The organism is Lysinibacillus sp. NPDC056959 (assembly GCF_042674095.1).
Lineage (GTDB): Bacteria > Bacillota > Bacilli > Bacillales_A > Planococcaceae > Lysinibacillus > Lysinibacillus zambalensis.
On sequence record NZ_JBHURE010000009.1, the window covers coordinates 63956 to 121626 of the forward strand.

General features: G+C 34.9%; 68 protein-coding genes and 2 pseudogenes (2 of these 70 running past the window's edge). 59 read left to right on the forward strand and 11 right to left on the reverse strand.

Translation table 11 applies throughout. The annotated features are described in order from the left end of the window. From ACFTQ7_RS12775 to ACFTQ7_RS12810, 8 genes and pseudogenes are all read left to right on the forward strand, one after another. On the forward strand, positions 1–93 hold the 3' portion of the coding sequence (locus ACFTQ7_RS12775; protein WP_386829110.1) for a super-infection exclusion protein B. Its footprint begins 288 nt before the window's first position; 93 of the gene's 381 nt are visible here — the last part of the coding sequence; its start codon lies off the left edge, out of view; the stop codon is at positions 91–93. 463 nt (positions 94–556) lie between these two features. Beyond that, positions 557–796, forward strand: a complete 240-nt coding sequence (locus tag ACFTQ7_RS12780) for a hypothetical protein (RefSeq protein WP_386829111.1) — start codon at positions 557–559, stop codon at positions 794–796. Between the two features lie 184 nt (positions 797–980). Next, a complete protein-coding gene (locus ACFTQ7_RS12785; protein ID WP_386829112.1) occupies positions 981–1742 on the forward strand; it encodes a hypothetical protein in 762 nt (253 codons plus the stop codon). Positions 1743–1803: 61 nt separating this feature from the next. Continuing rightward, positions 1804–2780 (forward strand): annotated as a pseudogene (locus ACFTQ7_RS12790) (IS3 family transposase); the annotation flags it as partial. A gap of 96 nt (positions 2781–2876) precedes the next feature. Beyond that, positions 2877–3182: a hypothetical protein gene (locus ACFTQ7_RS12795; protein ID WP_386829113.1), complete on the forward strand. Its 306-nt coding sequence runs from the start codon at positions 2877–2879 to the stop codon at positions 3180–3182. Positions 3183–3254: 72 nt separating this feature from the next. Continuing rightward, positions 3255–3707: a phage holin family protein gene (locus tag ACFTQ7_RS12800; RefSeq protein ID WP_386829254.1), complete on the forward strand. Its 453-nt coding sequence runs from the start codon at positions 3255–3257 to the stop codon at positions 3705–3707. Next, positions 3707–4375, forward strand: coding sequence for a M15 family metallopeptidase (locus ACFTQ7_RS12805; RefSeq protein ID WP_386829115.1), 669 nt, complete (start codon positions 3707–3709; stop codon positions 4373–4375). The genes ACFTQ7_RS12800 and ACFTQ7_RS12805 overlap by 1 nt, the downstream gene beginning before the upstream one ends. Positions 4376–4662: 287 nt before the next feature. Beyond that, on the forward strand, positions 4663–5544 hold the full coding sequence (locus tag ACFTQ7_RS12810; RefSeq protein ID WP_386829117.1) for a hypothetical protein: 882 nt from the start codon (positions 4663–4665) through the stop codon (positions 5542–5544). Between the two features lie 62 nt (positions 5545–5606). Here the strand turns inward: ACFTQ7_RS12810 and ACFTQ7_RS12815 are convergent, their stop codons facing one another. Next, positions 5607–6638: an Ig-like domain-containing protein gene (locus ACFTQ7_RS12815; RefSeq protein WP_386829119.1), complete on the reverse strand. Its 1032-nt coding sequence runs from the start codon at positions 6636–6638 to the stop codon at positions 5607–5609. A 145-nt stretch (positions 6639–6783) separates the two neighbouring features. Beyond that, positions 6784–7341: a hypothetical protein gene (locus ACFTQ7_RS12820; RefSeq protein WP_386829120.1), complete on the reverse strand. Its 558-nt coding sequence runs from the start codon at positions 7339–7341 to the stop codon at positions 6784–6786. A 599-nt stretch (positions 7342–7940) separates the two neighbouring features. Here ACFTQ7_RS12820 and ACFTQ7_RS12825 point away from each other — a divergent pair. Together ACFTQ7_RS12825 and ACFTQ7_RS12830 are read left to right on the forward strand one after the other, a co-directional pair. Then, positions 7941–8258: a hypothetical protein gene (locus ACFTQ7_RS12825; protein ID WP_386829121.1), complete on the forward strand. Its 318-nt coding sequence runs from the start codon at positions 7941–7943 to the stop codon at positions 8256–8258. A gap of 18 nt (positions 8259–8276) precedes the next feature. Beyond that, positions 8277–9035, forward strand: coding sequence for a hypothetical protein (locus tag ACFTQ7_RS12830; RefSeq protein WP_386829123.1), 759 nt, complete (start codon positions 8277–8279; stop codon positions 9033–9035). A gap of 98 nt (positions 9036–9133) precedes the next feature. Here the strand turns inward: ACFTQ7_RS12830 and ACFTQ7_RS12835 are convergent, their stop codons facing one another. The 3 genes from ACFTQ7_RS12835 to ACFTQ7_RS12845 all read right to left on the reverse strand — a co-directional run bounded on the left by ACFTQ7_RS12835 (position 9134) and on the right by ACFTQ7_RS12845 (position 11219). Next, positions 9134–10279: a tyrosine-type recombinase/integrase gene (locus tag ACFTQ7_RS12835; protein WP_386829125.1), complete on the reverse strand. Its 1146-nt coding sequence runs from the start codon at positions 10277–10279 to the stop codon at positions 9134–9136. Next, complete coding sequence (locus ACFTQ7_RS12840; RefSeq protein ID WP_386829126.1) at positions 10279–10650, reverse strand: helix-turn-helix domain-containing protein; 372 nt, start codon at positions 10648–10650, stop codon at positions 10279–10281. Before ACFTQ7_RS12840 ends, ACFTQ7_RS12835 begins: the two co-directional genes overlap by 1 nt. A 98-nt stretch (positions 10651–10748) precedes the next feature. Then, positions 10749–11219 carry an ImmA/IrrE family metallo-endopeptidase gene (locus tag ACFTQ7_RS12845; RefSeq protein WP_386829127.1) on the reverse strand — a complete coding sequence of 157 codons (471 nt, stop codon included), beginning with the start codon at positions 11217–11219 and terminating at the stop codon, positions 10749–10751. Positions 11220–11392: 173 nt separating this feature from the next. Here ACFTQ7_RS12845 and ACFTQ7_RS12850 point away from each other — a divergent pair, with 173 nt between their 5' ends. Beyond that, positions 11393–12616 carry a DNA cytosine methyltransferase gene (locus ACFTQ7_RS12850; protein ID WP_386829129.1) on the forward strand — a complete coding sequence of 408 codons (1224 nt, stop codon included), beginning with the start codon at positions 11393–11395 and terminating at the stop codon, positions 12614–12616. Between the two features lie 25 nt (positions 12617–12641). Here the strand turns inward: ACFTQ7_RS12850 and ACFTQ7_RS12855 are convergent, their stop codons facing one another. Then, positions 12642–14654: an ATP-binding protein gene (locus ACFTQ7_RS12855; protein WP_386829130.1), complete on the reverse strand. Its 2013-nt coding sequence runs from the start codon at positions 14652–14654 to the stop codon at positions 12642–12644. 734 nt (positions 14655–15388) lie between these two features. Beyond that, the gene (locus ACFTQ7_RS12860) at positions 15389–15754 is read right to left on the reverse strand and encodes a helix-turn-helix domain-containing protein (RefSeq protein ID WP_386829131.1); all 366 of its coding nucleotides are present in this window, start codon (positions 15752–15754) and stop codon (positions 15389–15391) included. A 166-nt stretch (positions 15755–15920) separates the two neighbouring features. Here ACFTQ7_RS12860 and ACFTQ7_RS12865 point away from each other — a divergent pair, with 166 nt between their 5' ends. Next, the gene (locus ACFTQ7_RS12865; RefSeq protein WP_386829132.1) at positions 15921–16112 is read left to right on the forward strand and encodes a helix-turn-helix transcriptional regulator; all 192 of its coding nucleotides are present in this window, start codon (positions 15921–15923) and stop codon (positions 16110–16112) included. Positions 16113–16336: 224 nt separating this feature from the next. Here the strand turns inward: ACFTQ7_RS12865 and ACFTQ7_RS12870 are convergent, their stop codons facing one another. Further along, complete coding sequence (locus tag ACFTQ7_RS12870; RefSeq protein WP_386829133.1) at positions 16337–16600, reverse strand: hypothetical protein; 264 nt, start codon at positions 16598–16600, stop codon at positions 16337–16339. Positions 16601–16657: 57 nt separating this feature from the next. Here ACFTQ7_RS12870 and ACFTQ7_RS12875 point away from each other — a divergent pair, with 57 nt between their 5' ends. From ACFTQ7_RS12875 to ACFTQ7_RS13090, 44 genes are all read left to right on the forward strand, one after another. After that, positions 16658–16966 carry a DNA-binding protein gene (locus ACFTQ7_RS12875; protein ID WP_386829134.1) on the forward strand — a complete coding sequence of 103 codons (309 nt, stop codon included), beginning with the start codon at positions 16658–16660 and terminating at the stop codon, positions 16964–16966. A 75-nt stretch (positions 16967–17041) separates the two neighbouring features. Next, positions 17042–17308, forward strand: coding sequence for a helix-turn-helix domain-containing protein (locus ACFTQ7_RS12880; protein WP_386829135.1), 267 nt, complete (start codon positions 17042–17044; stop codon positions 17306–17308). A gap of 25 nt (positions 17309–17333) precedes the next feature. Next, on the forward strand, positions 17334–18065 hold the full coding sequence (locus ACFTQ7_RS12885) for a DUF2786 domain-containing protein (protein ID WP_386829136.1): 732 nt from the start codon (positions 17334–17336) through the stop codon (positions 18063–18065). Between the two features lie 16 nt (positions 18066–18081). After that, a complete protein-coding gene (locus ACFTQ7_RS12890; protein ID WP_386829138.1) occupies positions 18082–18447 on the forward strand; it encodes a hypothetical protein in 366 nt (121 codons plus the stop codon). Between the two features lie 117 nt (positions 18448–18564). Then, a complete protein-coding gene (locus ACFTQ7_RS12895) occupies positions 18565–18762 on the forward strand; it encodes a hypothetical protein (RefSeq protein WP_386829140.1) in 198 nt (65 codons plus the stop codon). Between the two features lie 298 nt (positions 18763–19060). Beyond that, positions 19061–19711 carry an ORF6N domain-containing protein gene (locus ACFTQ7_RS12900; protein WP_386829141.1) on the forward strand — a complete coding sequence of 217 codons (651 nt, stop codon included), beginning with the start codon at positions 19061–19063 and terminating at the stop codon, positions 19709–19711. Positions 19712–19766: 55 nt separating this feature from the next. Beyond that, positions 19767–20738, forward strand: a complete 972-nt coding sequence (locus tag ACFTQ7_RS12905) for a DnaD domain-containing protein (RefSeq protein WP_386829143.1) — start codon at positions 19767–19769, stop codon at positions 20736–20738. A 93-nt stretch (positions 20739–20831) separates the two neighbouring features. Beyond that, positions 20832–21083 (forward strand): hypothetical protein, encoded by a 252-nt coding sequence (locus tag ACFTQ7_RS12910; RefSeq protein ID WP_386829144.1) that lies wholly within the window; start codon positions 20832–20834, stop codon positions 21081–21083. Between the two features lie 81 nt (positions 21084–21164). Beyond that, complete coding sequence (locus ACFTQ7_RS12915; protein WP_386829145.1) at positions 21165–21362, forward strand: XtrA/YqaO family protein; 198 nt, start codon at positions 21165–21167, stop codon at positions 21360–21362. A gap of 152 nt (positions 21363–21514) precedes the next feature. Then, a complete protein-coding gene (locus tag ACFTQ7_RS12920) occupies positions 21515–22114 on the forward strand; it encodes a hypothetical protein (protein WP_386829147.1) in 600 nt (199 codons plus the stop codon). Between the two features lie 159 nt (positions 22115–22273). Then, positions 22274–23077: a hypothetical protein gene (locus ACFTQ7_RS12925; RefSeq protein ID WP_386829148.1), complete on the forward strand. Its 804-nt coding sequence runs from the start codon at positions 22274–22276 to the stop codon at positions 23075–23077. Between the two features lie 114 nt (positions 23078–23191). Next, the gene (locus ACFTQ7_RS12930) at positions 23192–23737 is read left to right on the forward strand and encodes a site-specific integrase (protein WP_386829149.1); all 546 of its coding nucleotides are present in this window, start codon (positions 23192–23194) and stop codon (positions 23735–23737) included. Positions 23738–23882: 145 nt separating this feature from the next. Next, the gene (locus ACFTQ7_RS12935) at positions 23883–24299 is read left to right on the forward strand and encodes a sigma factor-like helix-turn-helix DNA-binding protein (RefSeq protein ID WP_386829151.1); all 417 of its coding nucleotides are present in this window, start codon (positions 23883–23885) and stop codon (positions 24297–24299) included. 188 nt (positions 24300–24487) lie between these two features. After that, positions 24488–25123, forward strand: a complete 636-nt coding sequence (locus tag ACFTQ7_RS12940) for a hypothetical protein (RefSeq protein ID WP_386829152.1) — start codon at positions 24488–24490, stop codon at positions 25121–25123. Positions 25124–25202: 79 nt separating this feature from the next. Then, the gene (locus ACFTQ7_RS12945; RefSeq protein WP_386829154.1) at positions 25203–25523 is read left to right on the forward strand and encodes an HNH endonuclease; all 321 of its coding nucleotides are present in this window, start codon (positions 25203–25205) and stop codon (positions 25521–25523) included. Position 25524: 1 nt separating this feature from the next. Then, positions 25525–25833: a hypothetical protein gene (locus ACFTQ7_RS12950; protein WP_386829155.1), complete on the forward strand. Its 309-nt coding sequence runs from the start codon at positions 25525–25527 to the stop codon at positions 25831–25833. A gap of 150 nt (positions 25834–25983) precedes the next feature. Then, positions 25984–26487 (forward strand): P27 family phage terminase small subunit, encoded by a 504-nt coding sequence (locus ACFTQ7_RS12955; RefSeq protein WP_386829156.1) that lies wholly within the window; start codon positions 25984–25986, stop codon positions 26485–26487. Then, on the forward strand, positions 26477–28123 hold the full coding sequence (locus tag ACFTQ7_RS12960) for a terminase large subunit domain-containing protein (protein WP_386829157.1): 1647 nt from the start codon (positions 26477–26479) through the stop codon (positions 28121–28123). Before ACFTQ7_RS12955 ends, ACFTQ7_RS12960 begins: the two co-directional genes overlap by 11 nt. 12 nt (positions 28124–28135) lie before the next feature. Then, on the forward strand, positions 28136–29287 hold the full coding sequence (locus tag ACFTQ7_RS12965) for a phage portal protein (protein ID WP_386829158.1): 1152 nt from the start codon (positions 28136–28138) through the stop codon (positions 29285–29287). 1 nt (position 29288) lies between these two features. Then, positions 29289–30014, forward strand: coding sequence for a head maturation protease, ClpP-related (locus ACFTQ7_RS12970; protein WP_386829160.1), 726 nt, complete (start codon positions 29289–29291; stop codon positions 30012–30014). Between the two features lie 37 nt (positions 30015–30051). Next, positions 30052–31239 (forward strand): phage major capsid protein, encoded by a 1188-nt coding sequence (locus ACFTQ7_RS12975; RefSeq protein WP_386829162.1) that lies wholly within the window; start codon positions 30052–30054, stop codon positions 31237–31239. 22 nt (positions 31240–31261) lie between these two features. After that, positions 31262–31579 carry a hypothetical protein gene (locus ACFTQ7_RS12980; protein ID WP_386829163.1) on the forward strand — a complete coding sequence of 106 codons (318 nt, stop codon included), beginning with the start codon at positions 31262–31264 and terminating at the stop codon, positions 31577–31579. Positions 31580–31581: 2 nt separating this feature from the next. Next, a complete protein-coding gene (locus tag ACFTQ7_RS12985; protein ID WP_386829256.1) occupies positions 31582–31878 on the forward strand; it encodes a phage head-tail connector protein in 297 nt (98 codons plus the stop codon). Further along, positions 31856–32239, forward strand: a complete 384-nt coding sequence (locus ACFTQ7_RS12990; RefSeq protein WP_386829165.1) for a phage head-tail adapter protein — start codon at positions 31856–31858, stop codon at positions 32237–32239. Before ACFTQ7_RS12985 ends, ACFTQ7_RS12990 begins: the two co-directional genes overlap by 23 nt. Further along, positions 32202–32603 carry a hypothetical protein gene (locus ACFTQ7_RS12995; protein WP_386829166.1) on the forward strand — a complete coding sequence of 134 codons (402 nt, stop codon included), beginning with the start codon at positions 32202–32204 and terminating at the stop codon, positions 32601–32603. The genes ACFTQ7_RS12990 and ACFTQ7_RS12995 overlap by 38 nt, the downstream gene beginning before the upstream one ends. After that, positions 32600–33013 (forward strand): hypothetical protein, encoded by a 414-nt coding sequence (locus ACFTQ7_RS13000; RefSeq protein WP_386829168.1) that lies wholly within the window; start codon positions 32600–32602, stop codon positions 33011–33013. The genes ACFTQ7_RS12995 and ACFTQ7_RS13000 overlap by 4 nt, the downstream gene beginning before the upstream one ends. Then, a complete protein-coding gene (locus tag ACFTQ7_RS13005) occupies positions 33013–33606 on the forward strand; it encodes a phage tail protein (RefSeq protein ID WP_386829170.1) in 594 nt (197 codons plus the stop codon). The genes ACFTQ7_RS13000 and ACFTQ7_RS13005 overlap by 1 nt, the downstream gene beginning before the upstream one ends. Before the next feature lie 798 nt (positions 33607–34404). After that, positions 34405–34875: a hypothetical protein gene (locus ACFTQ7_RS13010; RefSeq protein ID WP_386829172.1), complete on the forward strand. Its 471-nt coding sequence runs from the start codon at positions 34405–34407 to the stop codon at positions 34873–34875. Between the two features lie 159 nt (positions 34876–35034). Next, the gene (locus tag ACFTQ7_RS13015; protein WP_386829174.1) at positions 35035–39012 is read left to right on the forward strand and encodes a tape measure protein; all 3978 of its coding nucleotides are present in this window, start codon (positions 35035–35037) and stop codon (positions 39010–39012) included. Position 39013: 1 nt separating this feature from the next. Continuing rightward, positions 39014–39406 carry a distal tail protein Dit gene (locus ACFTQ7_RS13020; RefSeq protein WP_079562959.1) on the forward strand — a complete coding sequence of 131 codons (393 nt, stop codon included), beginning with the start codon at positions 39014–39016 and terminating at the stop codon, positions 39404–39406. After that, positions 39403–41712 (forward strand): hypothetical protein, encoded by a 2310-nt coding sequence (locus ACFTQ7_RS13025; protein ID WP_386829176.1) that lies wholly within the window; start codon positions 39403–39405, stop codon positions 41710–41712. The genes ACFTQ7_RS13020 and ACFTQ7_RS13025 overlap by 4 nt, the downstream gene beginning before the upstream one ends. Next, a complete protein-coding gene (locus tag ACFTQ7_RS13030) occupies positions 41702–42880 on the forward strand; it encodes a GLUG motif-containing protein (protein WP_386829178.1) in 1179 nt (392 codons plus the stop codon). The genes ACFTQ7_RS13025 and ACFTQ7_RS13030 overlap by 11 nt, the downstream gene beginning before the upstream one ends. Before the next feature lie 4 nt (positions 42881–42884). Then, positions 42885–44222, forward strand: a complete 1338-nt coding sequence (locus ACFTQ7_RS13035) for a polysaccharide deacetylase family protein (protein WP_386829179.1) — start codon at positions 42885–42887, stop codon at positions 44220–44222. Positions 44223–44333: 111 nt separating this feature from the next. Next, a complete protein-coding gene (locus ACFTQ7_RS13040) occupies positions 44334–44804 on the forward strand; it encodes a phage holin family protein (protein ID WP_386829181.1) in 471 nt (156 codons plus the stop codon). Beyond that, complete coding sequence (locus ACFTQ7_RS13045) at positions 44804–45469, forward strand: M15 family metallopeptidase (protein WP_386829182.1); 666 nt, start codon at positions 44804–44806, stop codon at positions 45467–45469. Before ACFTQ7_RS13040 ends, ACFTQ7_RS13045 begins: the two co-directional genes overlap by 1 nt. A 140-nt stretch (positions 45470–45609) precedes the next feature. Further along, positions 45610–46617 carry an Ig-like domain-containing protein gene (locus tag ACFTQ7_RS13050; RefSeq protein ID WP_386829184.1) on the forward strand — a complete coding sequence of 336 codons (1008 nt, stop codon included), beginning with the start codon at positions 45610–45612 and terminating at the stop codon, positions 46615–46617. A gap of 383 nt (positions 46618–47000) precedes the next feature. After that, complete coding sequence (locus ACFTQ7_RS13055; RefSeq protein ID WP_079560990.1) at positions 47001–47432, forward strand: BrxA/BrxB family bacilliredoxin; 432 nt, start codon at positions 47001–47003, stop codon at positions 47430–47432. Continuing rightward, positions 47420–48223: a class I SAM-dependent methyltransferase gene (locus ACFTQ7_RS13060; RefSeq protein ID WP_386829186.1), complete on the forward strand. Its 804-nt coding sequence runs from the start codon at positions 47420–47422 to the stop codon at positions 48221–48223. The genes ACFTQ7_RS13055 and ACFTQ7_RS13060 overlap by 13 nt, the downstream gene beginning before the upstream one ends. A 194-nt stretch (positions 48224–48417) precedes the next feature. Further along, positions 48418–48948 (forward strand): hypothetical protein, encoded by a 531-nt coding sequence (locus ACFTQ7_RS13065; protein ID WP_386829188.1) that lies wholly within the window; start codon positions 48418–48420, stop codon positions 48946–48948. Positions 48949–49048: 100 nt separating this feature from the next. After that, on the forward strand, positions 49049–49810 hold the full coding sequence (locus ACFTQ7_RS13070; protein WP_386829190.1) for an ANT(4')-I family aminoglycoside nucleotidyltransferase: 762 nt from the start codon (positions 49049–49051) through the stop codon (positions 49808–49810). A gap of 916 nt (positions 49811–50726) precedes the next feature. Continuing rightward, on the forward strand, positions 50727–51386 hold the full coding sequence (locus tag ACFTQ7_RS13075; RefSeq protein ID WP_386829191.1) for an AroM family protein: 660 nt from the start codon (positions 50727–50729) through the stop codon (positions 51384–51386). Positions 51387–51667: 281 nt separating this feature from the next. Continuing rightward, complete coding sequence (locus ACFTQ7_RS13080; protein ID WP_386829193.1) at positions 51668–52540, forward strand: helix-turn-helix domain-containing protein; 873 nt, start codon at positions 51668–51670, stop codon at positions 52538–52540. A 63-nt stretch (positions 52541–52603) separates the two neighbouring features. Continuing rightward, positions 52604–52873 (forward strand): hypothetical protein, encoded by a 270-nt coding sequence (locus ACFTQ7_RS13085; RefSeq protein WP_386829194.1) that lies wholly within the window; start codon positions 52604–52606, stop codon positions 52871–52873. A gap of 127 nt (positions 52874–53000) precedes the next feature. Then, positions 53001–53207, forward strand: a complete 207-nt coding sequence (locus ACFTQ7_RS13090; protein ID WP_386829195.1) for a hypothetical protein — start codon at positions 53001–53003, stop codon at positions 53205–53207. Between the two features lie 137 nt (positions 53208–53344). On the opposite strand, the pseudogene ACFTQ7_RS13095 reads toward ACFTQ7_RS13090, so the two are convergent. Next, a pseudogene (locus ACFTQ7_RS13095) lies at positions 53345–53683 on the reverse strand (IS1595 family transposase); the annotation flags it as partial. A gap of 707 nt (positions 53684–54390) precedes the next feature. Between ACFTQ7_RS13095 and ACFTQ7_RS13100 the strand changes: the two are divergent. Continuing rightward, positions 54391–54990 carry a YpjP family protein gene (locus ACFTQ7_RS13100; protein ID WP_386829196.1) on the forward strand — a complete coding sequence of 200 codons (600 nt, stop codon included), beginning with the start codon at positions 54391–54393 and terminating at the stop codon, positions 54988–54990. Between the two features lie 25 nt (positions 54991–55015). On the opposite strand, the gene ACFTQ7_RS13105 is transcribed toward ACFTQ7_RS13100, so the two are convergent. Together ACFTQ7_RS13105 and ACFTQ7_RS13110 are read right to left on the reverse strand one after the other, a co-directional pair. Further along, the gene (locus ACFTQ7_RS13105; protein WP_386829198.1) at positions 55016–56194 is read right to left on the reverse strand and encodes a site-specific integrase; all 1179 of its coding nucleotides are present in this window, start codon (positions 56192–56194) and stop codon (positions 55016–55018) included. A 66-nt stretch (positions 56195–56260) separates the two neighbouring features. Further along, positions 56261–56878: a helix-turn-helix domain-containing protein gene (locus tag ACFTQ7_RS13110; RefSeq protein ID WP_386829200.1), complete on the reverse strand. Its 618-nt coding sequence runs from the start codon at positions 56876–56878 to the stop codon at positions 56261–56263. 158 nt (positions 56879–57036) lie between these two features. On the opposite strand from ACFTQ7_RS13110, the gene ACFTQ7_RS13115 reads away from it, so the two are divergent. Next, positions 57037–57306 (forward strand): hypothetical protein, encoded by a 270-nt coding sequence (locus tag ACFTQ7_RS13115; protein WP_386829202.1) that lies wholly within the window; start codon positions 57037–57039, stop codon positions 57304–57306. After that, positions 57296–57671, forward strand: the beginning of a protein-coding gene (locus ACFTQ7_RS13120) for a phage/plasmid primase, P4 family (RefSeq protein WP_386829204.1). 1991 nt of this gene lie beyond the right edge of the window; the window shows 376 of its 2367 coding nt (coding positions 1–376); its start codon is at positions 57296–57298; its stop codon lies beyond the right edge, outside the window. The genes ACFTQ7_RS13115 and ACFTQ7_RS13120 overlap by 11 nt, the downstream gene beginning before the upstream one ends.

The following is a 57671-nucleotide window of genomic DNA, read 5'->3' on the forward strand; positions in this document are numbered from 1 at the left end:
GACACACAAAATTTTATTGTCCATCATCTTTTTGCTGAGAATACTCCTTCTGGATTGTACTTAAACATTATGCATCCTGAAGTTATGATTTAGAAAATAAAAGAATAATTTAAGTAATATTGGGCAATTAACAGCTTTTGCCTACTCATTAACACCTATCTCTTATAATTTACTTTCTCAATCCAATTCAGTAACCAAAAAAATTGTAGATGGTTATAGTGAGGTGAATATAGATAAAAGAGCTTTTGGTAAGACATATTTCTAAATAACTTTAAAGTCATTCGGAAAGAATGGCTTTTTATTTTGCAAACCAACTAGCATAATGGGGTGATTACAAAACAAACAAATGATGGAGATGGTTGGTGTGATATTGCTAGACAAAGAAAAAACCACTCAGGTTAACATCCTTCGGGATATTTTTAATTTACTTTGAAAACTGTAACAAACAGCAAAAACGTAATCAGTTGAAAGGGCAAAGTTTGATGTGGTTTTGATATCAAATATATATTACATATTTTCCAACTTCTGGGTTATTATTTGAGAGGGAGGTGAGATTATGGATAACTATATTATGGAATTTCATTTAGATAACGGTGATCAAGTCTCTACACCAGAAATTAAAGCTGATTCATACCAAATGGTGTATGAAAAATATTTCAATGTTGATGATAAAACTAGAATGGTAATTATAGAGAAGGATGCAGAAACAATATTCTTCCCTTCTAGCAAAGTCAGCAAGATCAATATTATAAACTTAACAGCTGCAGAAAAAGACGTGATTGACAACTGGATATAAAACTTATTTAAACCACTCTCGCGAGTGGTTTTTCTTTTGCTTTGAAAACTGCATCAAACAGTCAAAACACTTTGGGATGAGAGGGCAGAGTTTGATGTGGTTTTGAGAGTGAAAATAACCGCGTCAAAATATTATTACATATTTGTTTAATTATGGGATATGGTAATGGCAGGAGGCGATAAAATTGAAATCACAAATACCAAATGACGCAACTGCTTTTCTATTAAAATTTGTTAAACCGGAATATGAAAATGATTTTATTCAAGGTAAGCTTCGTATGAATCCACTTAGTTATTTTATCGAGAGAGAAAAAGAAACTGGTGATAGAGGTGTAGGCGATGCTTTGGAAGCTTCAGCTGTATATGCAGATGTCGAGATGACATTAATGGATCCTGAAACAGACGAAGTTTTAGTTAAAGGTAAGGCAGAGAGAATAAATATTCATTCCAATGATAGAATTAAATCACCAGTTTTGTGTATGTATTCTGTTGATAAAGATGTTTTACAAGTAAGTTCCGAAGATGAAAGTTCAATAGAGGTTTTTCCTCAAATTGAAAAAAATGAGCTAGAAAAATTGATTTCAGATTTTGGAGATAATATGTTGATTATCAATGCCAAACTCTTTATGGATCGAGTTAAAGAAAAGTGTGAAGAATTACAGATAGACTTTAAAGCAGGAAAAGTGAAATACTATGATTTTAGTAAAAATTATTCAGACAGAGTAAGTAAATACTTAGATTTAGATAGTTCTGATATTTGTTTTATTAAGGATGACTATTTTAAAGCCCAAAATGAATATCGATTACTACTGGAAAATGTAAGTACAGAAAGCTATCATATTTTAGATATCGGTGATATATCTGATTTAGTTACAAAATTTAAAATAAGCGATTTCTTTAGTGGAAGATACAAACTTATCTTAAAGAAAGAAATGATTAGCATCTAGAAAATGAACTGCACCCCAATTGTTAGACACAGCATCTAACAATTGGAGGTGTAGTTTTTTTATGACTAAATTTACGAGCGAGATAAAGTTAAAGATTATTCGAGGCTTTAATTCAAAGATTTTTTCTCAAAAAGAGTATGCAAAACAGATGGGAGTAACAAAAGCACAATTTCAATATTGGTTAAAGTTATATGAACTACATGGAGATGAAGGGTTTAGGAATACCTATACAAATTATTCTGTACCATTTAAACTAGACGTACTAAATTACATGGTTCAATCTGGTGCGTCATTAATGGATACCGCAGCTCTTTTTAAAATCCCAAGTTATACAACGGTGTATAATTGGCAAAAACAAATGGAGGTTGGCGGTTTAGATGCCCTTGAACCAAGACAAAAGGGGCGTCCATCGATGAAAAAACAATCGACAAAACAAATCTCAGCTGAAGGATCTGTCGGAGCACTAGAAGCACGTATTAAACAACTTGAAATGGAAAACGAGTATTTAAAAAAGTTGAATGCCTTAGTTCAAAACAAGGAAAAATCACCAAACAAGACAAAGCAAAAGTAGTCTTTGAGTTAAGGCATAAATATTCGGTGAGGGCGCTTGTGAAACTCGCTGGTATTCCACGAAGCACGTATTACGATTTAGTAAAGAAAATGAACCGAATAGACCCAGATGCGGATTTAAAAGTAGAAATCAATTCAATTTACGATGAACATGAAGGACGTTATGGCTATCGTCGTATTCGTGATGAGCTAGCTAATCGTGGGAAGAACGTGAATCACAAGAAGGTCCAACGCATCATGAAAGAACTTGGATTAAAGTGCCTTGTGCGTATAAAAAAATATAAATCCTATAAAGGAACAGTCGGTAAAATTGCGCCAAATCATTTAGACCGCCAATTTACAGCGGACGCACCGAATGAAAAATGGGTAACTGATATTACGGAGTTTAAATTATTCGGCGAAAAATTATATTTATCACCTGTTTTAGATTTATTTAATGGTGAAATTATTACGTACACAATTGGCTCTATGATTTCGGTATGCTTTATAGTTATATATTTTGTCTAAATTAAGAGGAGACTCTTTCCTTCTGTTGAATGATTGTAGACAAAAGGAGATGATAATATGCAAGAAGTAAAATTCAGCCAAGATACCATAAATACAGAAATCAGAGTTTACAAAGAATTTATCGCTGTATGGGAACAAGAATTAATACAAGTACAAGCGGATTTAAGAAAATCTAAAGAAAGAGTATCGTTGTTGAACGAATTAAAACACCATGTTAATCCGGGCTCAAGAGCTGAATTCGTACAGGCGAATATTAATATTGTTGGAGATGAATTAGTAGAACTTGCTAAAAAAGAATCTCTCCTAAATGGGAACATAAAAGCTTATCAAGAGTTTGTAATTGAATTAAACAAAATGCTTTAATATCGGGCCTTCCGCAGATTTGATTGTGGTGGGCTTTTAATATGCAAAAAAGGAGTGTGCAATTTGGGAGGTATGAATTTGGAGTATTTAGAAGTAGCACATTTATATTTATTTGGTGGGGTGAAATTTGTAGAAATGTTGTTGATGTTAATGGCTTTAGATATTTTAACAGGCATTTTTAAAGCCGTAAAAAATGAAAATCTATGGAGTCGAAAATCATTATTTGGTTACGCAAGAAAATTATTAATATTTATTGTTATTATCACAGCAAATATTATCGATCAAGTACTGTCTTTAAATGGAACACTTACATTTGCGACAGTGCTTTTTTATATAGCTAACGAAGCCTTATCAATTATTGAAAACATGGCTCAACTAGGTGTATTAGTTCCACGACAATTAGCTGAAAAGTTAAAAGTCATAGAAAATCAATCAGAAGAAAGTTTTACAAATGAAGTACTCAATGAATTAACTGGCAAAGAAGTTGATAAAGAATTGAAATCAAAAGAGGCGGGGAATAAGTAATGACAAGCGTAACTACTACATGTCGAGACATTAATGAGCTATTACCATCAGCTAGATTAGCTGTGCAACTCTTATTCCAAGAGTGTTATAAAGCTGGGATTCGCAATATCTTCATTACCGAAACCTATCGCTCACAAGGAAGACAGAAATATCTATATGCACAAGGACGTACTCGACCAGGGCAGATTGTTACCTGGACATTAAACAGTAATCACAAGTCACGATTAGCATGGGACGTTGCTGTTGGCCCCCCACAATCTTTATATGACGTAGCGACACTTAGTCGAGTGGGAGCTATTGCACGTATGCTAGGTATTACATGGGGCGGTGATTGGACAGGGAACATTGACCGTCCTCACTTTGAAGTTAAATCATCTTGGAAGATTCCAAGATGCTACAAGCTAGAAGGACAAGTAATCGTTCCTAGTAACAGCAAAATTCAAGTTAAATTAATTGTTGAAGGTAATAAAACAAAACCAACTGAAAAGGATGATGATAAAATGAAATTCACAAACGAGACAACAAAAGCTGCTGTACGTGACCACATTAAACAAGCAGTTGATAAAAAGCTGATTGACAAGTCATGGTTAGATAAATTCGATTCTGGAACTATGACAACTGGTGATTATGAAGGTTTGAAACTTATCATTGCGAAGCGTATTAAATAAGTAAGTGCAAGAAAGGCTTAATTACACAGGCTGTTAAGGATGATATTATACAGAATTCACACTTGAAGTATGTAAAAAGTAATGCAATGACTACAGACCGTTTAGTAGGGTTGTATATTACGATTCTGCAAAGACGTAGTAAATAGAAACGGCTAAAATTAAGATAACTTAATCAAATTGAATGAAAAATTTGTTGAAAATTGTAATAAAATACATGATAATAATACTTATTATATTATTTTGTTAATAGGGGTATTAACCTATTAACATCGATTTGGAGGATTAGTATGAAGAAGATTTTAATGGTAATATCAGCAGCTTTAGCTATATTATTCAGTTTCTCACTTCTAGATATCGAAGGAAACAAAGCTAAAGCAGCAACTGTTGGTGAACAATTAAAAGAACCAGAGGCGGGTTGGAAGAGATATGACGATTCTGATCAAGCTATTATAAAAACAAAATACTCTGTTTCAAATGACCAAGGTTCATATAATGGTAAATATTCTTATACACCTGACAATGATAAACCTATTCTATTTGATTTTACTGGAGATAAAATACGTATTATTGTTCGCAAGTGGAATACAAGTAACTACTACGCAGAAAAAGTTGAATTAGTTATTGATGGAGAAGTTAAGCAAGAATTTTCAATACACGGATCAACTCAAAGTCAAACGCTAATTGCCGAAGTAACTGGATTAGAGAATAAGAGACATAATGCTATAATCCGAGTAGCAGAAGGTTATTCAAAGGGTATAAACTTAGATGCAATAGATATTGATTCGAACGGAGAATTACTACCACCGCAGGAAGAGCCAGAGGAGCCTGAGAAACCTGTACAAACAATATCTCAATTGTTTTCTGGTAATAAGGCATTATATAAGTTGCAAGCAAATGGTGACCTTTATGCTTGGGGAAGTAATGAATACGGACAACTAGGCTTAGGTGATACTAACAAAAGAACAATCTCTAGTAAAGAGAAAGTATCAATCCCAGAACCAGTAATAGATATTATTATTGGTGAACGATTTGTAATTGCATTAGGAGAAAGTGGCAATGTTTATGGGTGGGGCGATAACACTTCTTATTTATTTGATGATAACGGTGGTCTAATACTTTCACCAGTTAAATTTGATGAGAATATTAAAGAAATATTTAAAGCGGAATAGCTGAATAATAGAAGGAAGCCCAGGCGCTCATCATAAACGGTGAGTACCTGGGCTTTTTTTGTTTAATATTCTCTTACTTCAAATGAAGCAATTTTATCATGTACTATATATTCTGTTACTTTTTTATAAGGGGAAATTATTTTTGAAAATTTGAAAGTTGAAGTACCTTGTGCACTATCAAACCATTTCAAATAGTCATTTAAAACTTTATTAGTAACGTCATACTCTTTTGTTATACCGTTTACTAATGTAATGCTTAAAATAGCATTTGAAGATTCATTGCTTGGTTTCTTAACAATTACTGTACTAGTGGCTGTAATATCAGTGCCTTCAATTTTTGCAGTAATTATTACTTCACCTTCGCGAACTGCAGTCACATTTCCATCTTGATCTACAGTGGCAATAGATTCATCACTAGATGTCCAAATTACTTTTGCTGTATCAGGTGTAACCTTTGCTATTAACTTATCTTGGCTACCTTCTAGAAGTTCTAATAAATTTCTGTCTAATGAGATTGATTTTTCAACTTCGCCAGGAGCTAATAATTTTCCATCAACGTCAATTGCATCAATTTCAAATATTCCTTGTGGGTCAAGATTTTTTATCTTTACAACGTGCATTCCAAGGGATAAATTATTTTTTTCGTATACTAATCTCTGTCCCCAATTTAGGTTTAGGTTATTGATATTCTCAGAGAAAGTATCAACTACTTCGCCATCTATACTTACTTCAAGTTTAGTACTATACGTACTCCAAATTGCAGATATAATTCTAAATTTAGATCCATAAAAATTGATCGTTACAGTATCATTATAGAACACTGTTGAACCTTTATAAAACATAGAATGTTTAGTACTATAAGAATCACTAGAAGTAATTTTTGGGGAATAACTTGAATCGTATCTTTTCCAACCGATTTCAGGTGTTAAAATCGTACTCCCTATTACCGCACTGTTTTCAGGAGTGTTATTTAAATTAGTAACACCTTCCTCATAATCAACTTCTGCTGCAGAAGCTCTTTCAGCACTAATACCAACCAGTATTAATAGCGTAAATGCTAGAAAAATAAAACCTTTTTTGAATAAATTAATCACGTATGTATCCTCCTTTAAGATTATATAAGGCAATTACTTAAAAAAACCTATAAAAACAACTTTAAACAATAAGGGACTTATTTACCATAGTAAAAATTTGCTAATTTTAGTAATGAAATGCCGCTCATTTGAGTGACCTAAATTATTACTTCAACCTTTCTGTTATGATTGCTACTGGAAAATAATACATACCGATTTCATTTGATTCTTTTTCAGATATATCAATAGATACTGTTCCAACATCAACATATTCAATCGTTAATGTGTTCCAACCTTCTTCTTCTAGCAACGCATCAGATGCTTGACTGTACATAGACACAGCAATATCTTCTGGTGGTAAATTGAATCTGTTTGGCGCTAAGTCTATTACCGCTTTAATCTCGCCATTTTCGACGGTTAAACTAATTAATTTATCGTTCTCACCCATACCAGAATACTCAATTATTTCTTTTGCCTCGCTTACTGTAATTTCTTTCTCTGCTTCAGCTTTCTTTTCAGCTTCTTCTTTCACCTTCTGTTCAGCAAGAGCCTTTTCCTCAGCTTCTTTAACTTTTCGTTCTTCCTCTTTTTTAGCTTGTTCAGCCTCTTTTTCTTTCGCTTTATCTGATTCTTCCTGAGCTGTATTTGTTTCTTCAGCTTTTTCTTCACCACAAGCAGTAAGTAATAGTGCAGACATGGCTCCTATGTATAATAATTTCTTCATTGTGCAACCTCCCTCTATATTTCCATTCTAGGAAATTTGGAGTAAAAAGTACATAAAAAAACAGACAACTGTGATTAGTTATCTTATTTCTCAAAGAAGACCCAGCCGTATTATTTCCATTGATTTTTTGCTAAAATACGAACGTTTGTCTAAAAATAAAAAGCAACCAAAGCAACAAAAAAGCAACCAAAATTCCAAATGTAAGTGAATAACGGTGAAATCGAATCATTATACAATGACGAAAAACCTTGCTATAATAACCTTTGCGAATACATATGAAAGAGGGTAAAAGCATGAACGCTTACGATGAATATAAGCGTTCATTTTTTATGAAATCCTTGATATATCAACGTTTGTAGGGGCAAATGCTGTCAGTTTTTGAAAAAAGTCACGAAAAGTAAACATTTATTCACGTTTTATTCTAGTAGTAGATTTTACTTTAAAATATCATGCAATTAATATAAAAAAAGTCGATATTATTTTTAATAGTATCGACTTTTTTTATTTTGTGTTTAATAATGGTAATAATGTAAAGTGTATATTTGTATAGACATTCAAAGTAACACTTGAAAGAAGTATTTTATGAAAGAGGAGATAAAATGAGTACAGAGGAATATGTAGAAATTTTAACCATTAATGGTATTTTGGTAGAAGAGTTAGGGAGTATAAATGCCTATAAAATTACCTTTGAAAGTAAATATAATGCACCAATCACTCAAAATTTAAACATGTATCGTAGAGATATAAACTTTTTCCTGACAGCTGCTAAAAATAAAGCAGTTATGACAAATAGAGTTACAAATTTTATTGCACCACCAAGTGTTACAATGATCAGTACCATGCCTTATTCATTTGAATTTGATGCACCATTACCGATAGTCTGCTTCTTTGCTGAAAGAATTGTGAATATTATATAAAGATAAGGAGGTGGAGGCTTGGGTAGAGGGAGATATTTTGGTGACGACAGGCTTAGATATAGAATTGAGAATAGAAAAAATAGATATACAGAGTGTATATACTGTTCAAAAGAGTCTCATACTAGGGAACATGTACCCTCAAAGGTATTTCTACAAAAGCCTTTTCCTGATGATTTACCGACTTTGCCAGCTTGTTATGAATGTAACAATGCTTTTTCAAAAAAAGAATTGTTGGTTTCTTTGTTAATTCAAATAATGAAAAAAGAATTATTGAATAATTATGAATTCCCTGAAAGTACAAATGGGAGGATTGAGAAAAATGAAGGACTGTTAATGAAAGTAAAAAATATAATTGCTACAGGTGACACTTCAAAATTAGATTCTGATATAAGAAGTGTTTTGGTAAAACTAGCAAGAGGACACTCAGTTTGGGATTTATCTAAAGGGTATTATATAGATAGTGACGCTGTGAATCACGATAGTATTAATGTAGATTATAGATTTTTGCACGAGATGACACAAGATGAAATAAATGATTTTTTAGCAGTTTATATTGTAAGTAGGTTACCCCTTCCGGAAATAGGGAGTAGACTTTTCGATACTAGGCTATTAGTTTATCAAGATGATACAGAAAATATTAATGAGGTTATAGTTTTATGGGAAGAAGTCCAAGAAGGAGAATATGAATATATCTGTTATCAATTTGACAATGTGATAGAAGTGAAAATTGTAATCAATAACTTCCTCTTTGCTAAAATTCATTTCAAAGAAATGTAATTGAGTAAAGAATGACTATAAGATTGTATTATTCAATTTTCGATTTTGGTAATAAAGGAGATAACACAAAATTTGTAGTATCCCCTTTTCATCTCTTATTATTCTAATAACTCCGTAAACTTAGCATGCATTTTCTCTGATGCATTAGCACGCATTCCAGAAGTGACATGTAGATAAATTTTCGTAGTTGTCTCAGAGTTTTTGTGGCCTACACGATTCATGATGAAGTTCAAGTTTACACCAGCCTCTGCCAATAGACTAATATGCGTATGGCGGAGGATGTAGGTGCGGAATTGTTTATTGATGTCGGTGAGGGTGCCGAGTCGTCGGACTGTTTGGTTGAGCATCTTGACGGTAGGGGGGATGCCTTCCTTGTCGCCGAATACAAAGTCGGATTTGATCCATTCGCGATTCTTACGCCATTGGTAGAGCTGTTTCAATTTTTCTACGACAATATCATCTATGTCTACGGAGCGGACGCTGCCAAAGGTTTTGGGTGGTGTGAGTTCGAAGTCGCCACGGATGCTTTTTTTCGCATAGACTGTTTTGTTAATGTTGATGATTTTTTTGTCTAAATCGATGTCCTCCAATTTCAGGGCAATCGCTTCACCTGGGCGCATGCCTGTGAAGGCGATTGTGTAAATGAGAGTGCGGTACATAATGTTGCGGTGCTTGTCCACATAACTTAAGTATTCTTTCAATTCTTCGGTTTCTAAATAGAGCTTCGCTGTTTCCTTAATACTAACATCCTCTAACGTCAGCTTTTTCTTCGGAACAAATGAAGCTTCAACAGGATTAATCTCAATCAAGCCAATTTCCTTCGCGTAGGCAAACATCATCTTCGCTGCATTGTGTGTGCCGCGCAGCGTGTAAAAGGCTGTGCCATTTTCAAATAGGTGATTGAGGGTGCCTTGTATTTCAATGGTCGTGATGGCGGTAATTTTCTTTTTTGCCAAGTAGCGATTAAGAAGAGAAATGCAGTAGGCACGATGCTCATTGGTTGTTTCCTTATTGCCCTTCATGCGATAGAGCTTCAGCCAATCTTGGCTAAACTCTTCGAACATCACCTTCGCATCAAAGGTATAAGCTTTTTTCAGCTCGGCAATGGCTTTTTCGACTCTTTCTTTTGCATCACCTTTACTTTTTCCACGACGAGTAATTTGGCGTCGTTTGCCAGTGGCTGGATTACGTGGACCTTCACCTGTACAACGCCATGTCGTCTTATTAATCTGTACGAAATGCATTAGTTGTCACCGCCTTCAAGAATTACTTCCCAAATTGTTTTCAGTTTCTCGATGTCCTTTTCATTACAGTTGGGCAAAGACTTATACCATTGCTGTAAAGAGGGGTTGTGTGCAAATGGCTCTTTTAGTGCAGGGTTGTAAGCTGAATCATGCAAATAACCCGCAGCCTCAATCAGCCTCATGTAGTCATATTTATAGGCGCTTGCGATTCGCTGAAGCGTCTCAGGTGTTGGCTTTAGAGGTTTACCTGTGCGACGATCAGTGCCTTTTTCTAACATGGCCAAGTAAGAATACGTAATTTTCATTCGTTTTGCCGCATCGCGTAAGCCCTCATCACCTCGAAGCTGCTTCAAAAATTCACCTAAGCTCATATCCTTCCCCTCTATTCCATCTGTTTTGAATGCCTATTTAAGTGCATATATATTTTTTCATAAATATAAAACATCTGAATCCCGCAGGCAATTCCAATTCAGAATAATTGCTTGTTGCTTATGTATTGATTCATTCTCTTTACTGCAAAATCGTATTCGACATTAAATAGCTGTTGTACATATTGGACAGTGAGGTTACTTGCATCACAATGCTCCGGTTCATCCAGCATGAAAGAGGGAATACAGGCATGGTACATGAAGTTGTTTGCCTTATTTTCTTGATACTCACGGAATAGGGAAGACATACGCCCTTGATGCCCATTATGTAATAGTACGTGTGCTAGTTCATGGCAAAAATCCTGCCATTGTTGTTGATTAGTTAGCTCCTCATTTAAAAATATGTATGCATGTTCATTTAAAAATAAGGCTTGGCTCTTATCAGGCCAGTAAAATAATTGAATACCAAGCTGCATTGCGATTGATTGAAAATCAAGTTGCAGTGGCGACAAAATACCCATCCGAGTGTAAAGGTCTTTTATAAAATTTTCAGTATGTGTTGTGTAATTCATTCAAACATCTCCAAATTAAATTATGGTAGGAACTAATGTTCTTATTAGTTTATCTGAAATACTCTAAAAATGGAAGGGAAATAGAAATAAATATGGAAATAAGTTAAAATATATAGTTTCGTTATTGTATATAGAAATAAACCTGGTATAATTTTTTTAAGGAGTTGAACAGGTTGAAGATAATAGATTTATTTGCAGGTGCAGGTGGGTTGTCGGAGGGTTTTAGACAAGAAGGATGTAATGTTCTTGCCCATGTTGAGATGGATAAGAGTGCGTGTAATACATTAAGAACTCGCGAATCGTATTACTACTTGAAAGAAAATAATTTGATACATATATATAAGGACTATTTATTAGGAAATATTACTAGAGAAGAATTGTATAGTCATGTTCCTCAACATGTATTAGATAAAGTAATTGAGGCAGAGATTAGTAATAAAACTATCCCTGAAATTTTTAGCCGTATTGATGAAATTGTAGAAGAAGATACTGTAGATTTAATTATTGGAGGACCACCTTGTCAAGCTTATTCTACAGCTGGTATATCCCGAGATCCGGATAGAATGAAAAATGATCCAAGAAATTATTTTTATCGTTACTACATTCGTTTTCTGAGAAAATATCAGCCAAAAATGTTTGTTTTTGAAAATGTAAGAGGAATACTTACAGCACAAGAAGGTAAAGTATTTAATAATATTCGTAGAAATTTAAGTAATGCAGGATACAAAATGGATTACCGAATTTTGAATGCAAAAGATTTTGGTGTTTCTCAAATAAGAGAGCGCGTAATAATAATAGGTTGGAAAAAAGAATTAGATTTTGAGTATCCGGAATTTAATTTAGAAATAGAGTCACCAACAATTAGAGAGTTATTTAAAGATCTTCCTAAAATGAATGCAGGGGAAAGTATTAACGGGGAGGACAAATATATTCTTGAAAAGAATGATGATATATCAGGGATTAGAACGGATAATTGGAATATACTAACTCAACATATTTCAAGACCAAACAACAATATAGATTTAAAAATTTACAGATTAGTTGTTGAAACTTGGGATAAAGAGAGGCGGTTATTGAAATACAATGAATTGCCGTCGGAGTTAAAGACACATAAAAATAGCAATTCTTTTTTAGATAGATTTAAAATGGTTAGATTTGAGACGCTTGCACATACGGTTGTAGCACATATTGCAAAGGATGGGCATCATTTTATCCATCCTGATATAGAGCAAAATAGATCCTTAACGGTAAGAGAAGCGGCAAGAATTCAGTCATTCCCAGACGATTTTTACTTTGAAGATTCTCGAACTGCTGCATTTAAACAAATTGGAAATGCAGTACCGCCTTTAATGGCAAAAGAAATTGCTATAAAACTAAAAAGTACAGAGTTGGTATAACAAAACTCTGTACTTTTTATATTTGTTATATGGACTTGCAAATAAATTCAATAAAGAATATAGAGTTTTGCCAGTTAGATTGTAATTGATTTATTGCTACTGTTTTATCAGTCCAATGCATAGCTAAGTTTATATCATCAATGCAATTAGCTAAGTCATCTAGATGTTTTAAAGAGCGAGCATCAAACTGATTAGTTTTTGAAAAATATTTTTTAAAATCTGTTAACTTAGTTTTAATGGGGATATCTTTTTCATCAACAGAGTTATTTCTTGTAATTCTTCTTTTAATATTATTATCAGAATTAATAATATAATCCTTAAAATATGTTTGAAGACTTGACAGGTTTTGTCTTAAATATTCATCCATCATTACTTCAGTAAGACTTCTTAGTAGAAAACCTGTAGCAAGAGGGTACTTATCAATATTTATTGTGGTAGATTCATTTACTAAAGTTGCTACTTTCGGAGATTGAATATTTCTTTTAATTTCTGAATCTATAGATCCAATAGTAGAGAATTTAGTATAAGTATTTCTAGAGCCACCGCCAGTACCAGAGCCACCGCCAGTACCAGAGCCACCGCCAGTACCAGAGCCACCGCCAGTACCAGAGCCACCGCCAGTACCAGAGCCACTGCCAGTACCACCGCCAGTGCCAGAGCCACCACCAGTACCAGAGCCACCGCCAGTACCAGAGCCACTGCCAGTACCAGAGCCACCGCCAGTACCAGAGCCACCGCCAGTACCAGAGCCACCGCCAGTACCAGAGCCACCGCCAGTACCAGAGCCACCACCAGTACCAGAGCCACCACTAGTGCCGTTATTAATAAATATGTTAGGTCTCTTAGGGATCCCTAAGCTTTTTACATGACTTTTAATTACTTTTACGCCTTCTTCTCTATCTTGACCAAATTGAGTTACGATAATATCAATTATTTTGTGGAAATATTTAGACGTGTCATTTCGAATAAATCCTTCTCTGTTAGTTTTTTCTTCTAAATTATTTGAATTATGAGTGTCTAGTATTACATAACCAAAGGTCAATTTATTATCGATATTTAAACTAGATTTCTTTAGCCTCTTTTCAGCTAATTTTAACCAATCCTCTTTGCCATGCCCATATACTTTATAATCGTTTCTATAAACATTAATGCCTTGATAGGCACTCAAAAACTTCAATTTGAGCTCAGTTTCTCTTGATTGAATAACATTGCTAAATTTTTTATCAAAATAGAAATTATGAATGTACAATTTGGTACGACCAATAAAAATATTCTCAACACTTTGTTCTTTTATCGATTCTTCTATTGAGACAATACTGTTGTTCTCATATAAGACAGTATTATGAAATTTACAAATAAACTTATATGTTATAATTTTATTTCCTTCAAATTCTACTATTGCACTAAATGGGGCTTCTGCTATAGACTTGCTAGGGTTTTCGAATTCAATTTGCGGAACATCGTTTGGATACAATATTTCAAATTTTTTATGTTGAAATGGAGTATTTAAATTTATTAAATCTTCATGTATCTCAGATAAATCTATGTTATTTAATTTAGACAATCGAATACATGTACCATTATTCTCAGATGTAGGACTTTCATGAATAATAATTTCGAAATCGGCTAAATCGGAATATGTTTCCAAATCACCTTTTTTTAATTCGAATGAACATTTCTTCCCATTTGAAGTGGTAACAATTTCAATGACGTTCGCTAATCTAAATAGGCTAAAACGTCCAATCCCTTTTCCGCCCAATTGAGTTAAATCATTATTTTTATTATTAGTAGCTACTAGTAACCAGTTTTCTTTAATTTCATCTATAGTCATGCCGGAACCGTTATCTCTAATTTCAACTAAATCATTTTTGATATTAGTGAAATCTACTACAATATTTTCCGCACCAGCATCACTTGCATTTTTTATTTGCTCGGCGATTGCAATGCTATCTAATTCAATTATTTTATTTCCTAGTGCTTCATATAATAATCGTGGATCTAATTTGATTTCTGTAGAATGCTCAATAACTTCATTCATTTTTTACACCTCTAATATATTTTTAAAATTGGAATTTTAATTGTTAAATAAAGAACTATATGGTATTTTTTCTGAGTTAAATTCCTTTATTCTTTTACTTTAAAAAAGGATTAGCTAACTTGGATTAGAGTACAAATATGTAACCATTTCATTACAAATGGTTACATATTATTTTGCCAGCTTTATTTTGACGTTGGCATCCTGTGTAATACTACCATTTTATTCCTTATTTTGCTATGCACATTTTTTATATGATTTAACACCAGTATCTGCTTCTGTTGGGGTACTGATTGCACTAACAATTAGCGTTGCAATACTTAATTTATACATATATTGTCGTAAGTAAATATATCTATAAATGTGACAAAAAAATATAATTTGTTTTATTTATATTACTATTAATGTTTCATCAAAAAAGTGTATTTTTGTAGTGTAAGTATTGAACTGTTTGTTCAATCAAGAAGGTAGTCGGTGCTGCTCCAAAAAAGCTTCAAGAGTCGATTTATCAGGTTCACCTAAGTTGTAGCAAAGTAATACCTCTAATTCTTTCCTGCTTTCACAAGCAATGCCTCCATCTTTTGTAGTTTAGTTATGTACATTTTTCTTATGTTTTTACAGTTGCGTCTGTTAGAGCAGGGACCTTAATTACAGAATTTAATTTCATAAAATGTTCCTCCGATTAATAAATTTTACAGTATATAAGTATTTTTTAGGACATGCCATTGTTGCATGTCCTATTTTTTCTCGTTTTTAATTATTTCCCAAATTTTACGTAACTTACGTACGGCTTCTTCGTCTGATTTGGGAAGCTCTTTATAGAATACATTTAGTTCTGGATCGTTGGCGAAGGCTTGAAAAGCGGCTTCGTCTTTTTCTTGTGCTGTAAGTGCAGTAGTGTCTGTACGGCCAAGAAGGTAGTCGGTACTGACCTCAAAAAAATCAGCTAGTCTTTGCAAAGTATCTGTATCAGGGGAACGATTCCCACTTTCATAACCAGAGATAGAAACCTTGGTGACATTAATTTTGTTCCCTAGTTCTGTTTGAGTTAAATTTTTTTCTTTTCTAAGTTGCTTTAGGCGCTCTCCGTTCAATAAAAACACCTCATTTCGATATATTTAATTATACAAGTTAACTGATAGATAACATACAGATATACATGAAGTTAACTAAATGGAAACTTTTTTGCGTAAAACTATTGACAGTTCCTTAGTAGTTAACTAATATGTAGTTAACAAGGTGTTAACTTTTGGTTAGGAGGTGTTAAAGTTGGCTCTTGAAAAATTAAAGGAATTCCGCGCAAAGGAAAAGTTAACTTGTCAACAGGTAGCTGATAAAGCGGGTATTTCAAAGGAATATTATTGGTTTATTGAAAATGGTAAACGAGGTTTGACCTATGAAATGGCAGCTAAAATAGCAAAGGTGTTCAATAAAAAACCTGATGATATTTTTTTTGAATAAAAGGTTAACTGAACGCGAACTTTAAAGGAGGTGAAGGGATGGATGAATTTAAAAAGAAACTGCCGCTGGAACGGCGGTTTTGAAAGATGAAGCTAATGATTTTACGCAACAACTCAAACATGTTTGCCATAGAAGTAAAAACTATTCATCAAAAGACATTCAGGGGATATTAAGTTTTATATCTTCTAGCGCACTTAACTTTTACTTGTCTATTGCAGAACAGATTAATAGTAAGCCTTGATTAATTCTTGTTTACCGTTATATGTATCATAACTTACACGCGTAACGTTAAAATTTTCATCGTCTGCAGTGATTAAAACATCATTTATATCTATATCAGTTCCTATTAAAAAGCTGATATATGCTCCTGAACTTCCACGGTTTGGTGGATCTTGTGCAGATGCGATGATCTTTGAATCTCTTTTGATGGAGTAGGTTACTAAATCAAAAGAGAAAAACATTTTTGCTGGAATTGGTAATGATGCCACTATAATCACCTCGCTTTCAAGGTGATTATAGCAAATATTTGGAAGGTGGTGGGGGGAATGTTAAGCGAGGAGTTTAAAGCGGAGATGAGGGAAGAACTTCGTGAGCTGTTTCGTGAGGAGTTGGAAAAGGCGTTTGCACCAAAGCCGTTAATTCGAGAGTTGCCGATTTTGTTAACCCGCGATCAGTTGAAGGAGTTATTTGATATTAAGGATACAAAGGCATCGACATTATTGGGACGAACGGATTTTCCTAAGTTTCACGAGGCAGGGAGGGTGTTAATCCCAACTAAAGCTTTGTTGCATTGGATTGATGAACACACGGAATGGGTGAATACGCATACCACGTACTTTAAATCCATCGTGTGATGCTTCATATAAAAATTTTATCGCACAACAACTGAATAGAGTATTCCAGTTTGGAATATGGAAGGTGGTGAGACTATGAAAATAGGTGCCATATTGCAAGCCTGTCGTGAACGTGCTGGGTTGTCACAAGAAGAACTGGCACATCGCATGAATCGAACGCAGCCTTGTATCTCAAAATTTGAGAATAGTATAAAGGTTCCAGATGCCATCACCTTTATGGAATGGTTCAAGCAGACAAATTCACAAGAGGTCGCTGTCGCATTCTTAATGGGAATGGACGGGCTTACTATTCTACAAACATTGCTTCCGGTTATTGGTGGGTTTATTTGTTGGTTTATTTGATTAAGTTTACAGAGGAAGTGAAAAAATGACGAAGAGAAATGATTCAATCATTGAAAAAATCAAGGGTTTATTGGCTCTAGCAAATGATCATCAAAATGATGAAGAATGCCAGACTGCATTTATGATGGCACAAAAATTAATGATTAAATATGATATTTCTTCATCTGAATTAGAAGAAGGTGAAAATGATAGAGCTATATCAGAAGGACAGGCAACAGCTCATAAAACTCTATATTGGTGGGAGAGGCAATTAGCGAATATTATTACACGGAATTTTAGGGTTACTTGGTACTACAACAATAAAATCATCAAAGGTGAAAGTAAAAAGAAAAGAGCAATTATGTTTATGGGATTTGAAAGTGATGTAGCTCTCGCTAAAGAAATGTATGTGCTAGCTTATGATGTTTTGAGTTTTTACGTTCAGAAATTCGTTAACGACTATTACGATAGCACCCAAATCCATAGAACAAAAAGAATGACTACTGAATTGAAAAATTCATACACAAGAGGTTTTTTGAATGGTTTAAAAGAGAAATTCGAAGAACAAGTAAAAGCAATGGAACAAGAATACGGATTAATGGTATTACTCCCAACAGAAGTAAAGCAGGAATATGATAAAAGATTTGGAAACAAAAAAGGTCTATCTTACAAGATCCCACCTGTTGAAGAAATAGAAGCTTATCAAATGGGGTTCCAAGATGGAAATAAAGTGGATTATACAAAATCTACGTTGGATAAAGAGACATCATTATTTTGAAGGTGGTGACAAATGGATGGAGAAAATTAAAGCATTTCTGGCTTTTCTTGAAGCATCTAAATTTAAGCTTCATAGGTTAGCAAATGCCAACCTAGATATGTGTTATTCAAAGTTTATTATGGAAGATTTATTATCGATTTTAGCTGAAAAAGATGAATTAGCAAAGGATGGAGGGATTTTATCTACTGATTTTTATGATGGCATCTGCCATGTGCAAGTTACTTACCAAGAATTTCAGAGATTAACAGAAGGTATAAAGGAAATCCGTATTGAGACTTCTACATTTCAAGAATTAGAACATGAACATCTTTTTACTGAAGTAGATGGCGTTCGATTGGTAGCTGTTCGGAAGGTTGAAAAAGAAAAAATGCAAGCGCAATAGCACCTGCATTGGGTTGAACTGTAACTTTGGTCGGTCCACAGTTCAAAAATTTAATGAAAATCTTGTCCTTTTATTATGGACAAGAACTGTATATAAGTCAATAGAGGAGGAATTTACATGGAACCAGTGTTAGAGGAACTACGTACATTTTTGTCACAGGAGGAAGAGTTACTAAGGGATTATGCAATTGATGTGGCCGAATCTTTCGATAGTTGTTTGTATATGAGCAATCAAAAGGATTATTTGGCACAAAAGGGTCGAGTAAATGCTATTAAAGACGCTATTCAACTAGTAGAAGATATAGAGAATCATTGAAAGCTGTTTGATTCGTTCTCGTCACAGGATTCATAAGCAGCAAGCTTATGGGTCCGATGATGTGAATGCATCGGGAAGGTAGGTGATCCATGTGAAGGTCAAAGTGAAAGAATGGCTGGCAAAAGAACCAGTCGAGCGATATATGGATATTTACAGAGCCGTACGTCAAAATGACGTCACCCTTAAAAATAGGCACAAAAAAGGCTTACAAGCACTGGCATGCGAGTAAGCGTCTTAAAAAATACGTTACCGAAACTATATCAAAAATCTAGTTAAATAACAAGAAAGGGGATAATACATGTTACCAGAAATCATTGTACATGACAGTGTACGTGTGTTGACAAGTTCTCAACTAGCGGAGTCGTTTAAAACGGATAGTAAGACGATCAATCGTAACTTTCAACGAAATCAGAATCAGTTTGAACTAGGTGTACATTATTTTGCATTAACAGGTGAAGATTTAAAAGCGTTTAAAGGTGAGCGACAAAATGACGTAACCCTTAAATATGTTTCGGTGCTCTATCTTTGGACTGAAAAAGGAGCTTTTTTACATGCTCAATTTTCTAAGAGCAAGCAGGCTAAAGATGCTTATCGTGCACTCATTGATAGCTATTACACAATGTTGGACAAGCCGCAGAATGAGCGAGCTCAAACTTTGGCAATTAGTCTAGTTGATTATCAAAAACTTGAAAGTAGGGTGACAACTTTGGAACAGAGATTACAAGAAGTTACATTGCATTCGGGTGAACAATTACGTTTGCGAAAAGAAGTGAATAAACGAATTTTTGAACTGGCAGGGAACGAAAAGGATGCCAGAAGAGCACTATTTCGAGCGATATGGTCAGCCATTAAAGAACGCTATCAAGTTGGCTCTTATCGTGACGTTAAGCAACACGAATTACAGGACGCATTACGATTTGTTGCTAACTGGGGAGATGAAGCGTCGTGAAACGAGGTTGTAATTTAACTGTTAATGTGAGTAACACTCAACAGGGGGATTTTGTATGAAGTTATTACTGAACGAAGAGCCATTAATCGTGTTGCCATCTTTGGCAGCACACATCGGCTTACAGGAGTCAATATTTTTACAGCAACTGCATTACTGGTTAAATCGTAGCGATCACGAAAGGGATGGTCATAAGTGGGTTTATAACTCATACAAGGAGTGGCAGAAACAATTTCCATTCTGGAGTGAAAAGACAATTAGTCGCATAGTGAAAAAACTTGAAGATAGTGGGCTTGTCATTTGTGATAATTTTAATTCTTTAGTGATCGATAAAACAAAGTGGTATCGCATCTGTTATGAAAAATTAAGCGAGATAGAGCAACAAAAAAGTACCGAAAGACAAAAAGGGAGGTCGACAGGACAAAGTGACCTATCGACAGGACAAGTTGACCAAACCATACAGACAAAGTGTCTAAACCAGTCGGACAACCTGTCTGTACCATTACCAGAGATTACTACAGAGATTACTACAAGAGATTTAAATAATGTTGATGAGAAGGCGAAAGCCTCTGCTCACACAGAGGTAAATCATAAACAGCAAACAGCATTTCAGTTTTACGAACAAAACGGATTTGGAGCTCTTGCCTCTCACGTAGCTTATAAGGTTGGAAATTGGATTGATGATCTTTCGGAAGAATTAGTCATTCATGCTATGAAACTAGCAGTAGAAAACAATGTACTTCGTTGGAATTACGTTGAAAAGATTTTACTAGACTGGAGCAATAAGAAATTCAGAACAATCGCAGATGTAGAAGCTGACAGACTTCGATTTGAAGTCCAGAAAAATCAGCGACAAAAAAATTCTAATCGAAGTAAACCACAAGGTCGTCAAGAAATTGTGCCTGAATGGTTCAATGAGCGCAATGAGGATAATAGTGAAAGCCAAGCTACTAGTCAAAATATAGACTTTGAAGCCGAACGTCAAAAAATATTAGAAAGGTTAGGGAGGGCTAAAGAGAATGCGAAGTGAGTTAGTTATTATCCTTAGCTTAATGACAAATTACACAAAGGTATGGCAGGGGCTGACTGACAAACGTGGTCCAGTGTCAAAAAAAGATTTAGCATGCAGCAGTTAAGCATCTTTGATTACCCAGCAGATTCAAAACATGAAGCAATTCAACAGCATGTTAAGGTGAAACTTAAACTTTTAGACGAGTCTATAGATTGCGAGATTCACAATTACCGGAAATATTACTGCAATCATTTGATTGGAAAAGTTGGATTTGTGTTAGAAGTTAATAAAAATACAGTGGAAGTGCAATTTGCTGAGGAAACAGTTTTGTGTGAAGTTAGTGAATTGGAATGGATTGCTTAGAGCTACGGCGGCAACCGTGGCTCTAATATAAAAGGTTTCTTCCTAGCAGTATAACGATTATAGCATAAGGGGGAATCATTTATGCGTTTAAAACAACTAGATATTTCGAACGAAGGTATGTTGAAAGTGGACATTATGGAGTTACCCGAAAACTGCGTCATTGTCTTATCAGATGGAATTGCAAAATTCTCTGAGCTTCCAGCTCACGCTAAGACTAAGATTGTTACTTATCAAGGGAAGGTGAAACGTGTTGAGTTTGATGAGGGTGAAGAGTTTTAGATGAATGTACAACTAATAAGTAAATAATTGGTGTTGATGGAATTGTTTATATTGATATAATGTAAATATCTAATTCTTATGTAATGGTTCTTTAGAAAGGGGGTTAAAATTTAAAAGATATATAGAGATTATTATAACGAAGGGTGAGAAAGATGCTTTTAAAAAAGAAGCCAATTAATGGGGTATTTATAATTGAATCATTGTCTCTTGATGATGAAAACAATGAACAGTTTGAAGGTGAAATATTAAAAAGAATCTTGAAATTGGTAGAAATACCTGTTGAATATCGTTATATTCGTACGAAAGAAGAGTTACAAGTAATGATTAAACAATTTGAAAAATTAAAATATAAGTATCTTCATTTATCTTGTCATGGTAATTCTAGTGGGATTGCCATGACTCTAGATGAATTATCTTTTCCGTTTGAAAAATTTAAAAATATGTTCCGTTCTTCAAATTTAAAAAAGAGATTATTTCTATCCTCCTGTTCAGTAGTAGGTGGAGAAGATATAAAAATTGGTATGCATGGGAGCGATTTTATTTCTATAGTCGGTCCTAAGCGTGATATCGATTTCAGTGATGCAGCAATTTTTTGGGCAGCATTTTATCAACAAATGTTTAAATATGAAAGTGATGTATTTGAGAATGATGACATATTTGAAATTGTAAAAAAATTATCTTCAGTTTTAGATGTTGATATGGCATGTTTAGTTAGAAATAAAGAATCAAAAATATACTATGAAAAATCTTAAAATAGCATTTTGAATATGGTGGAAAATACCAACAAACAAAATTATAATGAATACTTTCTTCTTAATAGAGAAGGTTATTTAATAATTAACTGCTCGATGAAAGAGATAAATTGTATGTGGTAAAAAATAATACTTGATATGAGAATGAAGGTGAAAGGCTTGGAACCTATGGAACTGGCAACTTTTATGGTATCTATTTTTGCTATGTGTGGTACCGTGATAGCAGCAATAGCCACTTATATGAATGTAAAAGTGGCGCAAGGTCTACTGAAGGAGCAAAAAGATGAATCTAATAGATTAAGGATGCCTTTTATTTCAGCAATGCCTAGAAATTTTTGCTTTCCTACCTTCAATGATTTCGAAGAATATTATGATAATTTAATAGTGAACGATGAGGAATTAGAGTATATAAATAATGTTTTATTATATACTAATAAGTTAGATATTAAGTTAATTAATATTCATTCGGGAGTAGCAAAAGACATTAAAATTAAGGCGTATATAAATAATTTAAGTAGTTTTTTAAGAGAATGGAAAGATGATTTATCAACAAATTATGAGAGTTTTAGATTTTTAGAATCAACTATATTTCTGAAATTTATATGTAAAGATTCAATTATAAATGAAAGGCTTTTGACTAAAGAAACTAAAGTTGATTACGTATCAATTTTAGGTCAAGGAAATGTTTCAAATGATATTAAAGAGGATATACGAGTACAAATTCCTCCTGCTTTTTTATTCTTACTTTCAGTATTTAGCTCCGAGTATTATTTGGATAGGGAGACCAAATTTCCAGCACCTGAATTAAAGTTAGAAATTGAATGTAAAGATTTATTGGATAACTCTCATTTTTTTGATATAAAATATTGTTTCGATTCAATGGAATATATATCTAATATTACTGATGAAATAATAAAACTTGAGCCTAAATATATATTAAATGTAAAAAAAATAAAAAAATAGTTCTACTAGTTTTCTGGAGGACAATAATTGATAGCAGCAAAAGCTGTTGTCATTTGTTGTCCTCTTTTTATTTTCTAATAAAGACATATTAGAATGCACAAGGAGGAGTGAGGCATGAATTTTGTACAACCAATACGTGATCCAGAATACATTCGTGTAATAAAAAAATACTTGATTGACTGGAACTACCGTAATTACATGTTGTTTGTTGTAGGTATTAACAGCGGACTTCGTATTTCTGACATCTTACAGTTAAAGGTTTCAGAAACACAGAGGCCTTATTTTAGTGTAGTAGAAAAGAAAACGAAAAAGACTAGACGTATTGAAATGACACCTCAATTGAAAAGAGAGTTGAAACAATATGTTGAGGGCAAGGATGAGTATGAATATTTGTTTAAGAGTCGTGAAGGAGTTAATAAGCCTATTAGTCGTAGTACAGCATACAAAATATTAAATAAAGCAGCATTAGCAGTTGGACTAGATGAAAATATAGGCACTCATACTTTAAGGAAAACGTTTGGCTATCATTTTTACAAACAGACAAAGGATGTAGCCTTGTTGCAGGAAATATTAAATCATTCATCACCTAAAATTACTCTGCGTTACATCGGCATTAATCAGGATCAAATGGACAAGGCGATGAAGGATTTTAGAATTTAACTTTTCTATTTAATTCCCTTTAAAAAGATAGTGAGGAACTGAGATTTTTGAAATGGCTTAAAGTATTGTAATAACTAGCTTTAAAAGAATGTGATGAGTTCAACACAATATATATTGAAGTGAACTGAAAGGGGCCAAAAGAAGAATGGAGATCATGAAGAACTATGCGGATTTATTACGCATTATTGATATAGTAAAAGCTGAGATTGAAATGTTGGAAATAGACAAGGAGTATTGGATAGGTAAGGATGAACAGTTACCGTTCTTTTCAACTGGTGCAAGTAAGTACGGACTTGATGTTGCATCACAGCGGGTGGATCGTTTGAACGGACGTATTATTTCACTTGAAGCTACGCTGGAGCATTATCAAGCAATTGAAAAAGAAATTCGAGAGAACATAGAGAAGCTAGATGGATTGGAATATAAAATTGCTAAATTGCGTTTTATCGATGGCATGACCTATCAGGAGATTGCTGATGAGTTAAAGTATTCTTACGGTTATATTCGGAAAGTAGTGTCACAAGGTAACAAAGAGGTAACAATAAGACTTGTCAAACGGTGATATATTTATAGATGAAGAAAAGGGTAAGCGCACGGAAATACGTAAACAAAATTACCTTACATTAATAAGCACGTTCGCTTGTACGTGTGTTTCGCAAACAAATATTACGCCTTTCATGAGACTACATTTTTTATAGATTGTAGTCTTTTGTTATAATCAAATTACAAAAATGAAAAAGGGGTAACAAGATGGAAATTTCATTAATGCGTAATGGTGCCGATTCAATAAAACATGCACATCTTAGTATTGAAAAACTAGATACATTAATTGATGGTATAGACCACAATTTAAAAGATGCCGTAATTTTTTTAAATCATGGCATAGAAATTTTATTAAAGGTTATGTTAGCTGAGAGAAGTGCTGCCTTGATGTTTTCAAGTATAAAAGATTATCAAAAAGCTAAAGAGGATCTTAAGGCTAGTTCTAAACAAGATGTTTTTGAAGTTAATCCTAATTTACAAACAGTATCACTAAGAGAAGCACTGGCTAGAATTGAATATCTATGTGATGTTGAAATAGAAGATACGATGAAAAGTGCGGTTTTTGAATTGAATTTTATTCGAAATAAACTAATGCATTTTAGTTTAACATTAGATCAAGAAGATTTAGATAAATTTATTGATAAACTTAAGTTTTGTTACACTATATCATGTGATTTCTTTGAAAAACATATAGATGGTATTGGAGAATTAATAGACAAAGCAAGGTATGAATATTCAATGGAAGATTTTCGTCAAGAAGGAATGAAATATCAAACTAATGAATGGTGGGAGGAGCAACGGAAGTCATGGTACGGTATAAGTTCCGATATCAAAATTAAATAGAAATATATGTACAAAGTCACATCTAAGAAGGTGTGGCTTTTTATTATGCAATTAACTATGAATTGTGGAGGGATTAACAATGGTTAAGGAAGCACGCAAACAAGAACTAATTCAGTTCATCCTTAGTAGTGAGCTAATGAAGTTCTATAAGTCAAAAGAGTGGAGAGAGGTAAGGCTTGATGCATTGAAACGTGATAACTTTGAATGCCAACTATGTAAGGCAGCTGGTGGTTATCACAAAGCAGAGAACGTTCATCATTTGAAAGAAGTGAAGACACATCCACATCTATCATTGACTTTAAGTAATCTACAGTGCCTATGCATTAAATGCCATAACGATGTACATAATCGTCTAGAGACAACGAGGGCGCTTAAGTTTACCAATGAAGAGAGGTGGTAGCGTGATTCTCACTGATGGGACATGGACATATGACACAGAGATTATAGATGCAGCCATTACGAACTCACAACGTGATTGGTATGAGCGAGATATGCTGAATGCTTTCACTCGCTATGCTTACTATCGATATAAGCAAATAAGAGATTGTGTTAACACTCGTAAGTGTAAGCACATGACAGTAGATAAAGTGCGTGAGCAATTAAAATCAGCTGATAAACTTCCATTCACGTGTGAACTGTTACGAATTACAGCTGATGAAGTGAATTACATTGTAGAATTCGCTGACCAACATTTGAAGTACGTAAAATAACACCCCCCGGGAAAAAAATTCGGGATTTATTAAGGGAAACGTTCAACGAGTAGGGTTCAGGAATGAATATATTTTTTGGATTTCCGCGCGACAACATGCACACTAAATTGTTGGTGTATAAATATGCAATAGGAAAGGTGGGCGGTAAGGGTGCAAAGTCATGAATTAGCATTTGAAGATTGGCTTGAAAGTATGAAGTATAAGGACATCGCGGCGAAATACAACGTCAAGGAAAATACGGTAAAATCCTGGTACAAACGATACAATTGGAAAGAAAAGAAGGAGCAGTGCACACAAGAAAGTGGGCAAGAAACGGTAATAATTGCACCCGAAATCGTTGAGTTAGTACCAGGTAATAAAAAGTTGCGTAGAAGGATAGAAAAAGATCTTCGAGAGCAACTTTTTGAAATGGGAGCAACTCAAGCACACTTTATGGATCTCGTTGATGATTACCTTGCAATGTGGGATGTGAAAAACATGCTCATTGAGGATATTCAAGAGCGAGGTGTCACAGTTCCAGGTGCTCGCGGTGAAAAGAAAAATGATAGCATTGGCGAGCTTAATAAAACGAATGCACAAATGCTTAAAATATTAAGTGAGCTGGGACTTAAAACAAGTGAGATTAAAATAGAAGGTGAGGATGATGACTACTAGAAAAAGTAATGTTCATATTGACAGCTACATCGATGCGGTTTGCAGTGGTGAAATTTTAGTCAGTAAAGATGTAGCTGCATTAATGGAACTAGTAGAGCAGAAATTAACACAAGAAAATGTATGGATTGATGAAGCAGCTATTAACCAAGCGATTGAGTCCATAGAAAAATACTTTCCTTTCAAACTTTTTAAATGGCAAAAGTTCGTGGTTGCTTGTATGTTCGGACTTTTTTACGATGATGATTCACTTGTTTTTAATGAATTTCTTTTATATATGGGCCGTGGGGCAGGGAAGAATGCATTTTTAGCAGCACTTGCATTTCATATGAGTGGTAAACAAGGAATAAGAGGTTACAACATTGATATTGTAGCTACATCCGAAAAACAAGCTAAGACATCGTTTAACGATTTATTTGATGTATTAGAAGATCACTGGAAGACATTCAAAAAACATTTCAAAAAAACAAGGCAAGTGATTCGTCACATCAAAACGAAATCTGAAGTTAGCTATTATACAAATAATGCTAAAACAAAAGATGGATTCCGACCAGGTATTGTTGTGTTCGATGAAATCCACGCCTATGAAACGGAAGATAATATTAAAGTATTTACATCTGGTTTAGGGAAAGTACCAAGAGCTCGTCGGATTTATTTAACAACTGATGGAAATGTTCGAGATGGATTTCTAGATCAGATGAAAGAAGAGGCAGAACAAGTACTTCGTGGTGAGATACCCAATTCTCGTTTATTCCCGTTTATGTGTAGACTGGATGATCCGGAAGAAGTACATGAAAAGCGTAAATGGGAAAAAGCAAATCCATCGATTATGCATTTACCTGATTTGATGCTTGAAATGGAGTTAGAATATGATCGCATGCAGAATCGTCCATCTGCAAGAATCGAATTTATGACAAAGCGCATGAATCAGCCTTCACAATTATCTGCTGATGGAGTTGCTGATTGGAACAAGATTAAAGCAACGAACAAACCATTTCCCGACTTGAAAGGCGCTGAATGTATAGGCGGTATTGATTACGCAGATACGCGAGATTTTGTCGGAGTTGGATTGTTGTTTAAGAAGGACGGCAAAAGGTATTGGAAGCACCATACATTTATTAATCACAGGTCATTAAAATTATTTAATTATGCTGTCGATATTGAGCTTGCTAAAGAACAGGGTTTGGTCACTATCATTTATGAAGAAACCAATAAACCTGAAATAATCGCTACTTGGTTTGCTGAACAATCTAAATACTATCGAATTAAAAAAATCGCTAGTGACATCATGAGAATCAATCACTTACGAGAAGTATTTGAGAGTTATGGTTTTTCACTTGATATTGCCCGCAGTGGAACAACAACACATACAAAGTTACAGCCTACTATAGAAGAAATGTTCGCCTACGAAAAAATCATATGGGGAAATGACCTAATGATGCGATGGTATACAAATAATACTTATGTAAAGCCCGATGGAAAAGGGAACATCACATATGAAAAAATCGAGCCGAAGATGAGAAAGACTGACGGCTTTTTTGCATTGTTACATGCTTTGCAATTTGAATTAGAAATTGTAGAATCCCGAACGTTAACTGCCGAAAACGTGTCGAAAGCGTTTAAAACATACAGCTACTAGGAGGTGAGAAATTTGAGTATGTGGCAATGGATTAAACGATTCTTTAAAGATGGCCAATTAGAAAGTTTGAAAGACTGCTATTATGAATTATCGGCTGAGTATTATTATAAAAAATTAGCGGTAGAAACATGTGTGAACTTAATCGCCAATGCTTTATCAAGATGTGAAATTAAAACATACAAAGAAGGAAAATTACACAGAGGAAACATGTATTATGCCTTGAATGTACAACCAAATCAAAATCAAAACGCAACAGCATTCTTTCATAAAGCTATTCAGAAATTTATCTATGAAAACGAATGTTTAATCATTATGGAGAATAACAACTTCTATATTGCTGATAGTTTTGATGTGAAAGAATATGCATTTTTTGAAAATGTGTATTCAAATATACAAATTGGAGACCTCAAATTAAACCGAACGTATAAAGAATCCGAAGTAATTCGTTTAAAACTTACCGATACAAAAATATTATCGATAATCGATGAATTGTATGAATCGCATGGAAAAATGGTTGAAGCTGCTAAAAGCTATTACAAGCTAAAAAATAATAAGCGTGTATTAGTTAAAGGTGATTTTTTAAGGGCACAGGATGACGAAACACAGAAAAAAATAGATGACATGTTTGAAAATCAATTGAAAAATTGGTTTGATCCCGACAAAAAAAGTGTTGCTTTCCAATTACAAGATGGTTTTGAGATTGAAGACATGTCAGATTCAAAAACAGGTTTAACAATAGATAGTCGAGATATAAGTAACCTTGTGGATGATATTTTTAATTATGTAGCGATGGCATTTCATGTACCGCGTGGTTTGTTGAAAGGCGACTTAGCGGATATTGATAAACAAACTGACAACTTTATTATGTTTGCACTTAATCCACCTGCAGAAATGATGGAAGATGAATTTAATCGTAAGGCCTATTCAAAAGATGAATATTTAATGCGAACATATTTAAAAATTGATACATCAAAAATCAAAATTACAGACATCGTACAATTGGCTACAGCCTTTGACAAAATGTTTGCGATTGGGGTTTATACAATTAATAATATTCTAGAAGAACTGGGGCATGAGCCTGTGGACGATGAAATTGCAGATAAGCGACATGTTACGAAGAATTATCAAGATGCAGAGACTGCACTAAAAGGGGGTGAAACTTAACATGAAAAATCGTTTTAAGCAATTTAAAAATCAACAATATGCTGAACAAATCCCGGAAATTAAAAAACAACTTTCAGCGAAAAATATTAACGCATCCACAACTGAAATTGTTATCTATGGCGATATCGGTGAAAGCTGGTGGTACGACTCTATATCAGCAAGTGACATTGACGCCTTATTAAAAGATGTAATGACTGAAAACATTACGGTCCGTATTAACAGTCCTGGTGGTGATGCTTTTGACGGTATCACCATTTACAATCGTTTAAAGGACCACGATGCCAAAGTAAAAATCATTGTAGATGGTTGGGCTTGTTCTGCAGCATCTATTATAGCGATGGCAGCGGATGAACTTGTAATGAATACAGGCTCAATGTTGATGATTCACGAAGCATCTACAGGTATTTGGGGAACCAAAAAAGATTTAGAAAAAGAAGCTGAGTTATTATCTAAGCTCGATAGATCTTTGGTAGACATCTATATGACGAAGGCAATAGTAGAGCGTGAAGAAATCGAGCAGATGGTCAATAATGAGACATGGTTTACTGCTGATGAAGCTATTGCAATTGGCTTCGCCTCAACTTCAATTGTGAAAGACACAGCCGATGACGACGAAATCAAAACAGATGCAGAAGCATTTAAAAATAGTGTCCTTGCACGTTTTAAGCAAGAGTCATCACCAAAACAAAATATTTTAACAAAATTCCAACGCAACTCAATTGAGTAGGCGTTTTTATTTTATTCAAAAACAGGAGGTCATTTATATGACAGGTATTAAAAATTTAGATAATGAACCTAAAGTTATCGAAAATAAAGAAGCTCAAGTGGCAGCTCTAAAAGCAGCATTTGAAAGCGCTGATCCAAACGAAGTTGCAGCTCGAATTGTTGAGAACTATGAAAGTAATATGCTACATTTCCAAGATTTAATGAACACGACAATTCGCGAGGCCAATCGTGCAAACGAGCAACAATGGGACAATGCAGTATTAGCATCACGAGGCATACGTACATTGACGACAGAGGAAAAGAAATTTTATAACGCTGCAATTGATGTGCAATCTTTTGACGGTGTAGCTACATTTGTACCACCAACTGTATATGAACGCGTATTCGAAGATTTAGCAATGGACCATCCATTATTGTCTCGCGTTAATTTTCAGCGCGTTGGTGCAACTACGCAATGGGTCGTGCGTAAGGAAGGGGCAACAACAGCCTTCTGGGGAGATGTGTGCGATGAAATCAAAGAAATGGTTGACCACGGATTTGAAACAATTGAGCAAGGTATGTATAAACTTTCTGGCTTTTTAGTTGTCTGCAAAGCAATGTTCGAACTTGGACCTGAATGGTTAGATCGTTATGTACGTGCATTTTTAACAGAAGTTATTTCAACAGAGTTAGAAAATGTCATTGTTAAAGGGACCGGTAAAAAACAACCAATCGGTATGATTAAAAATTTAGCAGGTGCTATTGTGGATGGCGCATATCCAGATAAAGCCAAAGTAACTTTGAACGTTTTCACACCGCAAGAAATCGGCGAAAAAATCTTGGCACCAACAACAAAAGGCGGTACTCGTAGTTATACAGGCGTATCATTAATCATTAACCCGTTCGATTATGCGACAAAATTATTTGCGTATGGGGCAAAGCAACGCGATGACGGTTCTTGGACACATAATAATTTTGCTATTCCTGGTTTGGAAATCATTCAATCACCAGCTGTCCCATTGAATACAATGATTTCCGGTAAACCGAAAGATTATTTCATGGGGGTAGCTGGTGAAACAAAATTAGAATCTACTGACGTATTACGCTTAATTGAAGATCAACGTTTATATTTAACTCGTCAATTAACAAATGGTCGTCCACTTGATAATGATTCGTTCATCGTATTTGATATTACAAATATGGCTATCAACAACATAGCCACTACAAATACACCAGATACACCTTAATTAATTGGGGAGGGAAATGAACATGATTACAGCAAAAGTAGTAAATCCATTTAAAGCACTTGAACATAATGGCCAAATGTATAAAGCAGGTGACACATATCCAGCTGAAGGATTTACAGCAAATGAGGAACGTGTGTATTTTTTAACAGGTGTGCATCCTGAGTACAAAAAAATCTATCTTGCAGAAGTTAAGATTAACGAGCAGGAAGAACATAAAGAACAAGTGTCAGAGTTTCCAAAGCACACGGGAAGAGGCTATTATGAGCTTTCTAACGGCACTAAAGTAAAAGGTAAAGAGGAAGCTATCGAAGCGGAAAATGCATTGAAAAGCGGTGAATAATGATGAATGAACTGCTTATAGAATTAAAGCATCGATTACGTATTACATGGGATGATGAAGATGCTGAGTTAGAACGTATCATTAATAGAGCAAAGTCTTACTTCGAGAAATTGACGAGTAAGACTTTTTCTTTTGGATTAGACGCATGGGAAACAGAGCTGTTATTAGAGCGCTGTCGCTATGTTTATAACAATGCCGCTGATGAATTTGAAAAGAATTTTGCAGATGAACTCAAGCGTCTAATACTACATGTCGCTTTAGAGAAGAGGGCTGTAGATGGCGAACAAGAAGATTCGTGATGTTTTAAACGATGGTTATATTCAATATGGCACGAAAGAAACTGGACGGTCCGCGAAGAGAAAACGAATCAGTGAAAAATTTGTTCCAATGGGTCGGCTTGCTTATCAAGAAATGTCGTGTCGTGATGAAGATTATGAAATGGCAAAAGTATTAAGTGCTGTTTTGAGCTTGAAAATTCGCACGCTCTGTCCTCCTCAATTACGTAAATTTGATAAAAGTAAATTAAAAGTCATTGTAGAAGGTATAGAGTACGATGTCATAAAGGTAGATAGTGATCGTGAAAAGATGTATCTCTATTTTTATTTGCAGGAGGTGGGAGCACTTGAGCAAAACAAAAATCAAGATGCAGGAACAGATTGACGCTTTACTTACAGCGTTAAACGCCTTTGATATTCCTGTTTTTGAGGATGATTTAGCAGAGGATGAAGAAACTCAGTTTAAGAAAAAAAACTATCATTTCTTTGTTTATGAAACAGGAGACATGAATAAAAACGATGATAAAAAGTCTATCAGTCAAGATGTAGTTATCTATTACTATTCAGAAAACCGTGATGACGTTGACGAACGTACGATTGATATTATTACAGAACTTTCTGCTTTACCTCGCATGTCTTTGATACGTACTCAAAAACAAAGATTAAAAAGAAAAGATACGGATAACTATGTTGATAGAGTTGTATTTCTTTATCAACGCAAAATTGTGACAGGATGTATTGAATTATGAAGTCACTAGTTGAATTTAATAATCTAACATCTTTGGAAGAAAAAATTAAGGCGTTACCAGGTCGAGCTGAGAAAGCTATTAACAAGGTGTTACACACGGATGCTATTGAGATTGCTACAAAAGAAATGTCCAATCTTTTACCCGTTTCAAAGGTTGCTAATAAGAGACACGCGAAGGAAAGTAATTGGTCAACAAATGAGGAACATAATTTGGGGTTTGTTGTGAAAACAAAGGGTGGAGCTGCCAATAAAAAGGGGAGTTTTGGTTATTTGGTTTTCCCTGATGAAGGTCGAGGACCATCGAATCCCTGGGCACAGCATTTTAGTGATCGTTCATTACAGAAATCAACGCCTAAAATTTTAGAGAAATTACATGGCGCATTAGAAGAATTAATAGAGGAGGGCTTATAATGACAAAACAAGTAATTGAGCAATTTGATGCGTGGAATATCAAAAACGCATCGATTCAATTTATGAAAGGAGGCAAACAAGAACCAGGTACAAAATTTGGTTGTGTAGGTACGATTGCATCTGAACCTGAGACAACCGTTTTATCGAAAAAATGTGGTCGTGCAACAATTGCGGAGAAAACCGTTACATTAAAGCTAAATGTAACAGTTAGTGCCCATGTACCTGTACAAGTTTTACGTGACTATTTCGGTTTATCTAACGAGGATTTAAAGCCTGGTATCTATAGTTATGGCTCCAATTCATTAGGTAAAGACTTTGTATTTACAGCTGATGTGGTCGATGAATTTGAGGATCTCACAAAATTAATTGCATTCCCTAAAGCATCTAATGCAGGTGGTTTTACCATCAACATTGATACATCACAAGAAGAGTTAGCGATGCTTGAACTAGCATTTAGTGCAGTTGCTGATGCATATGGCCAATTCTACTATGAGGCGATTACAGCTGAGTTAGAAGAACCAGAAATTGCGGAAACTTGGCATACAAACTTCACACGAAAATTAGTTGAAAAAACTGAACCAGATACACCTTAATGAGCGCCTATTGTAGCTTTGTAGAAAAGATTAATTGTTTATAATAAAATTGATAATAGAGATATTTATGTTGAATTTGAAAGATTGTGAAGAAATGTACTTAAACTAACGGTGCAGATTAGTAAAAGATTTAAACTGGTTATTTTTACTTATTTTAATAGTTTGGAGAGTAGCCTACAATTGTTTTTATATAAGTAGTTAGAAAGAGGTTTACATGTTTCAAAATAGAACGTTTATTGTAATATTACAAATAGTAATATTGTCATTTACATTATTATTATGCTGTGCTGGTATTGTTATAGGTGCTGTGATATCAGGTATTATGAATCCTGATGGACCTAATATGGAGCTAATTATAAATATAGCATCGATACCGAATTTATTATCCAGCAATAAAATCGTCCTAAAAATAATAACCATATTCATCATTATTATTTTTGTTTTACTATATTTTCAATCAAGAAAGATAAAAAAATAATAAGAGGTTAAGCTACAAGTTAAAAAGTTTTTTTGTTCAACTCCCATGAAAGAACTTAATCATCTTTCATTTTCTGTGGTGTAGCGATGGTTTTTGCGCTACATGGATGGCTAACGGGTGCTTTAGTTGAAATAGAGCTACTAAAAACTTAATACTAAATTACCAAAAAAGAAAGCATGTTGATCAATCTTTATTCAATATGCTTTCTTTTCATTTACTATAAAAAATGATTATTAGAATTACTATTAATCAAACTTTATTCCAAACCAACGCCTCCGAATTGGAGGTGTTTTATTTTTGAATAGATGGAGGAGAATCACATGAAAATTCAAAAGGTCGAGTTAAAAGAGGTAGAAGTTGTAGAAGTTGACGGTGAATTTGAAAAGCGATTTGTTAACACGAAGGTACACCCAGCCTTTTTAACGAATGCTGCCGTGAAAAAAGGTTATGATACAGGCTTATTAGAATCGAGTTTATTTGAGGATTTATTGAAAATAAAGGGACTTGAAACACTTATTACTCAATCCGATGAAGAAGCTTCCCTTGAGTTATTGAATGCTTTTGACGAGCAAAAATTAATTGCTGTTATTTATTTAGCTGCAATTGGCGCCAATAAAAATCTTGAATTAACCTTTGATGAATTTTTAGAAAAGTACCATTATCCATTAACAGATACAATCCAACTTTATGCCAATTTGATTGTTGGATTATTGAATGAATCGAATGATTTTGCTAAAGCTTTACACAAACAAACGAAAAAATCCAAAAAAAAACAACACCACCAAAGCTAGTCATCAAGCATGTGGAGGACCTTTACACACTCTACGTATTAATAGCAGGCATCGACCCCGAAACCTTTTGGCATGGTCCAATAGCAACAGTAGAGCGTATTTATGCGAATAAACTAGCGTTTGATGGGTGGAGTAATAGCCTGATAGGAGAGTGAGTATATGGCTAACAATAACAACGAAGTCAAAATAACTTTCAAGGCATTTAACCAAGAATTTAATAAATCAATGACGGAAATGAACAAAGAAACCACATCATTACGTCAACAGATGAAGCTCCAGCAAGAACAAATGAAACACAATGCTTCTGAGACTGAAAAGTTAGAGGCGAAAATGAGTGGTTTACAACAAATTTATGAAGTGGCAAAGCGTAAAACAGAAGAAACCACAGCAACTTTAGCACGTGCAAAAAATCTATGGGGTGAAAATTCAGAGGAAGCCAAAAAACTAGAGGAACAGCTAAAGCGTAATCAAATTGCTGAACAACAAGCAGCCAATGCCATAACAGGAACAGAACAAGCATTACAACGTGCTAAGCAAGCTCAGGTTGATCAAACGGAGTCTTTACGACAATTACAAAATTTATTTTCAGTCACTGGCCAATCGGTTGGTGATTTTTCTGATTTATTGGGGCGAGATTTAACAAGAGCTATCCAAAATGGTTCTGCCAGTGCAAAGCAATTAGATACTGCATTCGATAAAATCGCACGTTCATCATTAAATGCAGGTCGTGATATAACAGAGATGCGAGCATCCATTCGGTCGTTAGACAGCGGTTCTTCTGTTGAACAAGTTCGACAAGATTTAGTTCGATTGGGACAAGAAGCAAATGAAGCTGAACAAGAAGTGAATGGTCTTGCAGATAGCTTAAAGTCTATGGCAGGTGCAGCGAGCGCGGCAATTGGGGTAAGCACAGCAGTATCAGCAGCATTAGAAAGCGCTAGTTTGGATACATCTATTAAGATTTCTTTTGATGTACCTGAATCGTCAAGAGAAACCGTTAGACAGGCTGTGCGAGATGTAGAAGCGTACGGTGTTGATGGAGAAGCCTCACTCGAAGGAGTTCGTAGGCAATGGGCTTTAAATAAAGATGCTACAGATGAGGCTAATCAAGAAGTTGTAAATGGTGCGGCTGTCATTACCCGAGCATATAGTGGGATCGATTTTACTGAGCTGATTCAAGAAACGAACGAGGTTGGTAAAGCGCTTGGTATATCTAATATCGAGGCAACCAACTTAATTAGTCGTTTATTGAAAATCGGTTTCCCTCCTGAACAGCTTGATATTATCAGCGAATATGGCGGACAGCTGAAACGAGCGGGCTACAATGCTAAGGATATTGAAACTATCTTATCGAGAGCTGCTCAAGAAAAAAGCTGGAATATCGACAACTTACTAGATGGCTTGAAAGAAGGGCGTATTCGCGCTGTTGAAATGGGCAACGGATTGAAAGAATCCATGAAGGACGCCATTCGTGATGTTGTTGGGGATACACAAAAAATGTCAGATGAGCAACTTTCCGCGATGGAAGCCAACTTTTCTAAACAAGAAGATGCCTTAGCAAAATCGCTAAGTAATCGAGAGAAGTCCATCTCCAAGGGTCATGCTCAACAACAAAAATCTTTAGATAAACTGCTTCAAAGAGAGTATGACGCTGTATCTAAGAGTTATGACCAACAACAAAAATCACTTGAAAAAAAATTAAGCGCTAATTATGATGCTACGGTTAAAAGCTATGAACAGCAACAAAAAGCATTGGAAAAAAGATTAACTGCTGAAACTGAGACATTAACTAAAAATCAGCAAGAACAGTTACGTCAGTTAGAAAAGGCGCAACAAGAAGAGCTGAAAATTTTTGAGAAAAACTCTCAAGCAAAAATAAAGCTCATAGACAAAGAGTACAAAGAGCGTATGAAGCTCATTGATGAAGAAAAATATAATCAGTTAAAAGCCTTAGACAATAAAATAGATTCATTAAATGCTAAAACCGAAGCTGAAGATAAAGCCATTAAGAAACAAGAGAACGCCCAGAAACGTGCTGAACTAAACTTACGTGTAAATAATGCGAAAATGAACGCTGATCGCCAGAACGCAATGCGAGAATTACGCAATTTTGAAGAACAGTTACGTCTTGAAAAAATCAGAGAAGAACGCAAAGAACAAATTGAAGTTTTGAAAGGTCAAAAGGATGCGGTAAAAGAAGCATCGGATTCTAAAAAAGAAGCGCTTAAAACAGAGACTGAGACTCGAAAAGAGCAACTTTCAGAGCAAATTGCAAACGAAAAAGAATCGTTAAAAAGTGGATTTGATGAGCGGAAAAATGCATTAAAAGAAATGCAAGCAACCGAAAAAGCAGCCTTGCAAGAACGGCATAACGCTCAAAAAGAAGCTTTTCAACAACGCAAACAAGAGGAATTAAAGGTACTTAGTGAATCTAATAAGGCACAGATTGATGCGTTACGAGAAGTGAATCAGGCGAAATTATCGGCACTTCAAGAGGAACATACTAATCGTAAAGAAGCACTTAATGAGAGATTAAGTGATGAAATGGATGCTGTAAGAGAAGCACACAAAGCTGAATTAGATTCATTTAAAGCTATGAATGCCGAAAAGTTAGCGATAGGGAAAGACCCTCCTGACAGTGCTGCTGTACAAGCCTTATTCTCTCAGTTAGAGGGATGGGGAAAAGCGATTGCTAAAGGTGGCGAAGAAGGTTCAAAGGCATTTTCCGAAATGGCACAATGGCTCTCTCAAATCGAAGATGCTACTTTACGTGAAACGATCGGCGTTGAAATTTTCGGGACTATGTGGGAAGACCAGGGCGATGCAATTGTTAGCGTACTAGATGATGTGGCTAATGGACAGATTACTGTTGCTGAAGGCCAAGCGGAAATTAACAAAATGACGGAGCAAGTTAATGCTGATCCAATGACAGTATTGAGACAAGCTATATCAGATGTAAAAGAAGCACTAGATCCGTTGCTAGGTGTTATTGCAAAAGTAGTATCGAGTATTGCTAGTTTTGCAAAAGAACATTCAGGTTTAACCTCAATCATTGTAGCTGTTGTTGGTGCTATTGGCACATTAGTAGGAGCATTTACCGCACTCAGCCCAGCAGTATACACCATAACCACCTTATTTGGTGGTGGTAAGGGCGGTGCTGGCTTTGCTTCGATTTTAGGTAAACTCATTCCGGTCATTGCTAATCTAGCCTCGAAAGTCTTACCAGCATTAAGAGTTGCTTTTGGTGCTTTGACGGGACCAATTGGTATCGCGGTTACGGCGTTAACCATAGCTGTTCCGTTAATTATTGAAAACTGGGATTCTATCGCGGAATTCTTTACCGATTTATGGGATTCTATTGTTGGTATTTTCAAAAAAGCTGGTGGCGCCATAGTTGACTTCCTGAAGGAAAACTGGAAAACCATCCTTGTTGTCGTTACTGGACCAGTTGGCATATTGGTAAAAACAATTGTCGAAAATTGGGACACGATAAAAAGAAAGACGGTTGAAATTTTTACAGGTGTCTCCAACTTCTTTTCGAATATCTGGTCAAAAATTTCTGATATAGCCAAGACTGTTGTTGACAAAATCAAAGGATTCTTTTCGTTCGGTGATTTGCTTGGGAAGGTTAAAGAAAAATGGGATTCTATTTATTCAGCCATTAAGTCACCGATAACCAAAGCAAAGGATGCCGTTAAAAAAGCAATCGATGCTATAAAGGGATTCTTTAAATTTGATTTTAATTGGCCAAAGCTCAAGAAGCCTAAATTTAGTATTAAGGGCTCTATCAATCCATTAGATTGGTTCGGTGAAGGGCTTCCTAAAATCGATATTCAATGGCATGCAAAAGGTGGCGTATTTAATAAGCCAACGTTATTTAATACAGGAAATGCATTGCATGGGGTAGGAGAAGCTGGTCCAGAAGCCATTTTACCTCTTAATGAACGAGTGTTAGGTGCAATTGGTAAAGCAATATTTGATGCAGCAGGTGGAGGACGACAAGAACCACAAGTAATTCACAATAATTATGAACGCATGTTAGAAGGCGCACAATTTATTATTCGCGAAGAAGCTGATGTTAAGAAAATTACACGTCAAATTTATGAGCAGCAGCAACGTGATCGAAAGGGGAAATAGTATGTGTGACATCACATTTAAAGGAATACACTGTTCACAATTGGGGCTTGAGGTTATGGACACCGAAAGGCCCCTTTTTGGTGAATTTAGTGATTCGTTTATTAAATTACCGAAGGTTAGTGGCAGTGTAGTAGTGGCTGATGATAGTGAAAGTGATATTGAAATTCGCATACAATTCCTACTTACACCGTTGCCAGGTCAAACCTATTATGATGCTTGTCGGGCTTTACGTGGTTATTTTAAATCATCACAGAAAGAGCGATTAATTTTTGATGAAGATTCAAAGTGGGCATATATGGCCAAGTTTATTTCTAGTGAAGATTTTGAGCGTATTGTGGATGACGGGTTATTTTGGGCAACGTTCCGTTGTTCACCTGATATGGTGGCTGTATGAGTTACGATATTAAGGTTTTAAATCATAGCAATCTATCGCTTATCGGTACGCTTGAAAATGTTATTAACGCAGAGATTTATGAAGTTATCAATGACCAATACACTGCTGACATACAAATGGCTGAAAATATATTCCCCTCCTTTTTACACTACCCTAATTTAGTGGAAATAGATGGGGATTATTTTATTATTGCGGGGGTAGACAAGCAGCGTGATCAAAGTAAAGCAATTAAGCTGATGCTTGAGCATGTAAGTTATGTATTAAATAATCCATCGGAAGCCCCATTTGTAGCAGAAGATGAAGAAGAGTTTTATGAGGGTTCACCAAGGAGTATCATTTCGCAATGCTGGGGAATGAACGGATTTAAGATTATTGATTTAGCAGGCGGTTATTATTACTATAGGCCAAGCGCTAAAGGTGGTAGGAGTCGCATTAATGAATTTGCACGCCAAAATGGGTTAGAAGTTGAATATAACAAGTTCGTCATTACGATTCATAACAGACGTGGTGCCAATAAAAACCTTAAGTTAGAGGTTGGGAAAAACATTCAATCGATTACACAAAAAATTGATTTGGATGAAAATTTTTTGTTTGAATATGCACATGAAGTAGACATTATCGATTTTAGTAAAATGTCTGGCTCTCAACAGCAAGAAATTGCTTCGGCTGAGTTAGGGGATACCGTTCGCATGATTGATACAGATTTAGCCATTGATGCAACGGAACGAATCGTAGGCAAACGTTATAATCCTTTATTTAAAGAAGTACCGAAGTTGGACGTAGGGCAAGTTATACGTGATATTGTGAATGTCATGAATGAAGATAAGGAATATGAAGAGAAAGAAGACCCTACTTTAAATTATTTTTTGCAGAGCTGGCAAATGGGCAAGATCAATTGTATGGCTCTTGATGGAATCGAACTTGGCGAGGAAGAAATCTTACCTGACAATATATCTACCTCAATTGATTATTATATCCAAGGTGAACTAAAAGGTATGTCTTTAAAGGTTAAGCCCCAATACAGTAAGTACCACGTGTACATTAGTGAATGGTATGAGGACAATCAATATGAAGAATACAAACTTGAGAAAATAGCTGACGTCATGAGTAACTGGACATTTCCAATACCTAAAATGCAAGCAATCAGTATTACCATAAGTGAAGTGCCTCTCGAACAACTTAATCCAGAGATTCACAAAGTAAGAGATTATGCAGTGAAATTCAATAAAGTTTATATTGCCCCGTTACGTGAATTTAAAATAGGTAAGAACAATATGTTAGGCAACAGTAGCTTGTTAATTGACACAGAAGGGGAAAATCTAGAGCTTGACCATTTTTCTGTCAAGTTAAACTATCACCTGATGCAAGAGTACGGAGGTATTAAATTATCATTAAGGCCTGAATTTAGGAATTATAAAATAAATATTGTGACGTTTGGCTCTGATGGTGTTCCATTTGTGTACGATTACGAAACGATAAGAGATCAGTTGCCCAATTGGAAACTACCGCGTGAAGGTGCAGAATACTTAGTTGTTTCTATTTCAGAAGTTCCAAATTCACAATTTGATCCAACTGTTCATAAGAATGTGATGTATGGAGTTGCTTTCGAAAAGATACCATTTGAACCTCTTTTCGAGTTACGTATTGGAGAAGTGAATTGTTTACAATTAAATGGTGTGTCAGTACCTGCTAGTCCTTCATTAAATGCTATTCAAGCAGAAATATTTTATAAAGCATTACTCGAACATAATGGATTACGCTTGAAGTTATTAAGAAAATATCGTTCTTATTACGTTAGTATACGTACTTACAGCAGTAAAGGTATAAGAACTGTCAGGTCATACGAGAGTATCAAGGATTGGACTTTCCCACGTAGAAACGTGATGTACATGGTTATTAGCATTCTTGAAAAACCACCATCAGAATTTGACTCATCAAAGCACAGGCAAGCTTGGTATGCTATTAGATTTACAGCACAAAATGATGAGGTTGTTGACCCTGGTTTACTTGGACCAACGTATTATTTAGAGTCAGAAACTGTATCAGCAGATAGTGAAGGGGCTGAATTTCTTTTTACAACTTCCTATGATGAAGTAATTAGTGTGACTACGGGGATTGGCCAGGTAGAGCAAGCAGAGCCAATAGCAGCACTATGGGAATTAATTAAAGATGCAGAAGATAAATATATAGGCGTTAAAATTAATTTGATAGGCTTGGAAAGCGGAAGTGTGGATATAAGTGTACAAGCCATGTGTCAAGAGGGAACAGAAGAAGAAGAAGAAGAAGGAGAGGGGGATGATGTTTAGTGGTGGAACTGGTACAAAAGATGACCCATTTTTAATTAAAACTGTACAAGACCTTATCAATGTGAGGAATAAAAATAATGAAAACCCTAAGTATTATTATAAACAAGTGGCAGATATTGATTTATCAGGTGTTGAATGGTTACCAATAGGTGATAATCAAGGTAAAGCTTTTTGTGGTACCTATAATGGTGGCGGATATATGATAAGTAATTTAATAATCACTGAAGATATTGTGGGTCCAGCTTTTATCAGCTCAGCAATAGAAGCAACACTTTTAAATATCACGATTGATAATGCTTATATTACTAACACGTTAGATACCTGGATAGCTATTTTAGTACAACAAACAAACGATTGTGCAATTACCAATTGCCATGTAACAGGTAAAATTGAATGCACAAATGTACGCAGTAATACAGGCGGTCTAGTAAGTTCAGCTGGTACAGGGACCATAATAAATAAATGCTCTGCTAATGTAGATATAACAGCAGGACATGCCGGAGGATTTGTCTGCTATTCGAATGCTGTTATAAAAGATTGTTATGTTACAGGGAAAATTAGTGGCGTACAAGATGAAAATAAACCAGATGATATGTATATATTGGCTGGTACATTTGCTTACGTTCTATATAGTGGTAATGTTGAGAATTGTTATACAAGTGTAGAGATTTATAACTATTCGTCACGCAGTAAGAACCAGTTGTATGTTTTTTCCGAAAATTACGGTGCTGAAATAATTTCCTGTTATTGTGATGTATCGTTAGGTGTTACTATGCGGGGGTGGACTAGCGATTTAAATTATGTTGAAGGAATGTTTATAAGAGGTACGGATAATAAATTATATGTAAATTACAAATACCAATCCAATAAAGATCGTGATTATTGGGAGCCTGAATGGAATAGTACAGGTCCTCCTTCATGGTGGCCAAAACCTTATTATAGGGCACAACCTATAACAGGTGAAGTATGGTCAAATTTCTGGAAGCAAGTAACAGAAACTCACACCGAAGCACGTACAACTACAGAAATGCAAACACAATCAACGTTCGATGGATGGGATTTTGATACGGTATGGACAATAGATGAAGGTAGAGACTATCCTCGATTTAAATTAAAGATTACACAAATAAAATGCAAACGGATGCCATTAACAAACTACAGAAGGTGATAATATGACAAAATTTAATCAAGAAAAGTTAATCCGTGATGCATTGGGAAGCCCTATACCTAGTCAGTATTGGGATGATGTGAAGCAAACTTTTATAATACCAGGTGGTGAAGGTGTTGATTTTACAAAAAAGAAGCTGATTCGTGATGCAGTTGGCGCAGTTATACCGCAATATTGGGATGGTGAAAAGGGTGGATTTGCAGCTATTACATCGGGAAATCGACAGTCTAAAGAAATCATTAACCAGGGAAGATTAATGACAGATTTCTCAAGGTGGCAATTGTGGTATGGAGTAGTTTCACAAGATACAGAACAGGTTAAAGTCGGACAGTCGTCTGTCAAAGTAACTACAAATGATGCCAATACTACATCAGCGAGTAGACTAAGATCAGTACAATATAACTTATCAAAAACCAAAACAATGATGATGCGTTTCTACGTAGAAGATGTGAACAAGCTTTCTAATATTGAATTGAGATTCTCTTCAGTTGATAATATGGCCAGCTATCTATCTTGGAAAACGACAAAATGGAAAGTGATTAGTGGATGGAATGAGGTCATGATACCTCTTTCTAAATTGAATGTTGTTGGAAATGAAAATCTTAATAATACGATTACAACATTACAAATTAGTGTTACTGGCGATCATACATTTGTCGTATTTGATGGAATCTACATCAACAGAAAATCAAAAGGAAATGTATTGCTTCACTTTGATGATGGTTTTATTTCTCAATATACGAACGCTTTTCCCCTTATGTTGGCAAGAGGATTCGTTGGATCAGTCGGTGTCATTAGTGGTTCAGTAGGTACAACGGGATATATGAATTTAGCACAATTAAAAGAGTTATATAATTATGGGTGGGATTTGTTTAATCACACTGTTACTCATCAAGATTTATCAACATTGTCAATAAATCATATCCAAGCAGAATTGGACGTTTGTAGGGAATGGTTAATTTCCAATGGATTCTCCAGAACTGCTGATTTTGTAGCATATCCTTATGGCGGTTATAATAATGACGTTTTAGAGGTCATGAAAAACTATAAATTAGGAAGGTCAATAAGAGAAGAATATGAAATTCTTCCACCAATTCAACCACATCTGCTTAAAACGGTCATTCTATATAACAATGTAGAAGAAATCACATTTAGAAATGCGATTGATTATGTAATAGAAACAGGGGCAACGGTGATTTTCCTACATCATAAAGTAGAAGATGTTAATACAGATGAAATGAATTATCCAACAGAAAAGTTTAAAAACATGCTTGATTATCTTTATTCAAAGCAGGAAGAACTAAATGTGCTGTCATGGAGTGAGTATGCAAATATGTTTTAAGAGAAACGCGAGCGAAGCTTAGCGTTATTTTTATTGCCTAAAATCCCAAACGTTTGGGATTTTGCCTTTCATCTGTGGAAGGCTTTTATTATACAAAAAGGAAGGTGTCGTATGGAACATACACAAAAACTAATGGCTAGTTTTGTAGGTGCTATTTTTGTACCAGTATTTGAATTTTTGTATGGAGAGGGCGAAGTCGTAATGTATACGATGACCGCACTCTTTTTCTTTTTAGTAATGGATTGGATTAGTGGAGTTCGTGCAAGTAAGAAAGATAAAAGTTACGGGTCATCGTATGGTATCGATGGTTTATTCCGTAGTTTCTTTTTATTGCTTCTACCTGCAGGTGGACATTTGTTAGATATGATTTTCGGTACGCCTGGGGTTGTATTTGGTTTATTAGCAGCTGGCTTGTTATATCACATTATTCAATCGATGACTGCTAACGCTATTCGTGCAGGTTGGGGGCAGTGGTTCCCAGACTGGATACTTACAAAGCTTACTGAGTGGGTACGTAGCGAAATTGAAGCCAAGTTTGCACGTGCTGAAGAGCGAAAAATGAAGAAAGAGGGAGAAGCGTAATGAGTACAAGTGTAACTACTACATGTCGAGATCTTGCTGAACTATTAACAGCTGCACAAACAGCATGCCGATTGTTGTTTCAAGAGTGTTATAAAGCTGGTATTAAAAATATCTTCATCACGGAAACGTATCGCTCTCAGGAACGACAAAAATACCTATATGCACAAGGACGAACACGACCAGGGCAAATTGTTACATGGACGCTTAAAAGTAATCACAGTGGGCGTTTAGCATGGGATATTGCAGTTGGTCCTCCGCAAACATTATATGATGTGACAACGCTCAATCGAATTGGTGCTATCGCACGTAAGCTAGGTATTACATGGGGCGGTGATTGGATAGGGAACATTGACCGACCTCACTTTGAAGTTAGGTCAACTTGGGTTATTCCTAAAGGTTACAAGCTTGAAGGACAAGTAATCGTACCAAGCAACAGCAAAATGAAAGTTCAATTAATTGTGGAAGACAAAAAGGAGGAAATCAAAATGACAAAATGGAATCCGGGTTCACCTGCTATGAAAACTGAAACGGAAAACTTTATCGCACAGGCTGTTAAGGAAGGAATTGTTCAAGCTTCACACTTGAAGGATTTACAAAATGGAGTAATGACAACGGATCGTTTAGTAGGGTTGTATATTACGATTCAGCAAAGACGTAGTAAATAGATTGATTAAAATTAAGATACCTTAATTAAATTAGATGAAAAAATTGTTGAATTTTGTAATAAAATACATGATAATTATACTTGTTATATTATTTTATAAATAGGATTATTAACCTATTAATATTGATTTGGGGGATTACTATGAAAAAGATTTTAATGATAATATCAGCAGCTATAGCTATATTTTTCAGTTTCTCACTTCTAGATATCGAAGGAAACAAAGCTAAAGCAGCGACAATAGGGCTAGGATTAGAACAACCAGAAGCAGGTTGGGTGCGATATGATGATGCACATCCTTTTATTAAATATGAGGGGAATTGGTTAACTAATTCTACTGGTACTTTTTATAATAATACACTTCATTATGCTGACAAAAGTGGCGCAAAAGTACACTTTACCTTTAAAGGAACCAAGATAAGATTAATTGGTTTTTTGTATAATAATAGGTCGGATAAAATTTCAATTAAAATTGATGGTATTTCAGAGAAATTTTCTCAATACGGTTCTCCGACTACCATGTCTTTAGATTATGAAAAAACAGGATTAACCGAAAGTATTCACACCGTTGAAATCGAACTTAATGGCACTGGAGTATATTTAATAGATGCTATTGATATAGATGATACAGGGGAACTTCTTGATCCAAATAATATAATTGTTGACTCATTAGAACTAAATAAAGAAACTCTTGATTTGACGGTTGGCTCTAGCGAATCACTCGTTGCAACGATCACACCAGAAGATGCAACGAATAAAGCAATCAAATGGACAAGCAGTGATCCTGAAATTGCTTCTGTAGATAACAATGGGAATGTGATTGGTAAAAAGCCAGGTAAAGTAACGATTACAGCAGAAACTACCGATGGAAGCAACTTATCGGCAACAGCGGAAGTTACAGTAAAAGAATCGGATGTTAATGCAAATAGAGCGATATTGAGACTTACTATGACAACAAAAGATATTCATGAGTATGATTTATCTATATCAGAAATTGAACAGTTTATTAATTGGCTAGATGGCCGAGAAGCTGGGCATGGGAAACCATACTATAAATTCAAATTAAATGTAACGACTGGAAATATCGTTTCAAGAACAGAGTACATTATGTATGATAAAATTGTTAGTTTTACAGTTGATGATTATAAATAATTTAGCACTGAGACTAGTAGCATTTTGCAGTTAGTCTTTTATAGGATTTAGCTTTGATAAATTTATTCAAACAAATGGCCAGGCGCTCATAAAATATGAGTACCTGGTCATTTTATTTATTAAAGCTTCTCTAAATTAGAGCTGTTAGAATAATTGTAGTGATGGCAGCAATAATCGAAATCTCAACAATAAAATCCATTTTTTAGGTGTGTAACAAGTGTTTAACAAACCAACCCTCGTTACACAAAAAAGTCACCAAAATCACGAAAAAGTCACATTTCCCCCGAAAACGCATGAAATCGGGCAAAAGGCAAGTCTTTGTACATTCGTGAAAAACCTTGCTATAATAAGCTTTGCGAATACATATGAAAGAGGGTAAAAGCATGAACGCTTACGATGAATATATGAAACAGGTAGTGAAGCCAATGCGCGAGGAGTTAGTGGAGGCTGGATTTACGGAGCTTACGACGGCTGATGCGGTAAATGAATTTATGGCGGAGGCGAAGGGGACTTCGTTGGTTGTGATTAACTCGGTTTGTGGATGTGCGGCTGGGTTGGCGCGTCCGGCTGCTCGTGAGGCAGTGGAGGCGGTTAAGCCGGATCATCTTGTGACTGTTTTTGCTGGGCAGGATCCTGAAGCGACTGTTGCGATGCGTGGCTTTTTTGAGGATGTGCCACCAAGTTCACCTTCGATGGCGATTTTAAAGGATGGGGAATTGGCATACTTTATTCCACGTGAACAAATTGAAGGGTTCCCTGTGGAGCAAATTGTTACACATTTAACAGGTGTATTAGAGCAAACATGCGAGAAGTAAAGACTATTGTTACGACAGCGGGCAGACCAGACGATTTATCGTTGGCGCTCGCTGCTTTTGCTTGTGAACAATTAGATGCTCCGTTTGAGCCAAGAAAAAAGCGTTCTGTTCGGAAAATTTCTCAAGAATTGCATGTAAATGTAATCGTTGCTGGGAAAAATCGTTTTGAGTATTATGCTTTTGGTGCAGATGAGCCGTTTTTCTTCCATCCGAATTCAGCAGCTTTTCGCTTAAAGCGTGTTGCTCGTGGGGAAGCGGAACCGTTTTTAGAAGCGGCGCAGCTTGAAAAAGGAGATTCAGTGCTCGATTGTACATTGGGACTAGCGGCTGATGCTATGCTGGCGGCTTATATAGTTGGCGAGGTGGGACAAGTTGTTGGGCTCGAAGCGAATCCGAATGTAGCTTTTATAGTTGAGCAAGGGATGCAAACCTACGATACGACTGAACTGCCATTAACTGCATGTATGCGCCATATAGAAGTGGTGCAGGCTGAGGCGGTTAGTTATTTGAAAACATTGCCCGACAATACGTTTGATGTCGTCTATATGGATCCGATGTTTGAAGAAATTATTGAAGAAGCCAATAATTTTGAAGCACTACGCATAGCTGGGGAACATGTGACATTAACGGATGAATGGGTAAGGGAAGCGTATCGCGTGGCGAGAAAACGGGTAGTGTTAAAGGCTCATTTCCGCTCAGAATGGTTTGCCAAATATCATTTTCAACAATTAACAAGAACGACTGCGAAGTTTCATTATGGTGTTTTAGTTGTTGATGGAAGTAAATATTGAGTGTTTTCAAGAGGCTTGTTCATTGTTGTGAATGGGCCTCTATTTTTATCTAAAAATCAAAATATGGTAATATATAGTTGAATTAGATTTTGTATTTTTGTGGTTGGCAAGTATCAGGATTGCGAAAATGCAGCAGTGGTATAAAGAATTTACGAATCTTTGTGTGTTAAAAATAAAATTTGAGGGGGATGTGTATGAATCAAATTGAGGCGGAAATCGAGCTATTTTTGAAAAATCCATTAGCGGAAGAAGAAAACTTTTGGGATAGCGAAGCATTAGTATGGGTGGATTGGAAAGATTTTGACGAATCTATAGCGGAATATTTTAACGAATACTTACTTGAAGAAGATAAAATAAATGTTGAACTAGTTGAAATTGATAAGCCACGGTGTGTTGATATTTTCTTACTAAAAGATGAAGTGAAGAAAGCAATCCCGTATGAAGAAGAAAGAACGGATAGGGACACAACTTTGAAAGCTGTGCAGGACTTTATTGCTCCGAAATATCAAATCCGCTGGTACATGGATTCACTTGGCGGAGATACGTTGGCTTTTTGTGTTCTCCTAACTGAAAAGTGGTTGCGGTTAGAGAAAGATTATGGGGAAGAAAAAGTTACCTATTATTTTGCACCTCTATCAAATGACTCGGTTATGTTTGAAATGGATATAGATGAAATGTCGGATTTGCTGGAAAAAAGAATGCAGAATGGTAATAAGGAAAGGTGATTTATACATGACAGCAGATAAAATTCCTCGTTAAGCTCGTGGTCCTCCATGGCCAATTATATAGCTCAATTTAATAATTCATTCACAGGGAGAGATAAATATGATTGGTCCGAAAAAAGTAACGAGAGAAAAAAGAATGAAAATTGCTTATTCCATTGCGAACCAAGTTATAGAAAGATATGGTTCGAAAGTGCAAGCAATTGGGATTTACGGTTCATTAGCCCGAAAAACAGATGGGCCATTTTCAGATATAGAAATTAAATGTATTTTAAACGCTTTGGATGAAAACTTTTGCTATGAATGGACAGCTGGAGATTGGAAGGCAGAAGTGAACTTTGAAAGCGCAGAACATATAATTGAAGATGCGACGACAGTTGACGAAAGATGGCCACTGACCCATGGACAATTTTTCAACATTTTACCTATTTATGACCCAAATGATTTTTTTACTGAATTAAAAGTAAAAGCTAGCTCAATAGATAGCTCGATATTTAAAGAAGCGATTTGTCGAACTTTAGTAGAAGAAGTGTATGAGTATATTGGTAAAATGAGAAATATTGAATTACAGGGTCCTCGAACATTTTTACCGATTTTGGCGATGGAAATTGCCGCAGCAGGTGCGATGATTATAGGATTACACAATAAACAATTTTTCACAACTTCTGCTCAAGTATTACCTGAAGCATTGTCGTTTACAGATAAGCCCGAGGGATTTGAGGTTCTATGTGAGTTGGTGATGTCCGGAAATCTCTCTGACGCAAAACAAATTATTGTGATTTGCGAAAACTATTGGGATTCTTTACTAGAATGGTATGCTCAACATGGGTATCAAATTGAATGTTCAAAGGTTATACCTTGGTAACTTGAAATGAAATCTTTACTTTTTAAATACTATGTGCTATAATATGAATCGTGCTATTTTAGGTGGCATATTTACGTAATCTGGAATTCTACTTTTGTTTTTGAAGATACTTATTCACACTGGCGCATGCTTTGGGGCTGCAAGGACGCAAAAGAAGGTTGGGTTTGCGTTGCTTAAGTTAGAAGGCACACAGTGGAATTTTACCGCGGTGATGAAACTACATGTTTCAATATAATATTTATTCCCCAGATGATTGGGTTGAGACTTTACAATTTACGAAAATGTTACCTATTAAATACTAAAGGGGTGGCTTCGCAAAAGCGAGGCTGCCCCTTGTCTAATTTATTGGGAAGGTCGAATATTTCTGGGTCTACGGATAGAAAAGTTGAAGTGATGGATAGAAAGGCCAAAATCATGGTTAGAATCGACGAACAAATATATTGAAGAGCCTTCAGAAAGTAGACAGACTATGTCTACTCTTTTTTATGTAATGAATTCCCGAATGTCATATCTATTGTAGTTCTTTTTGATTATTTCTTTAAATAATAGTTCCAATAAATTTGAACTTGTGTAACAATGTTTATTAATATTTTTGATCCAGATATACTTGTAGTTTGTTTTTGATATAGGTATAGTGCAAACGTTACAACGGAATTACTATCAATGAGTATTTATTCATAATGTGATAATTTCATGCATTTAAATTCAGAATTTTTTTCATTTTTAAATAAAATACTACCTAATTGTGGAGGAATAGCTATGGTGTTAAAACAGACATTATTGGTGTTATTCGAGCATTTATAATTGAAACAACTTTTTGAGGATAAAACTAATTTTTCCGATAAAGATGAATGTAACTTTCTGAATAAACTATACGGTTCAATGATATATTTTCAAAAATTAGGGGTGACTGCAAATGAATAAAGTTGGTTTTTTGACGATCGGACAAACGCCACGTTCAGATATCATACCGACATTTACAGAAATATTTAATAAAGATATTAAATTTGTGGAAAGAGGAGCGTTGGATTGCTTAAACGAGGCGGAATTACTAACTGTTTTAGCGAGAAATGAAAAGAACGCAACTATCTCTCGATTACGGGATGGCAGATCCATAATAATTAATAGAAGAAAACTACTACCATTATTAAAAATGGAATTATCAAAGTTAGAGCAAGAGGTTGATTTGGTCATCGTATTAAGCACAGATGATTTTTCGAATTTAACATGTGAAAAACCTATTTTTCATCCGAATCGAATCGTCACACAAATGATTAGTGCAATGACCGATCAACCGAAGCTAGGTTTAATTATTCCGCTAGAAGAACAGAGTAAAGCTATGGTTAAAAAATGGGAAGATATTTCAGATGATATCACGATTGCTGTTGCTTCACCATTTGATTATGGCAACTTTGAAGAGGCAGCTCGTTATCTTCGTGATTACCGAGTAGATCTGATTGTGTTGGATTGCATGGGATACAATGAAGAGCATAGAGAGGTAGTACGAAAAGAGAGTGGTATTTTAACAATACTACCGCGTACATTAGTAGCGGGAATCGTGCTTGAATACTTATAAATCTAGAATAAAAATCGTTTAAGACTGTAGCTACTATAGAAATATAGAATCGCACGTATTGGTGTGAAGGGAAAGCATGAAAAGCCGAGGAAACTCGGCTTTTTAATTTGTTTAATGCCGAATAAAGTACAGATATCAAGTTGAATTATTCACATTAAAAGGGTATTTAATTAGAGGTATTTTGTTAAAGTATTTATGATTTAGAAAATGTAGCAAAAAAAGTCAAAAATCATTAACTTTAATCCGTTATGATTATAAAGTGAAAGGGAGGTGAAATACCGTTGAAATATGAATGGATAATTCAAAAAACAATACATTGGATTGAATCTCATTTACATGAGGAAATTTCCGCCAATGATATTGATGAAATTACAGGATTTTCAAAATATCATTTTCACAGGGTTTTTCAAGCCTCTGTTGGAATGTCAGTCTCAGAGTATATCAGAATGAGACGACTTGCAAATGCTGCAAGTACACTTCTTAATACGGATGAAAGAATTATTGATATCGCCTTCTTTTATCAATTTGAGTCGCAAGAATCTTTTACACGTGCATTCAAAAAACTATATAACTTACCACCAGGTCAATATAGAAAAGTTATGAAAATTATGAGGAAAAACAAGGAGGAAAAAATAATGGAGGAAAAAGTTAAAGGCTGGTTTTTAAGTGGGAGTCATCCTTTTAATTATGAAATGGGAACAGATCGGGATAATATACATCAAGGAAAAGTATCGGGTTATTTAAAATCTAAAACTGTTCAAGAACCAGGAGAATTTGCAACAATGATGCAGGAATTTAAGGCTGATAAATTCAGAGGGGAAAGGATTGAGCTCTCTGGATTTATTGAAACCAAGAGTGTCCAACATTCAGGTCTATGGATGAGAATAGATAGTACCTCGGATGATATACTCCAATTTGATAACATGAATGATAGACCGATCATTGGTACAAATAATTGGAATCGATATTCTATAGTACTTGATGTACCAGAAAATAGCGCAATAATATCGTTCGGAATTTTATTAGCTGGAAAAGGAGAAGTTTGGTTGGATGGACTTAGATTTGAGGTAGTTGATAAAAATACTCCGACAACACATTATAGTGTTGAAAAGAATCTTTTAGAGGAACCGACCAATCTATCATTTGAAGAATAATGGAGTTATTGGATCCGGTTCGTTTGGAACTATAGGTCCACATAAAAAGAGAGGGATAATAATATGTTGTTTGATTTACTATTCAATAGCTACTTTTTATTAGGATACGGTACTCCCGAAAGAAAAATAAGTATAAAGGTTGAAAAAATCTCAAAATATCACCCCGAAATAATGGATTTATACGTGAACAATATACTTACTTTTGAGAAAGATCCCGTTCTTTCACAAATCATTTTGAATGCTAGCATTAAAGGTAATGAAAGTAAAAAGGAACTTGTTGAAAAAAATCAATGCTTTTTTTTACAAGGCTGTTTTCTAAAAGATTGTTGCTAACTACCTATAAATGAGGTATTTTATAAAACATTTAATAGCGCATACTCTTTATAGCAAATCCTTTATAGAGCACATTTGAATATGTTGTATTATTTCCTGAAAATATACATAAAAAGGGGACATGAGAGTGTTGAAAATTCTAATTACTTTAAAGTGGATGATTGCTATCAGTATTATTGGCATCGGTATTACTATTATCTTTACTTCATTTTACTTTTTACAAGACTATCAATATTATAGATGGATAAAATGGGCAGGTTTCATTTTGTTTTTTGCAGGGATTATATTAACACCATTTGCTAAAGAATCTAATAAAGGAAATGTAAAAAACTAAATAAATTTATTAAACAGGTTGTCTAAGGACAGTCTGTTTTTATCCCTGACCAACTTTCCCTTTACTGCATATTTCCTTTCAGATTTTCATTCAACATAGTGACGAAACCACTGAAATCTGATTAAAGAGCATCTGAATTAAAGTGCTTTTTGTTTTTTTCTTAAAACTTCAACTGTAAAATAGTTAGGTTTTTGACAAGCTGAAATAAGCATTTGTTCTACTCGATTTTCAAATGCTAAGTTTTTATGTGTCTCAAGCCAACGATACCAGTAGAGGTAACTTTCCAAATAATACATACCAACACCTTGAAATCGTTTCAACCATCCTTTCAAGTGGCGATGGAAGTTATTAACGTGTTGTATGTGGAATATCCCTTTTTTCACTCATTGATTTTGATTAAGATTAATTGTTTCGTGTTTAAGATTATTTGCTGCTGCAAATCTTTTATAGTCGGTAGCTATATCCGTGCTGAAAAGCAGAAGGTAATCCCTGTACTCATCCGCGAGTACTAAATGAGTCTAAGACAAACGAGGGTTTAACTTTTGCTGTTTTTAATTACAGATTTGTTTAAAAGGCAAATATCTAACACTTATAAAGTCTTAAGAGGATTCTTTACAATGTGTGGGTAATAAGAAAAAAGATTGAAGCTAATGGTTAGCTCCAATCTTTCTCACACATTTTTGTATACACACCGCATATTTTTTATATACCTCAATTAGATCAGTGTTGCCCTAATAATAGGGTGTCGACTAGCTCCAATTTGAAGCATTATTTTACATCCTGTTGCATTTAATAAAATACTGAAATAATAGCTAACCCTTTATAATACGGCATGATACATATGAATTTTTTTCAGTTTGCTTTCTGACTAAATTAGTCCGTGAAGCATAAAGATGATAAATAACCTAACATTATTAAAAGACCAATACCCATTGCGATTTCCATGTTTTGTACCTCCTTTTAAAAAAACGACACATTTATCCTGCATACTGCGAGTAAATGCCCGATTAGTTTGGGGCAACAGGACGATGGTCATACAAGCGTTTTCCCAGGATGTGAAGTTTTTACTTTATACATAAATATTGTACAATGAATTATAAAATTATGAAACCTTTTATAGGGCTTATGCGTATATATTAGAAATAGATTTACCAATTTGTACATAAAGAGAAGGTGTAAATTAATGAAGAAATGGATTCAAAAAAGTATCGTTATTATGGTTGCGTTTTTAACATTTGGATTAATTACGCCAACACATGAAATATGGGAAGCATTTGATCATAATCCATCAAATCGCGCTTCTATCGGACCAGCCCCTGGGACAAGTACTGCAGAAGCGGCTGCTCTTCCGATAGAACAAACAGAAATACAGGAAGACCCGATTGACTATAATGCATTGCTCGTTGATGCGGCGAAAGAGCAATCCTATGTGAAATTTGGCACAAAAATTGGCCCGAAAATTTGCAATGAGTTTGACGCTATCATCTTCCCTAAAATGGAGGAAGCCATTGCGATGACAGTAGAAGGCTTAGATGATGAATCATTAGCATCGTTAACAATTTCAGAAAAGCCAAGTGGAAACTATGGCGAGAAAATTTTTAATATTACTAGCAATGAAACAGGCATGGATTTAATTCGCTTCCATGTCCGCACGGAAAAAAGACCGCAGGACGGCTACTATTACAACTTCCACTACCACAGTGCCGAGGACGACTTTATGGCACACAATAATTTAGGTGATATTTATTGGGAGAAAAACACACCTCCGAAGTGGTTGTCTTGATATATAAGGGTTTAGGGGCTGTCTCTTAGAGATTAGCCCCACTTTTAGCCCCAATTTCGATAGCACGGTCAAATATGTCGATAATTTTATCTTCCATTTCTCTCAATACATGACCGTATGTTGTATGAATCATTTCTGGTGTGTTACCTAATCGTTCAGCAATAGCTTTTACTGGCACACCATCATTCATTAATATAGTTGCATGTGAGTGCCGAAGAGAATGAATTGTACACTCTTTTAACCCGGCACGTTTAACAATCCTTTTAAATCCTTTGTGCAATGTGGTTAATGGCATAGGTATAGTACTTTCCAAAGAGATAAACACATAATCCTCAGCTTCTAATTTTTTACCAAAAGATAAAAACCTTTCTTTAACTACCTTTTGATAATGAGTTAACTGATCAATTACATTCTTTCCAACTTTGATTTTACGTTCACTATTTTTTGTTTTAGTTGTTCCAGCACCGTGTCTGGTCCGATTCCGAAAAATATTAATAGCCTGCTTATCAAAATCAATATCTCCCCATTGAAGACCTAATGCTTCACCTTTTCGCATCCCAGTGTAAGAAAGCAAAAGTAAAATTGAATAGTAGGTTTCATCTTCATACTCTTTAGCGTAATTTAGCATTATATTGAGCTGATCAGAAGTTAGAACGTTAAAACTAGCTTCCTTTTTTCGAGTAGAAGGCAAGCTTACACCCTTAAATTTATTTCTATGAAGTATATCTTCTTCAATAGCTGCATTAATGGCAATTGAAAAAATTGAATGTGCTTGTCGCACTGTACCTGGTTCATATTGCTTTTCAAGTGCATTAATAAATTCACGTTGGTAAGTGGCTTTATCCAATTTTTGAAGTTTGAAGTTACCTAATAAGGGTTTAATATTTAGGCGAATAATTATCTCTCGTTGAGTTATAGTAGACTCTTTCCACTTTCTTTTACTTGTTTCAAACCACATATCTAGCCATTGAGCAACACTTAGGTTATCATTTTCTATATGTTTTGTTTCACCACGCAGCGTTGAAGCCTTTACTTCCAACAGGGCTTTCAATGCTGCTTTTTCTGTTTTAAACCCACTTTTCTTCTTCTCTTTCCGTTTTCCAGCAGCATCATAATATTTATGCCGGAACATCCACAGTTTTTCATTATTAGCATTGAAATAGTGATATATTTCAGGTTCTTTTGTTGATTTGTATAACTTCACTCATACCATTCCCTTCTAAGCTTTGGCGAGCGTGTGTACAGGAATGTGTGAATGTTTGTAATAAATTTAATCTAAATCGTAATCAAAATAATCGTCCACCTTTGAAATAAGTAATCCTTCTCCATTCTTTATCTTTTCTATATTTTTGATTCGTTCCTCTCTTAATTCATCAAATTCTTTCTTTACTTCACCATCAGATGGGTAATTTTTTTCTTTTCCTTCAAATAAATGAATTAACATTTTAATTTCGTTATCCGTTAATTTATGTCCATTAATGTAAATTCCTTCTTTGCTATTTTTCAGAAAGTCTTCAATTTGAACATATTTTCTTTTTTGGAAAACAATTAATTTTTGATAGTACGATGCCTCTTTGTTTTGTTCATCAAAATATTTCTTTTCCTCTTCAGGTGTCATGGATTCAAAAATATCCTTTTGTTCTAAGTATTCCTGATATTCACGATCCGAATAAAGTTCAGATGCCCAAGCCAATAAATGGAAGTCTAGATTTAATATAGGAATTATCTTTCTTATTACTTCATAAGAAGGTTTTCTTTTGTCGTTTTCAATTTGAGAAAGGTAAGGCTGGGAGACTGCTGTTAATTCAGCCAGTTTTGTAATTGTTAATCCATTTAATTTACGTGCTTTCTTTATTAACTCCCCAGCAGTTGGTTTTGATTGATTCAATTTAATACACTCCCTTTATTTAAGTCTGTACTCTTATAATAATTGCAAACTATTGCAATTTCAATCAAAAAATACTTTGCAAATTATTGCTAGTGTGATATATTTGATTTAACAAATTATTGCTGTTGCAATAAATGGTGAAGGAAGGAGAGTTATATATGATACCAGCAAAAGTTGAATTTAATATTGATAACCAATTCATTCAAGAGCAATTGGAAAAGACAATAGTAGGTAACATCCAATCAGAACTTTGGTTTGTTGATGTGGATAGAATAGCGGTACTAACAAATATGAGCAAACGTTTTTTGGAAGATGAAATTTTATCTGATCCACGTATGCGTGTTATTGAAAGACGAAAGAACAGAAAAAGATGGTGGCCTGCAAAAGAGGCATTAGATGTTATGAAAACAATTACAAGTGAATGGTAAAGAAAATGCTTTGGCGAGCGTGTGTACAGGAATAAACAACAAATGTCATAGCAACAAGGTGGTGAAAAAAGTCGTGATAAAAGAGAAAGAACAAATATTACTAGTCGAAGAGGAACATATACCACAGGAATTAAAGCAACGTAGACAATTCGTTCTATGGAAGGCCGTATTCAATGAGGAAACTCAAAAATTCGATAAGCTTCCTTTTCAATCAAATGGTTCTCCAGCAGATTCTACAGATTTAGCAACCTGGGGAGATTTTGAAACAATCATGCAAGTCTATAATGAAGGTGATCACAAAGGAGGTCAATATGATGGAATTGGGTTCGTGCTTTCAGATGCAGACAAATACGCTTGTATTGATA

Coding starts and splice junctions, on each gene's coding strand:
- ACFTQ7_RS13040 (WP_386829181.1), top strand. CDS start 44,334: ATGGAACATACACAAAAACTAATGGCTAGTTTTGTAGGTGCTATTTTT.
- ACFTQ7_RS12985 (WP_386829256.1), top strand. CDS start 31,582: ATGAATGAACTGCTTATAGAATTAAAGCATCGATTACGTATTACATGG.
- ACFTQ7_RS12845 (WP_386829127.1), bottom strand. CDS start 11,219: ATGAATTACACAACACATACTGAAAATTTTATAAAAGACCTTTACACT.
- ACFTQ7_RS12980 (WP_386829163.1), top strand. CDS start 31,262: ATGATTACAGCAAAAGTAGTAAATCCATTTAAAGCACTTGAACATAAT.
- ACFTQ7_RS12890 (WP_386829138.1), top strand. CDS start 18,082: ATGGAGAAAATTAAAGCATTTCTGGCTTTTCTTGAAGCATCTAAATTT.
- ACFTQ7_RS12905 (WP_386829143.1), top strand. CDS start 19,767: ATGAAGTTATTACTGAACGAAGAGCCATTAATCGTGTTGCCATCTTTG.
- ACFTQ7_RS12805 (WP_386829115.1), top strand. CDS start 3,707: ATGACAAGCGTAACTACTACATGTCGAGACATTAATGAGCTATTACCA.
- ACFTQ7_RS13050 (WP_386829184.1), top strand. CDS start 45,610: ATGAAAAAGATTTTAATGATAATATCAGCAGCTATAGCTATATTTTTC.
- ACFTQ7_RS12975 (WP_386829162.1), top strand. CDS start 30,052: ATGACAGGTATTAAAAATTTAGATAATGAACCTAAAGTTATCGAAAAT.
- ACFTQ7_RS12810 (WP_386829117.1), top strand. CDS start 4,663: ATGAAGAAGATTTTAATGGTAATATCAGCAGCTTTAGCTATATTATTC.
- ACFTQ7_RS12835 (WP_386829125.1), bottom strand. CDS start 10,279: ATGCATTTCGTACAGATTAATAAGACGACATGGCGTTGTACAGGTGAA.
- ACFTQ7_RS13065 (WP_386829188.1), top strand. CDS start 48,418: ATGAATCAAATTGAGGCGGAAATCGAGCTATTTTTGAAAAATCCATTA.
- ACFTQ7_RS13115 (WP_386829202.1), top strand. CDS start 57,037: ATGATACCAGCAAAAGTTGAATTTAATATTGATAACCAATTCATTCAA.
- ACFTQ7_RS13070 (WP_386829190.1), top strand. CDS start 49,049: ATGATTGGTCCGAAAAAAGTAACGAGAGAAAAAAGAATGAAAATTGCT.
- ACFTQ7_RS12895 (WP_386829140.1), top strand. CDS start 18,565: ATGGAACCAGTGTTAGAGGAACTACGTACATTTTTGTCACAGGAGGAA.
- ACFTQ7_RS12855 (WP_386829130.1), bottom strand. CDS start 14,654: ATGAATGAAGTTATTGAGCATTCTACAGAAATCAAATTAGATCCACGA.
- ACFTQ7_RS13025 (WP_386829176.1), top strand. CDS start 39,403: ATGAGTTACGATATTAAGGTTTTAAATCATAGCAATCTATCGCTTATC.
- ACFTQ7_RS13020 (WP_079562959.1), top strand. CDS start 39,014: ATGTGTGACATCACATTTAAAGGAATACACTGTTCACAATTGGGGCTT.
- ACFTQ7_RS13045 (WP_386829182.1), top strand. CDS start 44,804: ATGAGTACAAGTGTAACTACTACATGTCGAGATCTTGCTGAACTATTA.
- ACFTQ7_RS13085 (WP_386829194.1), top strand. CDS start 52,604: ATGTTGTTTGATTTACTATTCAATAGCTACTTTTTATTAGGATACGGT.
- ACFTQ7_RS12840 (WP_386829126.1), bottom strand. CDS start 10,650: ATGAGCTTAGGTGAATTTTTGAAGCAGCTTCGAGGTGATGAGGGCTTA.
- ACFTQ7_RS12910 (WP_386829144.1), top strand. CDS start 20,832: ATGCAGCAGTTAAGCATCTTTGATTACCCAGCAGATTCAAAACATGAA.
- ACFTQ7_RS12820 (WP_386829120.1), bottom strand. CDS start 7,341: ATGAAGAAATTATTATACATAGGAGCCATGTCTGCACTATTACTTACT.
- ACFTQ7_RS12800 (WP_386829254.1), top strand. CDS start 3,255: ATGAATTTGGAGTATTTAGAAGTAGCACATTTATATTTATTTGGTGGG.
- ACFTQ7_RS12795 (WP_386829113.1), top strand. CDS start 2,877: ATGCAAGAAGTAAAATTCAGCCAAGATACCATAAATACAGAAATCAGA.
- ACFTQ7_RS13015 (WP_386829174.1), top strand. CDS start 35,035: ATGGCTAACAATAACAACGAAGTCAAAATAACTTTCAAGGCATTTAAC.
- ACFTQ7_RS13030 (WP_386829178.1), top strand. CDS start 41,702: ATGATGTTTAGTGGTGGAACTGGTACAAAAGATGACCCATTTTTAATT.
- ACFTQ7_RS12990 (WP_386829165.1), top strand. CDS start 31,856: ATGGCGAACAAGAAGATTCGTGATGTTTTAAACGATGGTTATATTCAA.
- ACFTQ7_RS13035 (WP_386829179.1), top strand. CDS start 42,885: ATGACAAAATTTAATCAAGAAAAGTTAATCCGTGATGCATTGGGAAGC.
- ACFTQ7_RS12885 (WP_386829136.1), top strand. CDS start 17,334: ATGACGAAGAGAAATGATTCAATCATTGAAAAAATCAAGGGTTTATTG.
- ACFTQ7_RS13075 (WP_386829191.1), top strand. CDS start 50,727: ATGAATAAAGTTGGTTTTTTGACGATCGGACAAACGCCACGTTCAGAT.
- ACFTQ7_RS12880 (WP_386829135.1), top strand. CDS start 17,042: ATGAAAATAGGTGCCATATTGCAAGCCTGTCGTGAACGTGCTGGGTTG.
- ACFTQ7_RS13100 (WP_386829196.1), top strand. CDS start 54,391: ATGAAGAAATGGATTCAAAAAAGTATCGTTATTATGGTTGCGTTTTTA.
- ACFTQ7_RS13000 (WP_386829168.1), top strand. CDS start 32,600: ATGAAGTCACTAGTTGAATTTAATAATCTAACATCTTTGGAAGAAAAA.
- ACFTQ7_RS12960 (WP_386829157.1), top strand. CDS start 26,477: ATGACTACTAGAAAAAGTAATGTTCATATTGACAGCTACATCGATGCG.
- ACFTQ7_RS13010 (WP_386829172.1), top strand. CDS start 34,405: ATGAAAATTCAAAAGGTCGAGTTAAAAGAGGTAGAAGTTGTAGAAGTT.
- ACFTQ7_RS12900 (WP_386829141.1), top strand. CDS start 19,061: ATGTTACCAGAAATCATTGTACATGACAGTGTACGTGTGTTGACAAGT.
- ACFTQ7_RS13055 (WP_079560990.1), top strand. CDS start 47,001: ATGAACGCTTACGATGAATATATGAAACAGGTAGTGAAGCCAATGCGC.
- ACFTQ7_RS12935 (WP_386829151.1), top strand. CDS start 23,883: ATGGAGATCATGAAGAACTATGCGGATTTATTACGCATTATTGATATA.
- ACFTQ7_RS13060 (WP_386829186.1), top strand. CDS start 47,420: ATGCGAGAAGTAAAGACTATTGTTACGACAGCGGGCAGACCAGACGAT.
- ACFTQ7_RS12970 (WP_386829160.1), top strand. CDS start 29,289: ATGAAAAATCGTTTTAAGCAATTTAAAAATCAACAATATGCTGAACAA.
- ACFTQ7_RS12945 (WP_386829154.1), top strand. CDS start 25,203: ATGGTTAAGGAAGCACGCAAACAAGAACTAATTCAGTTCATCCTTAGT.
- ACFTQ7_RS12825 (WP_386829121.1), top strand. CDS start 7,941: ATGAGTACAGAGGAATATGTAGAAATTTTAACCATTAATGGTATTTTG.
- ACFTQ7_RS12920 (WP_386829147.1), top strand. CDS start 21,515: ATGCTTTTAAAAAAGAAGCCAATTAATGGGGTATTTATAATTGAATCA.
- ACFTQ7_RS12780 (WP_386829111.1), top strand. CDS start 557: ATGGATAACTATATTATGGAATTTCATTTAGATAACGGTGATCAAGTC.
- ACFTQ7_RS12940 (WP_386829152.1), top strand. CDS start 24,488: ATGGAAATTTCATTAATGCGTAATGGTGCCGATTCAATAAAACATGCA.
- ACFTQ7_RS12930 (WP_386829149.1), top strand. CDS start 23,192: ATGAATTTTGTACAACCAATACGTGATCCAGAATACATTCGTGTAATA.
- ACFTQ7_RS12875 (WP_386829134.1), top strand. CDS start 16,658: ATGTTAAGCGAGGAGTTTAAAGCGGAGATGAGGGAAGAACTTCGTGAG.
- ACFTQ7_RS12915 (WP_386829145.1), top strand. CDS start 21,165: ATGCGTTTAAAACAACTAGATATTTCGAACGAAGGTATGTTGAAAGTG.
- ACFTQ7_RS13005 (WP_386829170.1), top strand. CDS start 33,013: ATGACAAAACAAGTAATTGAGCAATTTGATGCGTGGAATATCAAAAAC.